Source organism: Streptomyces sp. PH10-H1 (assembly GCF_030063355.1).
GTDB lineage: Bacteria > Actinomycetota > Actinomycetes > Streptomycetales > Streptomycetaceae > Actinacidiphila.
This window is the reverse complement of record NZ_JASISZ010000006.1, coordinates 158,295-207,703: the sequence shown is the minus strand read 5'-3', so window position 1 is coordinate 207,703 and position 49,409 is coordinate 158,295. Positions and strand designations below refer to the sequence as shown.

At 70.1% G+C, this 49,409-nt stretch carries 36 protein-coding genes and 8 pseudogenes; 18 read left to right on the top strand and 26 right to left on the bottom strand.

Annotation, left to right across the window (positions count from 1 at the left end; translation table 11 throughout):
• Positions 1-127 precede the first annotated feature (127 nt).
• The 4 genes and pseudogenes from QMK24_RS06820 to QMK24_RS06805 form a co-directional block, all read right to left on the bottom strand.
• Positions 128-763: pseudogene (locus QMK24_RS06820) on the bottom strand (carbohydrate ABC transporter permease); the annotation flags it as partial.
• A gap of 15 nt (positions 764-778) precedes the next feature.
• Positions 779-1,756: a carbohydrate ABC transporter permease gene (locus tag QMK24_RS06815; protein WP_283464272.1), complete on the bottom strand. Its 978-nt coding sequence runs from the start codon at positions 1,754-1,756 to the stop codon at positions 779-781.
• 121 nt (positions 1,757-1,877) lie between these two features.
• Complete coding sequence (locus QMK24_RS06810) at positions 1,878-3,275, bottom strand: ABC transporter substrate-binding protein (protein WP_283464270.1); 1,398 nt, start codon at positions 3,273-3,275, stop codon at positions 1,878-1,880.
• 251 nt (positions 3,276-3,526) lie between these two features.
• Entirely contained in the window at positions 3,527-4,576 is a 1,050-nt protein-coding gene (locus tag QMK24_RS06805; RefSeq protein ID WP_283464269.1) for a LacI family DNA-binding transcriptional regulator, read from the bottom strand.
• Positions 4,577-4,892: 316 nt separating this feature from the next.
• On the opposite strand from QMK24_RS06805, the gene glnA2 reads away from it, so the two are divergent.
• Entirely contained in the window at positions 4,893-6,254 is a 1,362-nt protein-coding gene (glnA2, locus tag QMK24_RS06800; protein WP_283464267.1) for a gamma-glutamylpolyamine synthetase GlnA2, read from the top strand.
• Positions 6,255-6,298: 44 nt separating this feature from the next.
• Here the strand turns inward: glnA2 and QMK24_RS06795 are convergent.
• Positions 6,299-6,622: pseudogene (locus QMK24_RS06795) on the bottom strand (TolB family protein); the annotation flags it as partial.
• 103 nt (positions 6,623-6,725) lie between these two features.
• Entirely contained in the window at positions 6,726-7,607 is an 882-nt protein-coding gene (locus QMK24_RS06790) for an alkaline phosphatase family protein (protein WP_283464266.1), read from the bottom strand.
• Positions 7,608-8,047: 440 nt separating this feature from the next.
• Here QMK24_RS06790 and QMK24_RS06785 point away from each other — a divergent pair, with 440 nt between their 5' ends.
• Positions 8,048-11,011, top strand: a complete 2,964-nt coding sequence (locus QMK24_RS06785) for a bifunctional [glutamine synthetase] adenylyltransferase/[glutamine synthetase]-adenylyl-L-tyrosine phosphorylase (protein ID WP_283464265.1) — start codon at positions 8,048-8,050, stop codon at positions 11,009-11,011.
• A gap of 75 nt (positions 11,012-11,086) precedes the next feature.
• On the opposite strand, the gene QMK24_RS06780 is transcribed toward QMK24_RS06785, so the two are convergent.
• The 6 genes from QMK24_RS06780 to QMK24_RS06755 all read right to left on the bottom strand — a co-directional run bounded on the left by QMK24_RS06780 (position 11,087) and on the right by QMK24_RS06755 (position 18,370).
• Entirely contained in the window at positions 11,087-11,956 is an 870-nt protein-coding gene (locus QMK24_RS06780; RefSeq protein WP_283464264.1) for a phosphatase PAP2 family protein, read from the bottom strand.
• A 37-nt stretch (positions 11,957-11,993) separates the two neighbouring features.
• Entirely contained in the window at positions 11,994-13,085 is a 1,092-nt protein-coding gene (locus QMK24_RS06775; protein ID WP_283464263.1) for a LacI family DNA-binding transcriptional regulator, read from the bottom strand.
• Between the two features lie 34 nt (positions 13,086-13,119).
• Entirely contained in the window at positions 13,120-14,814 is a 1,695-nt protein-coding gene (locus QMK24_RS06770) for a glycoside hydrolase family 13 protein (RefSeq protein ID WP_283464262.1), read from the bottom strand.
• Between the two features lie 80 nt (positions 14,815-14,894).
• Positions 14,895-15,806, bottom strand: a complete 912-nt coding sequence (locus QMK24_RS06765) for a sugar ABC transporter permease (protein ID WP_283464261.1) — start codon at positions 15,804-15,806, stop codon at positions 14,895-14,897.
• A 12-nt stretch (positions 15,807-15,818) separates the two neighbouring features.
• Positions 15,819-16,802, bottom strand: a complete 984-nt coding sequence (locus tag QMK24_RS06760) for a carbohydrate ABC transporter permease (protein ID WP_283464260.1) — start codon at positions 16,800-16,802, stop codon at positions 15,819-15,821.
• Between the two features lie 272 nt (positions 16,803-17,074).
• Positions 17,075-18,370, bottom strand: a complete 1,296-nt coding sequence (locus QMK24_RS06755) for an extracellular solute-binding protein (RefSeq protein ID WP_283464259.1) — start codon at positions 18,368-18,370, stop codon at positions 17,075-17,077.
• Between the two features lie 340 nt (positions 18,371-18,710).
• Between QMK24_RS06755 and pulA the strand changes: the two genes are divergently transcribed.
• Positions 18,711-24,122, top strand: a complete 5,412-nt coding sequence (gene pulA / locus QMK24_RS06750; RefSeq protein ID WP_283464258.1) for a pullulanase-type alpha-1,6-glucosidase — start codon at positions 18,711-18,713, stop codon at positions 24,120-24,122.
• A gap of 135 nt (positions 24,123-24,257) precedes the next feature.
• Here pulA and QMK24_RS06745 read toward each other — a convergent pair whose 3' ends face one another.
• The gene (locus QMK24_RS06745; RefSeq protein WP_283464257.1) at positions 24,258-26,288 is read right to left on the bottom strand and encodes a hypothetical protein; all 2,031 of its coding nucleotides are present in this window, start codon (positions 26,286-26,288) and stop codon (positions 24,258-24,260) included.
• Between the two features lie 138 nt (positions 26,289-26,426).
• Between QMK24_RS06745 and QMK24_RS41730 the strand changes: the two are divergent.
• Positions 26,427-26,912 (top strand): annotated as a pseudogene (locus QMK24_RS41730) (DUF1203 domain-containing protein); the annotation flags it as partial.
• Between the two features lie 12 nt (positions 26,913-26,924).
• Here the strand turns inward: QMK24_RS41730 and QMK24_RS41440 are convergent.
• Positions 26,925-27,059: pseudogene (locus tag QMK24_RS41440) on the bottom strand (DNA-binding response regulator); the annotation flags it as partial.
• Between the two features lie 244 nt (positions 27,060-27,303).
• Between QMK24_RS41440 and QMK24_RS06735 the strand changes: the two are divergent.
• Entirely contained in the window at positions 27,304-27,495 is a 192-nt protein-coding gene (locus QMK24_RS06735) for a hypothetical protein (protein ID WP_283464256.1), read from the top strand.
• Positions 27,496-27,519: 24 nt separating this feature from the next.
• Here QMK24_RS06735 and QMK24_RS06730 read toward each other — a convergent pair.
• A pseudogene (locus tag QMK24_RS06730) lies at positions 27,520-28,239 on the bottom strand (sensor histidine kinase); the annotation flags it as partial.
• Between QMK24_RS06730 and QMK24_RS06725 the strand changes: the two are divergent.
• Positions 28,239-29,627 (top strand): annotated as a pseudogene (locus QMK24_RS06725) (MMPL family transporter); the annotation flags it as partial. The pseudogenes QMK24_RS06730 and QMK24_RS06725 sit on opposite strands and share 1 nt — an antisense overlap.
• A 97-nt stretch (positions 29,628-29,724) precedes the next feature.
• Here the strand turns inward: QMK24_RS06725 and glnII are convergent.
• Complete coding sequence (gene glnII / locus QMK24_RS06720) at positions 29,725-30,744, bottom strand: glutamine synthetase (protein WP_283464255.1); 1,020 nt, start codon at positions 30,742-30,744, stop codon at positions 29,725-29,727.
• Positions 30,745-30,876: 132 nt separating this feature from the next.
• Complete coding sequence (locus tag QMK24_RS06715; protein ID WP_283464254.1) at positions 30,877-31,533, bottom strand: rhomboid-like protein; 657 nt, start codon at positions 31,531-31,533, stop codon at positions 30,877-30,879.
• Positions 31,534-31,563: 30 nt separating this feature from the next.
• On the opposite strand from QMK24_RS06715, the gene QMK24_RS06710 reads away from it, so the two are divergent.
• The 3 genes from QMK24_RS06710 (at position 31,564) to QMK24_RS06700 (ending at position 33,512) form a co-directional block, all read left to right on the top strand.
• Positions 31,564-31,923: a 5-carboxymethyl-2-hydroxymuconate Delta-isomerase gene (locus QMK24_RS06710; protein WP_283464253.1), complete on the top strand. Its 360-nt coding sequence runs from the start codon at positions 31,564-31,566 to the stop codon at positions 31,921-31,923.
• A complete protein-coding gene (locus QMK24_RS06705; protein ID WP_283464251.1) occupies positions 31,920-32,807 on the top strand; it encodes a Gfo/Idh/MocA family protein in 888 nt (295 codons plus the stop codon). The genes QMK24_RS06710 and QMK24_RS06705 overlap by 4 nt, the downstream gene beginning before the upstream one ends.
• A 267-nt stretch (positions 32,808-33,074) precedes the next feature.
• A complete protein-coding gene (locus QMK24_RS06700; protein WP_283464250.1) occupies positions 33,075-33,512 on the top strand; it encodes a hypothetical protein in 438 nt (145 codons plus the stop codon).
• Positions 33,513-33,557: 45 nt separating this feature from the next.
• Here QMK24_RS06700 and QMK24_RS06695 read toward each other — a convergent pair whose 3' ends face one another.
• Both QMK24_RS06695 and QMK24_RS06690 read right to left on the bottom strand, forming a co-directional pair.
• Positions 33,558-33,929 carry a group II truncated hemoglobin gene (locus tag QMK24_RS06695; protein WP_283464248.1) on the bottom strand — a complete coding sequence of 124 codons (372 nt, stop codon included), beginning with the start codon at positions 33,927-33,929 and terminating at the stop codon, positions 33,558-33,560.
• Between the two features lie 103 nt (positions 33,930-34,032).
• Positions 34,033-34,347 (bottom strand): antibiotic biosynthesis monooxygenase family protein, encoded by a 315-nt coding sequence (locus QMK24_RS06690; protein ID WP_283464246.1) that lies wholly within the window; start codon positions 34,345-34,347, stop codon positions 34,033-34,035.
• A gap of 232 nt (positions 34,348-34,579) precedes the next feature.
• Here QMK24_RS06690 and QMK24_RS06685 point away from each other — a divergent pair, with 232 nt between their 5' ends.
• Positions 34,580-35,629: an NADPH:quinone reductase gene (locus tag QMK24_RS06685; protein WP_283464245.1), complete on the top strand. Its 1,050-nt coding sequence runs from the start codon at positions 34,580-34,582 to the stop codon at positions 35,627-35,629.
• A 3-nt stretch (positions 35,630-35,632) separates the two neighbouring features.
• Here the strand turns inward: QMK24_RS06685 and QMK24_RS06680 are convergent.
• Positions 35,633-36,177 (bottom strand): annotated as a pseudogene (locus tag QMK24_RS06680) (LD-carboxypeptidase).
• Positions 36,174-37,208, bottom strand: a complete 1,035-nt coding sequence (locus QMK24_RS06675; RefSeq protein WP_283464243.1) for a DMT family transporter — start codon at positions 37,206-37,208, stop codon at positions 36,174-36,176. The pseudogene QMK24_RS06680 and the gene QMK24_RS06675 overlap by 4 nt, the downstream one beginning before the upstream one ends.
• 65 nt (positions 37,209-37,273) lie before the next feature.
• Between QMK24_RS06675 and QMK24_RS06670 the strand changes: the two genes are divergently transcribed.
• The 3 genes from QMK24_RS06670 to QMK24_RS06660 all read left to right on the top strand — a co-directional run bounded on the left by QMK24_RS06670 (position 37,274) and on the right by QMK24_RS06660 (position 40,188).
• Positions 37,274-38,068, top strand: coding sequence for an ArsR/SmtB family transcription factor (locus tag QMK24_RS06670; RefSeq protein WP_283464241.1), 795 nt, complete (start codon positions 37,274-37,276; stop codon positions 38,066-38,068).
• Positions 38,069-38,179: 111 nt separating this feature from the next.
• Complete coding sequence (locus QMK24_RS06665) at positions 38,180-38,908, top strand: hypothetical protein (protein WP_283464239.1); 729 nt, start codon at positions 38,180-38,182, stop codon at positions 38,906-38,908.
• Positions 38,909-38,913: 5 nt separating this feature from the next.
• On the top strand, positions 38,914-40,188 hold the full coding sequence (locus QMK24_RS06660) for an ATP-binding protein (RefSeq protein WP_283464289.1): 1,275 nt from the start codon (positions 38,914-38,916) through the stop codon (positions 40,186-40,188).
• 61 nt (positions 40,189-40,249) lie between these two features.
• Here QMK24_RS06660 and QMK24_RS06655 read toward each other — a convergent pair whose 3' ends face one another.
• Positions 40,250-41,527, bottom strand: a complete 1,278-nt coding sequence (locus QMK24_RS06655) for an MFS transporter (RefSeq protein WP_283464237.1) — start codon at positions 41,525-41,527, stop codon at positions 40,250-40,252.
• Positions 41,528-41,616: 89 nt separating this feature from the next.
• Between QMK24_RS06655 and QMK24_RS06650 the strand changes: the two genes are divergently transcribed.
• From QMK24_RS06650 to QMK24_RS06640, 3 genes and pseudogenes are all read left to right on the top strand, one after another.
• On the top strand, positions 41,617-42,624 hold the full coding sequence (locus QMK24_RS06650; protein WP_283464236.1) for a DUF5937 family protein: 1,008 nt from the start codon (positions 41,617-41,619) through the stop codon (positions 42,622-42,624).
• Between the two features lie 124 nt (positions 42,625-42,748).
• Entirely contained in the window at positions 42,749-43,189 is a 441-nt protein-coding gene (locus QMK24_RS06645; RefSeq protein WP_283464234.1) for an SPW repeat protein, read from the top strand.
• A 310-nt stretch (positions 43,190-43,499) separates the two neighbouring features.
• Positions 43,500-43,727, top strand: a pseudogene (locus QMK24_RS06640) (transposase); the annotation flags it as partial.
• 10 nt (positions 43,728-43,737) lie between these two features.
• On the opposite strand, the gene QMK24_RS06635 reads toward QMK24_RS06640, so the two are convergent.
• The 3 genes from QMK24_RS06635 to QMK24_RS06625 form a co-directional block, all read right to left on the bottom strand.
• Entirely contained in the window at positions 43,738-44,541 is an 804-nt protein-coding gene (locus tag QMK24_RS06635; protein WP_283464232.1) for a hypothetical protein, read from the bottom strand.
• Between the two features lie 66 nt (positions 44,542-44,607).
• Positions 44,608-45,114 carry a SigE family RNA polymerase sigma factor gene (locus tag QMK24_RS06630; protein WP_283464230.1) on the bottom strand — a complete coding sequence of 169 codons (507 nt, stop codon included), beginning with the start codon at positions 45,112-45,114 and terminating at the stop codon, positions 44,608-44,610.
• A gap of 681 nt (positions 45,115-45,795) precedes the next feature.
• On the bottom strand, positions 45,796-46,431 hold the full coding sequence (locus QMK24_RS06625; protein ID WP_283464228.1) for an IS3 family transposase: 636 nt from the start codon (positions 46,429-46,431) through the stop codon (positions 45,796-45,798).
• 264 nt (positions 46,432-46,695) lie between these two features.
• Between QMK24_RS06625 and QMK24_RS06620 the strand changes: the two genes are divergently transcribed.
• Complete coding sequence (locus QMK24_RS06620) at positions 46,696-46,944, top strand: hypothetical protein (protein WP_283464227.1); 249 nt, start codon at positions 46,696-46,698, stop codon at positions 46,942-46,944.
• 252 nt (positions 46,945-47,196) lie between these two features.
• On the opposite strand, the gene glnA is transcribed toward QMK24_RS06620, so the two are convergent.
• Positions 47,197-48,606, bottom strand: a complete 1,410-nt coding sequence (gene glnA, locus QMK24_RS06615; protein WP_283464225.1) for a type I glutamate--ammonia ligase — start codon at positions 48,604-48,606, stop codon at positions 47,197-47,199.
• A gap of 212 nt (positions 48,607-48,818) precedes the next feature.
• Here glnA and QMK24_RS06610 point away from each other — a divergent pair, with 212 nt between their 5' ends.
• Positions 48,819-49,286, top strand: a complete 468-nt coding sequence (locus QMK24_RS06610; RefSeq protein WP_283464223.1) for an RDD family protein — start codon at positions 48,819-48,821, stop codon at positions 49,284-49,286.
• Positions 49,287-49,409 lie beyond the last annotated feature (123 nt).

Below are 49,409 nucleotides of genomic sequence, written 5' to 3'. Positions count from 1 at the left end.
AGAACAACCATGATCACGAACGCCTGCGGGCCCCTTGCGTCCAGGGCACCGGAACCACCACGCCGTCACGCAACGTCACAACCGTGCGTGCCGCCTACGCGATTGCCCGGTTAAATTCGAAGACCCACATTGGCAGCACGATCGACCACAGGGTCCGCAGCGGACTCGCCCCGTCGATCGCCGCCGCTGACATCAGGTCCTCGGGAATCGAGTCGAAGAACCGCTTCAGCAGGAAGATGTTGAATCCATTGGCGACGGTGGGCAGCCAGATCGCCCACGGAGTGCCGATCAGGTTCACATGCAGCAGCGGCAGATCGAGAACGGTCAGATACTGCGGCACGATCAGGACGGCGGCCGGGATCATCAGCGTGGCCAGCATCATGCCGAGGATCAGGTTTCCCAGCACCGGCCGCAGCTTGGATATCGCGTAGGCCGCGCCCACATCGAACACCAGCTGGAAGGCGAGCGCGCCGAACGCGTAGTACATCGTGTTGAACAGCAGCCGGGCGATCTTCAGCTGGCTCCACGCGGTCGCGTAGGTGCCAGGCTTCGGGTCCTTCGGGAAGAGCGTCGGCGGATTCTGGAGCACTTCCTGAGCGGATTTGAATCCGCCGGTCACCATCCAGTAGAGCGGGCCGAGAAAGACCAGGGTGAAGACCACGAGGACCGTCGAGAGGACGGTCCAGTAGATGAATTTCCCCCGCGGCCGGTTCAGCGCGGCCGCGGAGATCAGAGTGCGGTTCTGTGATGGGTTCGCTGCCATGTCCCCCTCCCCGTCCTAGTCGCTGTCGCGGCTGAGCCGCGCGTACAGGCCGGAGAATCCGCCGAGTACCAGCAGCATGATGAGTCCGAGCGCCGAGGCGCTTCCGAAGCTGTCGTAGCGGAACGCGTACTGGTACACCATGTAGACCACGGTGCCGGTGGAGTTCTCCGGTCCGCTGCCGCCGGTGAGCAGGTACACATTGGTGAATTCCTGCATGGTCGCCACGATCTGGAGCAGCAGCATCAGCGACAGCACCGACCGGGTCTGCGGGATGGTGATGTGCCAGATCTTGCGCAGCAGCCCGGCGCCGTCCAGGTCGGCGGCCTCGTACAGCTCGCCCGGGACGTTCTGGAGCGCCGCCAGATAGATCAGGGTGGCGCCGCCCATGCTCATCCAGGTGGCCGCGATCACCACGGAGATCATCGCGGTGCTCGACGAGTCGAGCCAGGCCTGTTCCGGAAGGTGCAGGAAATGCAGGATGTGGTTGAACAGGCCGTATTCCGGGTTGTAGAAGTACTTGAAGAGCAGCACCCCGGCGACGGGGGGCAGCATCACCGGCAGATAGACCAGAATGCGCAAGTACGCCTGTGCGTGCCGGAATTCATTGAGCACGATGGCGATGATGAACGGTGCCGCGAAGCCGATCACCAGCGCGTACAGCGTGAACTGCATGGTGTTGCGCCAGGCCGGCCAGAACCCGGGGTCGTTCCACACGGTTTCGATATTCGCCCAGCCGACCCACTTGGTCTCGCCGCGCTTGGTCTTCTGGAAGCTCATGATGACTTCGCGGATCATCGGATACCAGGAGAAGAATCCGAAGCAGAGCACCGCGCCGATCATGAATCCATGCGCCTGCAGATCGCGTCGCAGTCTCCGGCCGAACGCCGAGCGGGCGGACTCGCCGGGAAGTCCCGGACGGCGTTTGGAACCCCTCGGCGAGGAATGCCCGGCACGGCCTTTGGTCTTGTTGTGGGAGACGGTGGTCGCCGCCATGGGGAACTCCTCGACTGGGGCCGGGGGCTGGGGGCTGGGGCAGGGGCTGTCGCAGGGGCTGAGGCTCTGGCTGGGGTCCCGGCGCGGGGGCCGGCCGGTGGGCCGGCCCCCCCGCAACCAGCTAATGGCATGCGGCCAGCAGCGTGTTGACCTGGGTCTCAGCGGTGGAGAGCAGCTTGCCGACATCGGCGTTCTTGTTGGTCAGCGCGCCGGACATCACGGTGTCGATCGCCGTGTAGATCTTCTGGGCGTTCGGCGGCTCGGGCTTCACCGGAACCCCGGCGGCCACATAGGTGGCGAAGTTCTCGACCGGTACGGTCGCGTTCGCCGTCTTGGTGGCGGTGTCCTTGTCCTTCGACGCGCCGGTGAAGAAGAACGGCTGCGGCAGGCCGACCGGGATGCCGTCCCCCTTGTTGCGCGCGTAGTTGAACTGGCCCTTCTCCAAGGTCAGGAACTTGAAGTTGATCCAGGCGATGCCGGCCTTGATCTGGTCGGGGGTGTCCGACTTCTTGAACATGTAGTCGGCGCCGCCGAACAGCGAGGTCTTGCCACCGGGGATCGGCGCCATGCCGAGGTCCTCGAACTTGGCCTGGTACTGCTGGACGACGAGCTGGACGTCGTCAGGAGCACCGACGTACATACCGACCTTGCTGGTGCCCATGGCCTTCTGGACGTCGCCCCACACGAGTCCCGGACTGGCCGGCATGCTGTTGTCGGTGAAGCGCATGTCGTGGAGGGTCTGCAGGAGCTGCTTGCCCTCGGCGGTGTTGAACGCGGCCTTCTTGCCGTCCTCGGAGGTCATCTGGCCCCCCAGGCCGTAGAGCTCCGAGGTGAAGTGCCAGCCGCCCTGGTTGCCGCCGGCGTTCTCCATGAAGCCGTGGATGCCCTGGCTGCCCAGCTTGTCCTGGATCTGCTTGGCCGCGGCCCGCACGCCCTCCCAGGTGGTCGGGGGCTTGTTGGGGTCGAGACCGGCCTGGGTGAAGATCTTGCGGTTGTAGATCAGGCCCATCTGGTAGTTGGACGTGGGCAGCCCGTACAGCTTGCCGCCGTCCTTGAGCACGTTCAGGACGTTCGGGTCGATGTCGTTGAGGCTCGGGACGGTCTCCGGCGTGACGTACGCCGTGATGTCCGCGCCCTGCCCCGCGTCGAGCACCTGGTTCTTGTCGGTCATGTACGTGTAGAAGGCGTCGGTTTGCGTACCGCCCTTCATCATGGCCGTGAACTTCGCCGGATCCTCACACGGGAAGGCGTCCTTGCTGTTGACCGTGACGTTCGGGTAGAGCTTCTTGAACTCGGCGATGTCGTCGAGCCACTGCTTGCGCTCGGGCTTCTTGGTGGTCGGCGGCATGCAGTCCACGCTGATCGTGACCTTGGTGCTGGGATCCAGCTTGGCGCCGGCGCTCTTGTCGCCGGAGCCGGTGTCCTTGGTGCTCTTGCTGTCCGAACACGCCGCGGCGGTCATGCCGATGCCGGCGACCAGCATGACGGCCACCAGCGTCCGGTAGCGGTTTGTCTTCATTGATCAACCCTTCCCCTGAACCACTGCGCGACGATGCTCTGCGCTCTGAGATCTGCGAACCCTGCGCGGTTGCGTGGCGCGGGGTGTGCGCCGCCGTCTCGGGTGGGCTCAAGGTACTGAACCCGATAGATGTCCGCAAGATTTCACGCGAAGCTCGCAAAGACACGACTTGATTACGAAGCCGTTTCCCAGCCAGTGATGTCAGTGATGTCGGGGAGTGAGGCCGGGGAGGGATGTCAGTGAGGGGTCGCCTACCGGGTCGTCGCCTCGACCTCCGGCTGCTGGGGGCGCGTGGCACGGGGCGCGGGCCCCGTGGAGCCGCGCACCACCAGCTCGGGCTCGAAGAGCAGCTCGTCGTGGTCGACGGGGGTGCCGCTGATCTGGCCGCTGAGCAGATCGACGGCGGCCCGGCCCATCGCCTCGATGGGCTGGCGCACGGTCGTGAGCGGCGGATCGATGCAATTCATGAACATCGAATCGTCGTACCCGATGACCGAGAAGTCCCCGGGCACGTTCAGCCCGCGGCGGCGGGCGGCCCTGATGGCGCCCAGGGCGATCGGGTCGCTGGCGCAGATGACGGCGGTGATGCCGCGCTGGATCAGCCGGCCGGCCGCGGCCTGGCCGCCCTCGAGGGTGAACAGCGCGTGTTCGACCGCGGTGTCGGAGAGTTCGCCGCCGCGCCGCGCGATCCAGCGGCGGGCCGCGGCGAGTTTGCGCTGTGACGGCACATGGTCGGGCGGGCCGAGGATCAGGCCGATGCGCTCGTGGCCGAGCGAGGCGAGATGGGTCATCCCCTGCTCCACGGCGACGGCGTCGTCGCACGAGACGCGCGGGAAGTCGAGATGGCCGATGGCGGCGTTCATCAGGACGGTGGGCAGATTGCGCTCGGCGAGCCGGGCGTAGTGCTCGTGCGACGACTCGGCCTGGGCGTACAGGCCGCCGAAGAAGATCGCCCCGGACACATGCTGCTGCAGCAGCAGTTCGACGTAGTCGGCCTCCGACACTCCGCCGACGGTCTGGGTGCACAGGACGGGTGTGAATCCCTGCTGTGCCAGGGCTCCGCCCACCACCTCGGCGAAGGCCGGGAAGATCGGATTGGAAAGCTCCGGGAGCACGAGCCCGACAAGCCGGGCACGCTCCCCGCGCAGCTGGGTCGGTCGTTCGTAACCGAGCACATCGAGTGCGGTCAGCACTGCGGCTCTGGTCGCATCGGAGACTCCGGGCTTCCCGTTCAGCACTCGGCTGACGGTCGCCTCGCTCACCCCGACCTTCTTTGCCACCGTGGCAAGTCGTCGTGTCATGACGTCAACTCTAGTACAGGTTGCGCAAGTTTTTTGCGGGAAATTTGCGCCAATCCTGCAAGGTTCGGTATCCGGAAGATCGTCTCCGGACACCGGTGCCGCCCGGGCAGCACGATCCGGCAGCACGATAGCGGTGGCCCTGCGGGCGCCGCTGCCGAAACAGCGGGCAGTATGGGCGGCAGCAGTACGCCCACGTGCGGCGGGTTGCCGGACGAGGGTCCGCAACACGTCGGAAACCGTGTGGTGGGATGCTCATGTGCCCCGATGTGCCCCGCGGCGCGGGAGCAGGCAGCCTGATCAGCGAGGATGGGTGGAAATGGATAAGCAGCAGGAGTTCGTGCTTCGCACACTCGAAGAGCGCGACATCCGATTCGTGCGGCTGTGGTTCACCGATGTGCTCGGCTATCTCAAGTCGGTCGCCGTCGCCCCCGCCGAACTGGAGCAGGCCTTCGACGAAGGCATCGGCTTCGACGGCTCGGCGATCGAGGGCTTCGCCCGGGTCTACGAGTCGGACATGATCGCCAAGCCGGACCCCAGCACCTTCCAGATCCTGCCGTGGCGCGCCGAGGGCCCGGGGACCGCCCGGATGTTCTGCGACATCCTCATGCCGGACGGCTCGCCCTCGTACGCCGACCCGCGCTATGTCCTCAAGCGCGCCCTGGCCAAGACCTCCGACCTCGGGTTCACCTTCTACACCCACCCCGAGATCGAGTTCTTCCTGCTCAAGGACAAGCCGCTCGACGGCACCGTCCCGACCCCCGCCGACAACTCCGGCTACTTCGACCACACTCCGCAGAACGTCGGCATGGACTTCCGCCGCCAGGCGATCACCATGCTGGAGTCGATGGGCATCTCGGTGGAGTTCTCCCACCACGAGGGCGCCCCCGGCCAGCAGGAGATCGACCTCCGGTACGCCGACGCGCTGTCCACCGCCGACAACGTCATGACGTTCCGGCTGGTGATGAAGCAGGTCGCGCTGGAGCAGGGCGTGCACGCCACCTTCATGCCGAAGCCGTTCTCCGACTTCCCCGGCTCGGGCATGCACACCCACCTCTCCCTCTTCGAGGGCGACCGCAACGCGTTCTACGAGTCCGGCTCGGAGTTCCAGCTCTCCAAGGTCGGCCGGTCCTTCATCGCGGGCCTGCTCAAGCACGCCGGCGAGATCTCCGCCGTCACCAACCAGTGGGTGAACTCCTACAAGCGCATCTGGGGCGGCTCCCAGCGCACCGCCGGCGCCGGCGGCGAGGCCCCCTCGTACATCTGCTGGGGCCACAACAACCGCTCCGCCCTGATCCGGGTCCCGATGTACAAGCCCGGCAAGACCGGCTCCACCCGCGTCGAGGTCCGCTCCATCGACTCCGGCGCCAACCCCTACCTCGCATACGCGGTGCTGCTCGCCGCCGGCTTGAAGGGCATTCAGGAGGGCTACGAACTGCCCCCCGGCGCCGACGACGACGTCTGGGCCCTCTCCGAGGCCGAACGCCGCGCCCTGGGCATCGAGCCCCTTCCGCAGAACCTGGGCGAGGCCATCACCCTGATGGAGCGCAGCGAACTGGTCGCCGAAACGCTCGGCGAGCACGTCTTCGACTTCTTCCTGCGCAACAAGAAGCAGGAGTGGGAGGAGTACCGCAGCGAGGTCACCGCCTTCGAGCTCCGCAAGAACCTCCCGAACCTGTAAGCGCAGGCCAGCCCCGCCCGCCCTCGCTCCCGCCCCTTCCGGCCTCAGCCGGTGGAGGCGGGGGCGAGGGCGGCCTTGGTGAGGGGGTGGGGGGAGCCCGTGCCGTCGGCGGGGACGGTGTAGAGGTCGGCGCCGAAGTCGCCCGGGAGGGAGTAGGCGACGGTGCGGTCGTCGCTCCAGACGGCCTGGTCGTCGATGCTGCGGGGCTCGGCCAGGGCGGTCTCGCGCATCGTGGCGAGGTCGAGGGCGTAGAGCCGCCAGGGGGCGTCGGGGGACAGGCCCGGGACGCGCTTCTGGAAGACGAGGCGGGTGCCGTCGGGGGAGAGCGACGGGCATTCGAGGTTCGGGCGCAGCGTGGTCACGCCGCGGCCTCTTCGGCCGCGGCTCCTTCGGTCCCGGCTCCTTCGGTCCCGGTGCCGGCCGCCGGCGTCGCGGGCTCTGGAGTGCCGGGGCCGTCCGCCGGGTGCACGATCAGCCGGTCCAGATACCGGTGATGTCGGAGGCCGAGGCGGCGTTCCCCGCGTGGGTGGTGCCGTACATGTCCTCGAGGGTGCGCAGCACGTTGTAGTGGTTGTACGTGGTGGACGAGCTGCTGCCCGGGGCGACCTGCCGGCCGTACAGGACGGTGGGGATCCTGTTCCCGGCGAGCCGGTTGTCCTCGTCGAAGGTGACGACGAGCAGGCTGTTGTGGGTCTTGGCCCACGTGGCGTAAGCGCCGAGGTTGTTCTTCAGCCAGGTGTCACCGGTGCTGACGGAACAGTCGTGCATGTCGCTGCACAGGTTCGGTACGACGAAGGAGACCTGCGGCAGCGTCGTGTAGTCCGACGGGAACTGCGCGAAGGTCTTGGCGCTCGAGGTCGGCACATTGCTGAAGCCGAACCAGGGATTGTGCTTCTGGGCGTACTTGCCGCTGCTGCAGGTGGTCGAGCCCTGGCTGGGAAGCGACTCGTTGTAGCTGCCCCAGGTCTTCCCCGCGGCGGCCAGCTCGGAGCCGAGGTTGGGCGCGGAGCTGAAGCCGGGGGTGACGCAGCTGTCGCCGGTGATGCCCTGGTCGCTGCCCGAGAACAGCTGGTAGTAGTTCGGCTGGCTCGGGTGGGTGATGCCGAACGAGGCAGTGAGGTTCGCGCCGCCGGTCTTCAGCGAGTTGATGTACGGGGCGCTGGAGCTGCCGATGACCTGGGTGTAGGAGTGGTTCTCCATCACCACGACGATCACGTGGTCGGGGGTGGGGACGGCGGTGGCCGCGTGCGCGGTGGACGCGCCGCCGAGGCCGGCCAACAGGCCGGCGGAGGCCGCGGCGAGGCCGACGGCGGCCGCGACAGCGGTGAGCGGACGCGGTACGGATCGCGGCATGAAGCGCGGTATGGAAAGGGACAAGCCGGGCACGGCTTACCTCCGGTCAGGGGGGTATGGGGGCGCGGTGCGGTGCCAGGGTAGAAGCGGACGCCGAACGGTAGAAGCTCTGTGAACGTGCGTGAACGTGAAAGTCGGGAAAACGATCGGGGTGGGCCGCGTCGACGGCCCCGGTAGCGGTCCCGTCCGTGGCCCCGCGACCGTTCGCGGTCCGGTGCACACCGTTCCGGGTCGGCGGCCGGGCGGTTACGCTCAGCTGGGACCTTGATCGTAGGCAGGACCGCAGGCAGATCGCATCCGGACGCAGCCGGGACGCATCCGTGAACGCAGGCAGGCATCGCGGGAACGGATCGCCACGGACGCCACCGGCCTCCGCGGACCGCCACGGATCGCAGGGACCGCATCCACGGACGAGGGTACGTACACGGACCGGAGGCGAGATGTCGCTGCCGCAAGGGCGCCGAAGCAGCACGTTCTCCCGGCTGCTGAGGCACGGGTTCACCGACCCGGCGGCGGCCGAGCTGCTGGTGGAGACGGCGGGGCTGGCCGCGGTGCGGACCGACCCGGTGCTCCTGGACGCGCTCGGCGCGACGGCGGATCCCGACCAGGCGCTGCTGGGCCTGGTACGGCTCGTGGAGGCCATGGACGCGGGCGAGCGGCGGACGCTGCTGGACACCGTGACCACCGCCAAGCCGCTGCGCGACCGGCTGCTCGGCGTGCTCGGCGCCTCCGAGGCGCTCGGCGACCACCTCGCCCGGCACCCGCACGACTGGCACGCGCTGGTGACGTACGAGTCGGCCGACCTGCACCCCGGTGTGGCCGAGTTCGAACGCGGGCTGGCCCCGGCCAACGATCCCGACGCGCTGCGCGCGGCCTACCGCCGCTGCCTGCTGGCGATCGCCGCCCGCGATGTGTGCGGCACCAGCGACCTGGTGCACACGGCCGCCGAGCTGGCCGACCTCGCCACCGCGACCGTGCGCGCCGCGCTCGCCATCGCCGCCGCCGAGGCGCCGCGGGACGCCGCGCTGTGCCGGCTCGCCGTGATCAGCATGGGCAAGTGCGGCGGCCATGAGCTGAACTACGTCTCGGACGTGGACGTCATCTTCGTGGCCGAACCGGCCGAGGGCGCGGAGGAGGCCGCGGCGATGCAGGCCGCGACGCGGCTGGCCGCCCGCATGATGCGGGTCTGCTCCGACACCACCGCCGAGGGCACCATCTGGCCGGTCGACGCCAATCTGCGGCCGGAGGGCAAGAACGGCCCGCTGGTGCGGACGCTCTCCAGCCACCTCGCCTACTACAAGAGGTGGGCCAAGACCTGGGAGTTCCAGGCGCTGCTCAAGGCCCGGCCGATGGCGGGCGACCGCGAGCTGGGCCAGGACTATGTCGAGGCGCTCTCGCCGATGGTGTGGCAGGCCGCCGACCGCGAGCACTTCGTCTCCGACGTCCAGCAGATGCGCCGCCGGGTCGTGGAGAACATCCCGGCCGCGCACGTCGAGCGGGAGCTGAAGCTCGGTCCCGGCGGGCTGCGCGACGTCGAGTTCGCCGTCCAGCTGCTCCAGCTGGTGCACGGCAGAACCGATTCCTCGCTGCGCAGCGGCACCACCCTCACCGCGCTCGCACAGCTCGCGGCGGGCGGCTACGTGGGCCGCGCCGACGCCGCGTCGCTCGACGCGGCCTACCGCTTCCTGCGCCGGATGGAGCACCGCATCCAGCTGCACAAGCTGCGCCGCACCCACCTGGTGCCGGACGACGAGGCCGGGCTGCGCCGGCTGGGCAGGTCACTGGGTTTCCGCGCCGACCCCGTCGCCGAGCTGAACCGGGAGTGGAAGCGGCACGCCGTGGAGGTGCGCCGGCTGCACGAGAAGCTCTTCTACCGGCCGCTTCTCGACGCGGTCGCCCAGCTCGAACCGGTCGAGACCCGGCTCAGCACCGATGCCGCCAGGCAGCGCCTGCTGGCGCTCGGCTACGCCGATCCGGCCGCCGCCATGCGCCACTTGGAGGCGCTGGCCAGCGGCGTCAGCCGCAAGGCCGCCATCCAGCGCACCCTGCTGCCGGTCCTGCTCGGCTGGTTCGGCGACTCCGCCGACCCGGACGCCGGGCTGTTCGGCTTCCGCAAGGTCTCCGACGCGCTCGGCAAGACCCCCTGGTATCTGCGGCTGCTGCGTGACGAGGGCGCCGCGGCCGAACACCTCGCCCGGGTGCTGTCCTCCGGCCGGCTCGCCCCGGACCTGCTCATGCGGGCCCCCGAGGCGGTCGCCCTGCTCGGCGCCCCCGAGGGCCTGCGGCCGCGCACCGCGGCGGCGCTCGAACAGGAGGTGCTTGCCGCCGTGGGCCGCGCCGACGGACCCGAGAAGGCGGTCACGGCGGTACGTGGCGTACGGCGGCGTGAGCTGTTCCGTACGGCGGCGGCCGACGTCATCGGCGAGCTGGGCGTGGACGCGGTCGGCACCGCCGTCACCGACATCAACGCGACCGCCATCGTAGGCGCCCTGCAGGCGGCCATGGACGCCGTCCAGCACGCGGAGGGACCCCTGGCGACGCGCTTCGCCGTCATCGGCATGGGCCGCTTCGGCGGACGCGAACAGGGCTACGGCTCGGACGCCGACGTGATGTTCGTCCATGAACCGTTCGACGGGGTCGATGAGGGGAAGGCCGGCGCCCAGGCCGCCAAGGTCGCCAACGAGCTGCGCCGGCTGCTGCAGATCCCCACCGCGGACCCGCCGCTGATCATCGACGCCGACCTGCGCCCGGAGGGCAAGAGCGGCCCGCTGGTGCGCACCCTCGGCTCGTATGCCGCCTACTACCGGCGCTGGTCGCTGGGCTGGGAGAGCCAGGCGCTGCTGAGGGCCGACCCCGTCGCGGGGGATCCGGGGCTGGGGCGGCGCTTCATCGAACTGATCGACCCGCTGCGGTACCCGCCCGGGGGGCTCGACGACGACGCGGTACGCGAGATCCGCCGGCTCAAGGCCCGGATGGAGTCCGAGCGCATGCCGCGCGGCGCCGACCCCACCACCCACGCCAAGCTCGGCCGCGGCGGGCTGTCCGACGTCGAGTGGACCGTCCAGCTGCTGCAGATGCAGCACGGCGGAAGGCTGCCGGAGCTGCGCACCACCCGCACCCGCCGGGCCCTGGCCGCCGCCCGCGCCGCCCGGCTGGTCGGCGCCCATGACGCGGCGGTGCTGGACGAGGCGTGGGTGCTGGCGACGAAGGTCCGCAACGCGGTGATGCTGGTGCGCGGGCGCCCCGGGGACACCTTCCCCGGCGACGGCCGGGAGCTCGCCGCCGTCGGGCGCTACCTCGGCTACTCGCCGGGCCATGTCGGGGACATGGTCGAGGACTACCGCCGCACGACCCGCCGGGCCCGCGCGGTCGTCGAACGGCTCTTCTACGAATACGAGGCGTGACGGGCCGCCGGGTGCCAGGCCGGCGGTGTTCGGGCTCAGCGGGCTCAGCAGTGCCCGGCCCCGCGCCGGAACGGCTCAGCGGCGGGCGGTCGCCGGATAGCGCGGCAGGTGGTAGACGAAGCGGCCGTAGACCGCGTAGACCACCGCGAAGCCGGCACCCAGGCACACGGCGCCCCCTATGGCGTCGAGCCAGAAATGGTTGGCCGTCGAGATGATCACCAGCAGGGTGGCCAGCGGGTACAGGACGCCCAGCACCTTGGCCCACAGCGGGCGGGCGAGCATCGCGATGGTGATGCCGCACCACAGGGACCAGCCGATGTGCATGGACGGCATCGCGGCGTACTGGTTCGACACATGGGCGAGGTCGCCGGAGGCCATCGAGCCCCAGGTGTGGTGCACCTTGACCGTGTCGATGAAGTCGATGCCCCGCATCAGCCGGGGTGGCGCGAGCGGGTAGAAGTAGAAGCCGACCAGTGCGATGCCGGTGGTGACGAAGAGCACCGTACGGGCCGGGCCGTAGCGGCCCGGATGCTTGCGGTAGAGCCACACCAGGACGCTGATGGTGATGACGAAGTGCAGCGTCGCGTAGTAGTAGTTCATGCCCACGATCAGCCATGTCACCGAGTTCACCACGTGGTTGACGGTGTGCTCGACCGCGAGGCCGAGATGGTGCTCCAGCTTCCAGATCGCGTTGGCGTGCCGCATCGCCGCCGGCTCCTGCTCGGGCACGGCGTTACGGACGAGTGAATACACCCAGTAACTGACGGCGATCAGTGCGATCTCGAACCACAGACGCGGTCTGCGCGGGGTGCGGAGCCTCGACACGAGGGTGTGGCGGGGTGCCGTACGGCCCTCGCTCGGCGCTCCATCGGAATCAGTGGAACCGATGGAGCGCGGCGGGGCGGCCATACGGCCAGCCATGATCTTCGCGGTCGGTTCCCCCATGGAGGAACAGTCTGCCAGACCCACAGGACCTTGCCGATCAGACGCCGGACGGACCCTGTGCATTCGGTGTACGCATTCCGGCCGACTGCTGGACCAGGAGCGCCGGTGCGGGGCCGCTCGGCACCGCCGCCGTTGAACCGCGAACGACCAGCTCGGGGAGGAAGACGAACTCGCTGTGCGGGGCAGGAGTGCCGCCGATCTCCTCCAGCAGCGCCCGCACCGCCGCCTGCCCCATGGCGGCCACGGGCTGCCTGATGGTCGTCAGGGGCGGATCCGTGAAGGCGATCAGCGGGGAGTCGTCGAAACCGACGACGGAGACATCTCCGGGCACCGACAGGCCCTGCTGCCGGGCGGCCCGGATCGCGCCGAGCGCCATCATGTCGGACGCGCAGACGATCGCCGTGCAGCCGGACTCGATGAGCGCCGTCGCGGCCGCCTGGCCGCCTTCCAGCGTGTACAGAGAGTGCTGGATCAACTCCTCGGACTGCTCGGCGGTCAGGCCCAGCACGTCCTCCATGCTGCTGATGAAGCCCTGGATCTTGCGGAGTACCGGTACAAAGCGCTTCGGTCCGACCGCCAGTCCGATTTTCTCATGTCCGAGTGCCGCCAAATGGGTGACGGCCAGCCGCATCGCGCCCCGGTCGTCCGGGGACACGAAAGGCGCCTTGATCCGGTCCGAGAAGCCGTTGATCAGCACGAACGGAACGCCCTGGCCGTGCAGCCTGGCGTACCGCTCGGTGTCGGCGGTGGAGTCGGCGTGCAGGCCCGAGACGAAGATGATCCCGGCGACGCCGCGTTCCACGAGCATCTCGACCAGCTCGTCCTCGGTCGAGCCGCCCGGCGTCTGGGTGGCCAGCAGCGGGGTGTACCCGTCGCGGGTCAGCGCCTGGCCGATCACCTGCGCGAACGCGGGAAAGATCGGGTTCTCCAGTTCCGGGGTGATCAGGCCGATCAGCCCCGCGCTGCGCTGCCGCAGCCGGACCGGCCGTTCGTAGCCGAGCAGATCGAGGGCGGCCAGCACGGATTCACGGGTGGTGGCGGATACGCCGGGCTTGCCGTTGAGGACGCGGCTGACCGTTGCTTCGCTGACACCCGCCTGGGTTGCGATGTCAGCAAGCCTTGCGGTCACAGCACCGGATGCTAGGGGACGGATGGCCGCCACGTCAGATCGCCCACCAAATCGTCGTGTCAGCGGGGATGACGGCATCCGCTCCGCCCACCGTGAATTCGCCACTGGCGAGCAGCGCGCGGCCCGGCGCCGGGATCGTGACGGGGTTTCCGGTGATGTTGGCCGTGCAGACGAACGTGCCTTTGCCGCTGTCCCGGCGGAACGCCAGCACACCGTCCGGCGCTTCCAGCCAGGTCACATCGGTGCCCGCGCCCAGCGCCGGGTGCTCCCGGCGGACGGCCAGCGCGCCGCGGTAGAACTCCAGCGTGGAGGTGGGGTCGCCCTGCTGGGCCGCGACACTGAGCCCCGCCCAGCAGTCGGGCTGCGGCAGCCAGCTCGGGCCGCCCTCGGCCGGGCCGAAGCCGTACGGAGCCCGCTCGCCCGACCACGGCAGCGGTACGCGGCAGCCGTCGCGGGTGCCGTCCTGGCCGGCGTTGCGGAAGAACGCCGGGTCCTGGCGCACCTCGTCCGGCAGGTCGGTGACCTCGGGAAGGCCCAACTCCTCGCCCTGGTACAGATAGGCGGAGCCGGGCAGTGCCAGCATCAGCAGGGTCGCGGCGCGGGCCCGGCGCAGACCGCGCGCCTCGTCGCCGTCGGCGAAGCGAGTGGAATGCCGCACCACGTCGTGGTTGGACAGCACCCAGGTCGCGGGCGCGCCGACGGTGCTCATCGCGGTCAGCGAACCGTCGATGACCCGGCGCAGCGTGACGGCGTCCCAACCGGACGTCAGGTACTCGAAGTTGAACGCCTGGTGCAGCTCGTCCGGGCGCAGGTACAGCGCGCTGCGCTCGACCGTCGGCGTCCACGCCTCGGCGACGGCGATCCGGTCGCTGGGGGCACCTCCCGGCCGGAGGTCGGGGGAGTACTCGTCGAGGATCTTGCGCCAGCTGCGGTAGATCTCGTGCACGCCGTCCTGGTCGAAGTACGGCATCGACGCGGTGCCCAGCAGCTTGAGTTGCTCGTGGGAGCCGATGTCGGGCAGGCCCTCGGCCTTGACCAGGCCGTGGGCGACGTCGATCCGGAAGCCGTCGATGCCCAGGTCCAGCCAGAAGCGCAGCACGGAGCGGAACTCGTCGTGCACGGCCGGGTGGTCCCAGTTGAAGTCCGGCTGCTCGGCGGCGAACAGGTGGAGGTACCAGTCGCCGGGGGTGCCGTCAGCGTTTACGGTCCGCGTCCAGGCCGGTCCGCCGAAAATCGACTCCCAGTCGTTGGGCGGGAGTTCACCACTGTCGCCCTTGCCGGGGCGGAAGTGGAAGCGCTCGCGGATCGGGGATCCGGTGCCCTCGCGCAGCGCCTGCTTGAACCACTCGTGCTGGTCCGAGCAGTGGTTCGGGACCACGTCCACGATGACCCGCAGGTTCAGCGCGTGGGCCGCCCGCACCAGGTCGTCGGCGTCGGTCAGGGTGCCGAACACCGGGTCGACGGCGCGGTAGTCGGCCACGTCGTAGCCGCCGTCGGCCTGCGGGGAGGCGTAGAACGGCGACAGCCATACGGCGTCCACGCCGAGTCCCCGGAGGTAGGGCAGGCGGGCGGTGATGCCGGGCAGGTCGCCCACGCCGTCGCCGTCGCCGTCGGCGAAGCTGCGCGGGTAGACCTGGTAGATCACCGCGTCACGCCACCAGTCTCTGCGCCCGGCGTCGGCGGCGTTGTCGGCGGCGGAGCGGGGCGCGTCGGTGAGGTGCTGGCTCATTGATTCCCTTTATGGGTGCGGGGGAACGACAGGTGGCGGTGGTGCTGTTGGTACGTGTCGGTCAGGCCGTTACATGTCGGTCACGACTTGGCGGCACCGGCAGTCAGGCCGGACACCAGGTGGCGCTGGACCACGAAGAAGACCAGGGCGGCCGGGATCGCGATGATCACCGCGGCGGCGGTCATCGAACCCCACTGTGCACGCTGGTCGGTGACGTAGGTGCCGATGCCGACCGCCAGCGTGTAGTTCTCGTTGCTGCTCATGAACTGGCTGGCGTAGGCGACCTCGCCCCACGCGGTCAGGAAACTGTAGAACGCGGTGACGGCCAGGCCCGGCCGGGCCAGCGGCAGGATCAGCCGCCAGAAGGTGCCGAACGGGGTCAGGCCGTCGATCCGGCCCGCCTCGTCGATCTCGTGCGGGATGGTGTCGAAGTACCCCTTGAGCATCCAGGCGCAGAACGGCACCGAGATCGTGCAGTAGGTGATGACCAGGCCGAAGTAGCTGTCGAGGAGCCCGAGCTGGCCGAGCAGGTTGTACAGCGGCACGATCAGGACGGCCATCGGGAACATCTGCGTGGTCAGGAAGGTCCACATCAGCTGCCGGTGGCCGGGGAACTTCATCCGCGAGATGGCGTAACCGGCGCTCGCCGAGAGCGCGACCCCAAGGACGGTCGTCGCGGCCGCGACGATCACCGAGTTGAGGAACCACTTCGGGAAGTTGGTGTGCAGGATGGTCCGGTAGTTCTGCAGGCTCAGATGGCTGACGATCTGGCCCGGGTCCGTCCAGGCGTTCGCCGGGCCGAACGAGATGAACGCGATCCACAGCGCCGGGAAGACGGCGATCGCGGCGGCGGTCAGGAGCGTGCCGTGCAGCGCGACCGAGGCCAGCGGGCTGCGCTCGCCGCGCTTGCGGCCCGGGCGGGTGATGGCCACGGCGTCCGGGCGGGTGGTGCCGGCGGTCTCCGCCGGGCTGGTGGGGGCTGTCGCACTCATCGTCATGGCTCCTTACGCCTGCTCGGTCTTGGCCTGGTAACGCCGGTAGAAGGTCGAGAAGACCAGCAGGATGGCGAGGATGACCATGCCGTAGGACGCGGCGCCGGAGTAGTCGGACACCCCGGTGAACGCCTTGCGATAGGCGTAGGTCACGAGGATGTCGGTGTCCCCGGTGGTGTTCTGGCCCAGCAGCAGGAAGATGATCGGGAACATGTTGAAGGTCCAGATCACGCCGAGCAGGATCACCGTGTTGCTCACCGGGCGCAGGCCCGGCAGCGTGACGTTGTGGAACCGCTGCCAGGGGGAGGCCCCGTCCATCTCGGCGGCCTCGTAGAGCTCCTTGGGGACCGACTGCATGCCGCCGAGCAGGGCGACCATCATGAAGGGCACGCCCACCCAGACGTTGACCATGATGACGGCGACCTTCTGGGCGAAGGGAGTGCCCAGCCAGTTCTGGGCCGGGATGCCGACATGCGTGAGGATCGTGTTGAACACGCCGTACTGCGAGTTGAGCATCAGGCGCCAGGCGAAGATGCCGACGAAGGCCGGGATCGCCCAGGGCAGGATCAGCGCGAGGCGGTAGAAGAGCCGGAACTTCACCGGGCGGTTGAGCAGCGTCGCCATGCCCATACCGATGCCGTAGGTGAAGGCGACACAGGTGACCGTCCAGATCACGGTCCAGGTGAGGCGGGGGTAGAAGTCGCCGTCCTGGCCGGAGATGATCTTCCAGTAGTTGTCGAAGCCCACGACGCTGTAGGTGGCTGCTTTGTGGATCGGGCCGATGTCCTTGGCGGCGTTCAGCTCGGTCGCGTTGGTGAACGACAGGTAGGCGCCGTATCCCAGCGGGTAGAGGACCAGGACGCCGATCACGAGGACCACCGGGGCGACCATGGCCCAGGCGTACCAGTGCTTGTCCCATGACCGCTTGAATGACGTCGCGAGTCCGGCGCGCGGGGCCTTGCCGCGCGGTTGCCTGTCAAGGGTTGCGGTGGTCATCGCTCATCGGCTCTTTCCACGATTACGGATGATGGTGCGGTTCACGGTGGTGTGGTGACGGTGCTGCCGTTCACGGTGGTGCGGTGACGGTGGTGCGGTGTGGTGTCGCGGCCCCGGAGCGCCCCTCGGAGCGGGGCGGGCGGGGTGGCTCGATCCCCGGGGCCGCGCGTTCGGCCCGGTCCGGACGGCCGGGCGCGTGGGCCCCGGCCCTCCCGGAGGAGGACAGGGGCCCCGGCCGGCCGGACCGGAGTCTGGTGCCTGTGGAGCGGCGGTTACTTGGCGACCGAGAAGCCCGGCAGGAGCTTGCCGAATTCATCGGCGGCGGCGTTCAGACCGTCCTGGACCGAGACCTGGCCCTGCAGGATCTTCACGTACTGCTGCTGGAGCGGGGTGAAGAGGCTGCCGACCTGGGGCAGCGCCACGCGGGGGCGGGCGGTGTCCATGATCCCCTTGAAGCCGGCGATCTTCGGGTCGGCGGTGACCGCGGCGGTGTAGGCGGAGGTCCGGGTCGGCAGGGTGCCGGTCTTGGTGGCGATCGTGACCTGGCTCGCCGAGGAGGTCATGAACTGGGTGAACAGGTAGCCGGCGTCCAGGTTCTTGGAGCCCTGGTAGACCGCGAGATCGTGGCCGCCGGTCGGGGCCTGGGCCTTGCCGGTGGAGCCGGCCGGGACCGGGGCGTAGCCGAGGTTGGACTCCTTGCCCTTGAAGGCCGAGCCGCTGACGTCGTCACTGACGGACCAGGGGCCCTGGATCAGCATGGCGACCTTGCCGTTCTTGAACGAGGTCTGCATGTTGTCGTAGGCGCTGGCGAAGTCGACCTTCGACGACGAGGTGTCGTAGATCTTCTTGGCGGTGGTGACCGCCTTGACCGCCTCGGGCGAGTTGATCGTGATCTTCTTGGCGGCCGGGTCCGCGAGGTCGGTGCCCTCGCCGAAGAGCAGCGGCATCAGGAAGTACGTGTCCGGGTTGACGTAGGTGCCGGTGACCCCGGTCTTGTCCTTGATCGTCTTCGAGACCGAGATGAACTCGTCCCACGTGGCCGGCGGCTTCGTGATGCCGGCCTTGGCGAAGACCTCCTTGTTGTACAGGAGGCCGAGAGTGTCGGTGACCGACGGGACGCCGTAGGTCTTGCCCTCGTACTTGGTGGTGTTGAGCGGGCCCTGGGTGAAGTCGCCGGCGTCCTTCAGGGCGGCGGTGCCGTCCAGCGGGGCGATGTAGCTCAGGGAGGCGTACTCCGGGATCAGACCGACATCGGTCCTGACCACGTCCGGGGCACCCTTGCCGCTCTGCGCCGCCGTCTTGAACTTCTTCTCGACGTCGGCGAACGGGACGTTGACGTAGTTGACCTTGATCTTCGGGTACTTCGCCATGAAGTCCTTGATCAGGCTCTGGTAGACGGGAGCCTCGTTGGCGGCGTCCGAGGTGTCCCAGTACGTGATGTCACCGGAGACTCCGGCCGGGTCCTTCGCCGCGTCGTTGGCGCTCTTGCTGTCGCTGCTGCCGCCACAGGCGGTGGCCCCGAGAACGATGGCCGCGGCCATCGCCACGGCGGATATGCCGCGTCGCATACCTGTCTCCTTGATGAGGGTAAAACCCGGTTCACCCTGGAGTGGGTGATGCACGCCGCTTGTCCCATGCGACTGCTCGGGCTGGGCAGGAACGTAACAGCGTTGTAAGTCCTTGCGAAAGAGCCTGCAAGAAAGATTCCCGCAGGTCCTCCGAATGTGACATCCCCGTTACCTGCGGATGTCCGGTGCAGGCCCAGGGGGCGAAGAAGTGCGTTGCAAGGTCTTGCTGCAAGGTCTCGGCAGCGATAGCGTCCGCAGCGCCCGGCGGTGGAGCCGGGTGGCCGTGGGACTCGGCGCGTAGTGCCCCGGCACGAGCTTTCCGCCCCGAGGAGACCCGCCCGTGTCCGTACCCGCACGCATACGACGCGTGGCAGCGACGGTGGTGTCGGCGCTGCTGCTGGCCACCGTGCCGGCCGCCGTAACCGCCATGGCCGCCGCGCCACCCGCTCCGCCGTCCGACGCGGCACTCGCCGCGCAGCCGGCCCGCCACGACCTCACGCGTGAGCAGTTCTACTTCGTCCTGCCGGACCGGTTCGCCAACGGCGACACCCGCAACGACACCGGCGGGCTCACCGGATCCCGGCTGACCACCGGCTACGACCCCACCGACAAGGGCTTCTACCAGGGTGGCGACCTCAAGGGCCTGACCAGCCGGCTCGACTACATCAAGGGGCTCGGCACCACCGCCATCTGGATGGCGCCGATCTTCAAGAACCAGCCCGTGCAGGGCACCGGGAAGGGCGCCTCGGCCGGCTACCACGGCTACTGGATCACCGACTTCACCCAGGTCGACCCGCACTTCGGGACCAACGACGACCTGAAGAAGCTCATCGCCGCCGCCCACGCCAAGGGCATGAAGATCTTCTTCGATGTCATCACCAACCACACCGCAGACGTCGTGGACTACAAGGAGAAGGCGTACTCCTATCTGTCCAAGGGCGCGTTCCCGTATCTGAGCAAGGACGGGACGCCCTTCGACGACAGCGCCTACGCGACGGCCACGGCGGGCAAGGGCTTCCCCGCGGTCGGTGCGGGCTCCTTCCCTCGTACGCCCGTCGTGGCCCCCGGGAAGCAGAATCTGAAGGTGCCGTCCTGGCTCAACGACCCGACGATGTACCACAACCGGGGTGACTCCACCTACGCGGGGGAGAGTACCGACCAGGGTGACTTCTCGGGCCTCGACGACCTGTGGACCGAGCGCCCCGAGGTCGTCCAGGGCATGGAGAAGATCTACGAGAAGTGGGTCAAGGACTTCGCGATCGACGGCTTCAGGATCGACACCGTCAAACACGTCGACCTGCCGTTCTGGACCCAGTGGGCCACCGCGCTCGACAGGTACGCCGCCCAGCACGGCCGCGACAAGTTCTTCATGTTCGGCGAGGTCTACTCCGCCGACGCGGCGATCACCTCGCCCTACGTCACCCAGGGCCGGCTCGACGCCACCCTCGACTTCCCCTTCCAGGACGCCGCGCGCTCCTACGCCTCCCAGGGCGGCTCGGCGGCCCGGCTCTCCGGCCTCTTCGCGCAGGACTACCGCTACACCACCGACAAGGCCAACGCCTATGAGTCGGTGACCTTCCTCGGCAACCACGACATGGGCCGGATCGGCACCTTCCTCAAGCAGGACAACCCCAAGGCCGGTGACGCGGAGCTGGTACAGCGGGACCGGCTCGCCAATGAGCTGATGTTCCTCAGCCGCGGCAACCCCGTCGTGTACTACGGCGACGAACAGGGCTTCACCGGCGCGGGTGGCGACAAGGACGCCCGCCAGACGATGTTCGCCTCCAAGGTCGCCGACTACCTCGACGACGACGAGCTGGGCACCGACCGCACCCATGCCAGCGACTCCTACGACACCCAGGCACCGCTCTACCGGACGATCGCCGCGCTCTCGAAGCTCACCAAGGACAACCCGGCGCTGCGCGACGGCGTACAGACCGAGCGGTACGCCGCCGACGGCGCGGGCGTGTACGCGTACTCCCGTACCGACGCGAAGACGAAGACCGAGTATCTCGTCGCGGTGAACAACGCGACCGCGGCGAAGACCGTGACCGTACCGACCGGTTCGGACGCCGCGGACTTCGGGGCGCTCTACGGCGCCACCGGCACCGTACGCAGCGGCGCGGACGGAACGGTCACCATGACCGTCCCCGCGCTGTCCAGCGTCGTCCACAAGGCCGCGAAGCCGCTCGGCACCCCCGCCGCCGGCCCGGCGATCGCGCTGCACGCCCCGGCCGCGGGCGCCACCGGCACGGTCGAAGTATCCGCCGACGTGACCGGCGGACAGCTCGACCGGGTGGTGTTCGCCGCCCAGACCGGCAACGCGAAGTGGCAGGTGCTCGGCTCCGCCGACCACGCCCCGTACAAGGTCACCCAGGTGATCGGCGCGAACGTCCCGGCCGGCACCGCCCTGCGCTACAAAGCCGTGGTGACCGATTCCGCAGGACACACCAGCAGCGCGACCGCCGCCACCAGCAGCGGCACACCCGTCCAGGCGCCGCCTCCCAGCGCCGTCTCCCGCGACTACGCGGTCGTGCACTACAAGCGCACCGCCGGCGACTACACCGACTGGGGCCTGTACACCTGGGGCGACATCGCCGACGGCGAAGGCACCACGTGGCCGGCCGGCAAGCTCTTCACCGGACGTGACGCCTACGGCGCCTTCGCCTACGTCAAACTCAAGCCCGGCGCCTCCAGCGTCGGCTTCATCGCCGTGAACAAGGACGGCGTGAAGGACACCGACGCCGACCGCGCCGTCGATCTCACCAGGACCGGCGAGGTCTGGATCGAGCAGGGCAAGCCCGGGGTGCTGAACGCCGCGCCCGACGGTGCCTACCCGCCGCAGGACACCACCAAGGCCGTCCTGCACTACAAGCGCGGCGACGGCGACTACACCGGCTGGGGTCTGCACACCTGGACCGGCGCCGCCACGCCCACCGACTGGTCCAAGCCGCTCCAGCCGACACGTATCGACGCCTATGGCGCGGTGTACGAGGTGCCGCTCACGGCGGGTGCCACCGCGCTGAGCTACATCCTTCACAACGGCGACACCAAGGACCTGCCGACCGACCAGTCCCTGGACCTCGCCTCCAACGGGCATGAGGTGTGGCTGTTGGCCGGAACGGAGAAGTACCTGCTCCCGCAGCCCAAGGGCACGGGCGCGGACCTCGACCTGACCAAGGCGCAGGCGCAGTGGATCGACCGCGACACCGTCGCATGGAAGACCGACCCCTCGGCGTCCGCGAGCCAACAGCTCGTCTACGCCCCGGACGGCGGCATCACCGTCAAGAACGGCGCCCTGTCCGACGAGGGCCACTGGCTGCGTCTCGCGAAGGTCGCGGGCGGCCTCACCGACGCCCAGAAGGCGAAGTACCCGCAGCTGAAGGAGTACACGGCCTTCACCGTCGACCCGCGCGACCGGGACCGGATCGGGAAGGCGCTGCCCGGCCAGGTCATCGCCACCCAGCGGGCCGCCAACGGCGCGCTGCTGGCCGCCACCGGTGTGCAGACCCAGGGCATCCTGGACGATCTGTACGCGGCGAAGGCCGGCAGAGCGCAGCTCGGCCCGGTCTTCTCGCACGGCCGCCCGAGCCTGTCCGTCTGGGCACCCACCGCGCACAGCGTCGCGCTGCAGATCGACGGCAGGACCGTACCCATGAAGCGCGACGCCGGCAGCGGCGTCTGGTCCGTGACCGGCGGGAACGACTGGACCGGCAAGCCGTACCGCTACGCGGTCACCGTCTGGGCGCCGAGCGTCCAGAAGCTCGTCACGAACCTGGTGACCGACCCGTACTCGGTCGCGCTGACCGCCGACTCCGCCAGCAGCCTCCTCGTCGACCTCGACGACCCGAAGCTGGCCCCCAAGGGCTGGGAGCGGCAGGCCAAGCCGAAGGCGGTCCCGATCGGCCGGGCGCAGATCCAGGAGCTGCACATCCGTGACTTCTCGGCCGCGGACACCACCGTCCCGGCCGCGCAGCGCGGCAAGTACACCGCCTTCACCGCCCAGGGCTCGGCCGGCATGACACATCTGCGCGAGCTGGCGAAGTCCGGCACCAACTATGTTCACCTGTTGCCCGCGTTCGACTTCGCCACCGTCCCGGAGAAGGCCGCCGACCAGGCGGTCCCGGACTGCGACCTCGCCTCCTTCCCCGCCGACTCCGAGAAGCAGCAGGAGTGCGTGACCAAGGCCGCGGCCAAGGACGCCTACAACTGGGGCTACGACCCGTACCACTACACGGTCCCCGAGGGCTCCTACGCCACCGACCCGGACGGGACCAAGCGCACCACCGAGTTCCGGCAGATGGTGCAGGGCCTGAACAACTCCGGGCTGCGGGTGGTGATGGACGTGGTCTACAACCACACCTCCGCCTCCGGGCAGGCCGGCACCTCCGTCCTCGACAAGATCGTGCCCGGCTACTACCAGCGGTTGCTCGCCGACGGCTCGGTCGCCAACTCCACCTGCTGCTCCAACACCGCGCCCGAGAACGCGATGATGGGCAAGCTGGTGGTCGACTCCATCGTCACCTGGGCGAAGGAGTACAAGGTCGACGGCTTCCGCTTCGACCTCATGGGTCACCACCCGAAGGCGAACATCCTCGCGGTGCGGCACGCCCTCGACGCACTCACGCTCGCGCACGACGGCGTCGACGGCAAGAAGATCATCATGTACGGCGAGGGCTGGAACTTCGGCGAGGTCGCTGACAACGCCCGCTTCGAGCAGGCCACCCAGGCCAACATGGCCGGCACCGGCATCGCCACCTTCAGCGACCGGGCCCGCGACGCCGTACGCGGCGGCAGCCCGTTCGACTCCGACCCCGGCGTGCAGGGCTTCGCCACCGGCCTCTACACCGACCCCAACTCCTCTACCGCCAACGGCACCGCCGCCGAACAGAAGGCCCGGCTGCTCCACTACCAGGACCTCATCAAGATCGGGCTGACCGGCAACCTGCGCCAGTTCACCTTCACGGACTCCGCGGGCAAGGAGGTCCACGGCTCCGAGGTCGACTACAACGGTCAGCCCGCCGGATACGCGGCCGCGCCCGGTGACGCGCTCGCCTACGTCGACGCCCACGACAACGAATCGCTGTACGACGCACTGGCCTTCAAACTCCCGGCCGCCACGACGGCCGCCGACCGGGCCCGTATGCAGGTACTCGCCGAATCGACCGCCGCGCTCTCCCAGGGCCCGGCGCTCTATCAGGCGGGCAGCGACCTGCTGCGCTCCAAGTCCCTGGACCGCAACTCCTTCGACTCCGGTGACTGGTTCAACGCCATCCACTGGGACTGCGCCGCGGGCAACGGCTTCGGCCGCGGCCTTCCCCCGGCGGCCGGCAACCAGCCCAAGTGGCTCTTCGCCAAGCCGCTGCTCGGCTCCGCGGCCCTGCGCCCCGGCTGCGCCGAGATCACCGGTGCGTCCGCCGCGTACCAGGATCTGCTGAAGATCCGTTCCATAGAACCGGCCTTCGCCCTCACCTCTGCGGCGCAGGTCCAGGACCGGCTCTCCTTCCCGCTGTCGGGCAAGGACGAGACACCGGGCGTCATCACCATGCGGCTCGGCGACCTGGTCGTGGTCTTCAACGCCGCGACGAGCAGCAGCAGCCAGAAGGTGACCGCCCTGTCCGGCACCGCCTACGTCCTGCACCCGGTGCAGGCCGCCGGATCCGACCCGGTCGTGAAGCAGTCCGCCTACGACGCGGCCACGGGGACCTTCACCGTCCCGGCCCGCACGGTCGCGGTCTACGTCAAGCGGTAGCCGGCGCGCGGAACGATCGGCGCGCGGAACGAGAGGACGGCCCGCCCGGGGCACACCCGGGCGGGCCGTCCTCTTTTCGTGCAGGGCGCGTTCAAGATCGATCATGGGCGTCAGCGTTTACCGCGCCTACCGCGTCTACCGCAAGGCGTCCAGCGTTCCGCCGGTCGTCAGCCGGGCCGTCAGCCTGGCGTCGGCGCCGCGGTCCGCCCGGACGGCGAGCAGCGGGCCGTCCACGCTCGCGTGCACTCCGCCCGATGCCGCGACCCGGGTCACATCACGGCTGCCGGCCGCGAGCAGATACCAGTGACCGGCCGGGGACTTCCACATGACGCCGGCCAGCACATGCTGGCCGAAGCGGCTGCACGCGCTGGTGTTCTCGGCCTGCGCGGCCACCGCCCCAGGGTCGGTGGCCGGCGCGTCGGGGGACTGGAACTGCACGATCGCCCGGCCGGGGCCGCGCCAGGTGTCCGCACGCGTGCACACCCAGGACGCGGAGGCGCCGCCCTCGGGCAGCCGCTGCTCGGCGAACTCCCAGTTGTCGACGGCCCGTACGCCCTGGCCGCGCAGCGTTCCCAGCCGGCACGCGCTGTGCGCCCAGTTCAGCAGGGCCTGCGATCCGGTGGCCTCGCGCGGCTGTCGGTCGGGAGCGGACCCGCCCGGCGGAGGCGTGTACGTGAGATGGACCGGGGTCAGATCGCCCAGGTCGGTCAGCAGGAACGAGTGCTGTTCCACGATCTTCGCCGAGGAACGGAACTGCAGCACCGGCCATGCCGTCCCGCACGCGCCCGCCGCGGCGCCCGCGCCGGGGGTACGCACCGGGTCGGTCACCCCGTCGGCCGCGACACGCAGCGGCTGCCCGGGCCGGTTGGGCTGGAGCAGATCGCGGGTCTGTGCGTCGTCGACCCAGGGAGCCGTCAGATAGCGGGTGTCGCCGTCGGCGCGGCCGACGACGACGGCCGCGCCGGTGGTGACGTCCGCGTCGTCCACCCGCGCGAAGTCCAGTGCCGCGGAGCCCTCGCCGTCGTGCGGCTCGGCGTACCGGACGATCCGCATTCCGTCGTAGAGCACGACCACTGCGGCCTGGCCGACATCGCCCGCGTACAGCAGCTGCGGCGGCTGCGCGGGCAGGCCGCGCGAGGTGCCGGGGGTCGCCGAGACCTGGACCCGTTCCCCGGGCCGCGACCACACCGCGAGCGCACGGCGCAGCAGTTCGGTGTCGTCCAGCCGGCCGCCCCTGGCGGGCCAGGCGGTGAAGTCCATCCGTGACGTGTGCTGCCAGAGGGTGCCGCCGGCCCGCGCCAGCGCCGTCGGCTCCAACGGGTTCGCGGACCCTGCGGGGGTCCCGGCGGCCGCGTACGGCGCGGGGCCGCCGTCGGCGCCCGCCCAGGACAGCAGCACCGCCGCGACCACCACGGCCGCGGCCGTGACCGTGCCGGCCCGTACGTGCTGCCGCCTGCGCAGCAGGTCGGTCGGCCGGGCCTGCACCGTGCAGGGGTCGAACTCGCCCCCGCCGAGCAGCGCCTGGAGCCGCTCGCCGCCCTCGCCACCCTCGCCGGAGGCCGCGGCCGCATCAACGGCCGCCGCGCGGGGATCGGCGACACCCGCCGCGGCGAGCACCTCACGGACCTCCCGGTCGGCCAGCCCCTCCAGGGCGCTCAGCGCGAACGCCGCCCTGGCGGAACTGCCGAGCTCCGAGAGGCTCCGGTCGAGGGCGAGTTCGTCCGTCCCGCCCGCCTTGGGGTGCAGTCGCAGCCCCCACACATGCGGCAGCGGCAGCCAGGTGCCGGCGGCGCGGGCCCGTCGGCGCCACCCGGTCTCCTCCCCGTACGCCACCGCACGGCGCAGCACTTCCTGGCGCACCAGTGCGTACGCCGGATCCGGCGTGCCGCCGCGTGGCCCGGCCGCATCGGCGGCGACCGGGTCGGGCGCCCGCCGCCCGCGCGGCAGCGCCCGCTGCACGAGGGTGTGCGCGGCCAGCAACCTGCGGTGCCGGCCGAGGCCGGCCGGCAGCGTCAGATAGGCCAGCCGCACGAGGTGCGGGTAGTTCTCGACGATCGACGCCTCGGCCTCTTCGACCTCCACGGGCGCGGGCACCGCGCTTTCCAGCGGGTTGATCACCGGGCTCTTCACCGGGCTCTTCGCCGGGCTTTTCACCTGGCTCTTCATCGGACCTCACCTCGCGGTGTCGCTGCGGACCGGCCGGCCGGTCCGGTGTCCGTGCGGGTGCACGGGGGGTGCCCTCCGAAAGAGCGCAGAACTATCGCTTCCGATGTGTCCACACGCGTCAAACGAGTGAATGGTGCGATGGTCACTCAATGCGGTGCGGTCGCAGTCGGCGCGGTGGGGTCGCAGGCCGGAGTCGGCGTCCGATTCCCGCCGGACTCGCGCGGCTGTCGGGACGACGCTTGGCCCGTGACCATCACCGATGAAGCCACTGTCACAGCTACAGCTACAGCTACAGCTACAGCTACAGCTACAGCTACGGCCCATCGCGCCGTCGCCATCGAGCCGGCCGTACTGGCCCGTCTGCGAGAGGCCGACGACGCGGGCCGGGCGCCCGAGTTGAGCACCGACGAGGAGGGCGGCGCCCCGCTGCGCTGCTGCCTGCGGCCTGCCGAGCCCGGGGACCGGCTCGCGCTGCTCTCCTACGCCCCGCTGCGCCACTGGGCGGCGGAGACGGGCGCGCGGCCGGGCCCGTATCTGGAACTGGGGCCGGTCTTCGTCCACGCCGACGCCGCGCAGTGCCCCGGCCCGCCGTCCGGCCCCGGCTACCCGCGCACGATGCACGGCGCCTCACGGGTGCCGCAACTCCACGAGGGCGCGATGCAGTTCCGGTCCGTTGTCGACCGCGGCGGCGATCTCGAAGTCGTACGCCTCCAGCATCCGGACCAGCCCGTCGCGCAGCAGGAAGAGGTCTTCGGCGAGGACGACACGCACGGCAACTCCAGGGTGGCGGGGGGCGGGACGGTTACTGGGCCCCGCCCCGCTGTCGGCGGGGCCCTCCCGGCGCAGCCAGCGCTGATGGGATAGGGCCACCGTAGTGTCCGGCTCTGACATTGATACTTGTAGCTGGGTTCAGCCGGCCCGTGAGGCGGCACCGCACCGCACCTCGTGGTGAATCTTCATCCGGCTCTTAACCCGGCCTCACACGGTTGTCACACCCGCCCCCCACGATGGGTGGATGTCCGTCTCTCCGCCGCCCGCCGCCGATCGGACTCCGGTGTCCGCGGCGAACGAGGCGATCCGCCACTTCGTCCGGGAGCGGGCCGGCGGCGCCTGGACGCGGGCCGAGCTGGCCGAACTCGACCGGCTGCGGCGGGCCTGGCGCCGCGCCAGATCCGCCGACCAGAACGGCCCGGGACCCGGGGCCTGAGGCGTAAAACGGATAATCCGGCTCCTAGCCCGCCGCCTCGGTGGCGAGCGCGCAGGGGAGCTCCATGGTCAGCATCGTCGGACCGCCCACGGGGCTGTTGACGGCCAGGACGCCGTCGAAGGCGCCGAGGCGCCGTTCGATGCCCTGGAGGCCGGTGCCCCGCGAGACATCGGCGCCGCCGTGTCCGTCGTCGGTGACGGAGATACGGAGCATGCCGTCCTCGTGGCGCAGGTCGATCCAGACCCGCTCGGCGTCCGAGTGCTTGGCGGCGTTGGTGAGGATCTCGGAGACCGTGAAGTAGGCGGCGGACTCCACCGGTGCCCCGAAGCGGCCCGACAGATCGACGTTGACCTCAGTGGGGATCGGGCCGCGCAGCTCCAACGCCCCGACGGCGTCGCCGAGTCCGCGTTCGGCGAGGACCGGCGGGTGGATGCCGCGCACCAGGTCGCGGAGTTCGGTGAGGGCCTCGGCCGATGACTGCCGGGCCTCGGAGAGCAGCAGCCGGGCCTTGGCCGGGTCGTGCTCGATGAGGTGCTCGATGAGGCCGAGGCTCATGCCCATGGCGACGAGCCGGGCCTGGGCGCCGTCGTGGAGATCCCGTTCGATGCGGCGCAGTTCGGCGGCGGAGCTGTCGACCGCGTCGGAGCGGGTCTCCGCCAGCCGGGCCACCCGCAGCTTGAGCGCTTTCTCCGCCGCCGCCGGGGTGGGGGCGAGGGAGGCCCGGCAGAGCAGGGCGTGGCCGCGGCCGGGCGGTACTGGTTTCGGGGCTGACGGTCATGGTCGCGATGGCGGGCATGTTCCTGTCCGGGCTGCTGCTCTTCAAGGGCTTCGCGATGGCGACCATCCTCGTCGTGTGCACCGCGATGCTCGGCTCGGTCACCGTGCTCCCCGCCCTGCTGTCGCTGCTCGGCGACCGGGTGGAGCGCGGTCGGCTGCCGCGCTTCGGACGCAAGGCGCGGGCCCGCCGCGCGCTCAAGGCCCGCCGCCCGGCGGGCCGGATCTCCGGCGCCGTGCTGCGGCCCGTCATCGCCCGCCCCAAGATCTTCGCGGTCATCGGCGCCGGGGTGCTGCTGGCGCTCGCCGCCCCCGCGCTGGGGAGGCACACCGAGCAGCTGGGCATGGACAAGCAGCTCCCGGCGAACGCCCCGCCGCGCACCGCGTACGAAGAGATCACCACGGTCTTCCCAGGCGGCCCCGCGCCGGCCAGGATCGTCGTGCAGGCCAAGGGCATCGGGGCGCCCGGGGTCAAGGCGGCGATCGCCGGCTTCACGGAGAGGGCCGCGGCGACGGGCCGGTTCGGCAAGGGCATCACCACCACGGTCCACGCCGACCAGGAGATCGCCGTGATCGAGGTGCCGCTGACGGGCGACGGCATCGACGCGGTCTCGCAGCAGGCGCTGGCCACGCTGCGGGACGACCTGGAGCCGAACGTCCTGGGCCCGGTCGCGGAGCACGCCTACGTCACCGGTGAGCTGGCCGCATCGCTCGACTTCAATGCCCAGCTGAAGCGCGGCATCGTCCCGGTCTTCGCCTTCATCATGGGTGTGACGTTCCTGCTGATGCTCGTCAGCTTCCGCTCGGTGACGGTCGCGGTCACCTCCATCGCCCTCAACCTGCTCTCGGTGGGCGCCGCATTCGGCGTCATGACCGCGGTCTTCCAGCACGGCTGGGGCGCGTCCCTGGTCGGCACGGAACCGGTGGGCGCGGTCGAGTCCTGGATGCCGCTGTTCGTTCTGGTGGTCCTGTTCGGACTGTCGATGGACTACCACGTGTTCGTCGTGTCCCGGATCCGGGAGGCCCGCGACCGGGGGATGAGCACCACCGAGGCGGTACGCGACGGAGTGCGCTCCACGGCGGGCGCCGTCACCAGCGCCGCCGCGATCATGGTCGCGATCTTCTCGGTCTTCGCCACCCTGTCCATGCAGGACATGAAGCAGATGGGCGTCGGCCTGGCCGTGGCCGTGTTCCTCGACGCCACGGTGGTGCGGGTGCTGCTGCTCCCGTCGGTGATGGTGCTGCTCGGCGAGCGCAACTGGTACCTGCCGCGCGGGCTGGGCTGGCTGCCGAAGGTGTCCCACGGCGAGGAGCCGGCACCGGCCGCTCCGTCGCGGGAATGGGCGGGCGTCCACTGACCGGACCGGCCCGGGGCGGGCAACGGCTGAGGGGCCCGTCGGAAGACGGGCCCCTCAGCCGTTGCACAGTTCAGCCGTTGCGGTCAGAAGAAGCGGATCAGACCTGGTCGGCCTTCTCCAGCGCGGTGCAGCAGGTCTCCACGATGAGCCGGGTCACGACGTACGGGTCGACGTTCGCGTTCGGACGCCGGTCCTCGATGTAGCCCTTCTGGTCGACCTCGACCTGCCACGGGATACGGACCGAGGCGCCGCGGTCGGAGACGCCGTAGCTGTACTCGTTCCACGGGGCGGTCTCGTGCAGGCCGGTCAGCCGCTCGTCGATGCCGGCGCCGTAGTTCTTCACGTGGTCGAGCGGCTTGCTGCCCTCGCCGAGGGACTCGCAGGCGGTGATGATCGGGGCGTAGCCCTCACGCATGGCCTTGGTGGAGAAGTTGGTGTGCGCGCCCGCGCCGTTCCAGTCGCCCTTGACCGGCTTGGGGTCGAGGGTGGCGGAGACGTTGAAGTCCTCGGCGGTGCGGTACAGCAGCCAGCGCGCGATCCACAGCTGGTCGGAGACCTCCAGCGGAGAGACCGGGCCGACCTGGAACTCCCATTGGCCGGGCATGACCTCGGCGTTGATGCCGGAGATCGCCAGGCCCGCGGCGAGGCAGTTCTCCAGGTGCTTCTCGACGATGTCGCGGCCGAAGATCTCGTCGGCGCCGACACCGCAGTAGTAGCCGCCCTGCGCGGCGGGGAAGCCGTCGACGGGGAAGCCGAGCGGGCGGGCGCCGTTGAAGAAGGTGTACTCCTGCTCGATGCCGAAGATCGGCTCCTGAGCGGCGAACTGTTCGGCGAGCGGGCTGAGCAGCGCACGGGTGTTGGTCTCGTGCGGCGTCATGTCGGTGTTGAGCACCTCGCACATCACCAGCACATCGTCACCGCCACGGATCGGGTCCGGGCAGGAGAAGACCGGCTTGAGCACGCGGTCCGACGCGTGGCCCTTGGCCTGGTTGGTGCTCGATCCGTCAAAGCCCCAGGTCGGAAGCTCGGCGCCGTCGGCCAGGATCCTCGTCTTGGAGCGAAGCTTGGCGGTCGGCTCGGTGCCGTCGATCCAGATGTACTCGGCCTTGTAGGTCATCGCGGCGCCATCCTTAACACACAGTCTTCGCGGGTGCAGTGGTGCACTGAAATGAGGGGTGTCGGCCGAGCGCCATTGATCGAGCCGGTGGACAGCATGCCAAATCTGTTTTTCCCTGCTGTGTCCCGCGTGTTAACCGCGTGTGAACGCACCGCTGTGACCTGCGCCCAAGCCGAGCAGAAGGGCCGCCAGATGTCCGGCGTCGGTGAACGTGCGCCTCTCCCGCAACAGGGGCCGCACGACCATCGTCAGCAGCCCGGCGGCCGCCACCGCCCGCCCGGCGCGGTGCGGGAGCGATACGGCGGCGGCGCCGAGCACCGCGTTCAGGCCGTAGCTGGAACCGACGTCCACCGCCGACTGCGTCGTCTTCGAGGCGCCCGCCGCGCGCAGTCCGCCGTATACGAGCAGGCTCGCCCCGAGATGACCGAAGGCGAACACCGAGGCCGTCCGGCGCGGCCCCCACACGGTCTCGGCTCCGCCGAGTACACCGAGCAGCACCGCCCCATAGCCGGGATCAAGCGGCTCTTCCGCGAGAAAGGCGCTGGTCAGGAGGGTGTGCCAGTGTCTGGCTCGCAGATTGTCGACATTGGTGGAGTGGGCGCGCAGCAGCTCCTCACGTTCCGCCTCCGGCACCGGCAGCAGCGCGTACGCCCCGGCCTGGACCGCGGCCACATAGGCCGGGGCCGCCCAGGGCGCGGACAGCCCGGGGGAGCGCCCGGGTGAGAGCCGTGCGGGCAGCCCGGACTTCAGCCCGGGGGAGCGAGTGCCGGAGCGATGAAACGTGAGCATCGGCCCATCATCACTGACTACGCTGCCGACATGCCGCACATAGCCGTTGACTACTCCGCCACCCTCACCGACGCCTTCGACCGGCAGGGCTTCGCCCAGGCCCTGCACCCGCTGGTCTCCAAGATCGCCGACGCGCCGGTGTCCGGCTGCAAGACGCGCTTCCGCCGCCTCGACGAGACCTTCATCTCGGATGGTGAGAACAGCGAGGCGATGATCCATATCCAGGTGTCGCTGCTGTCCGGCCGCGCCCCCGAGACCAAGCTGCGGCTGAGCACCGAGGTGCTCGCCCTCGCCCGCGACCACACGGCCGCGACGCCCGGGCCGGCCGTCCACACCTCCGTTGAGATCCATGACCTCGACCGCGCCAGCTACCAGCGGCACTCCGCATGACCTTCCGCGTCGGACTGCTGGGCACCGGCCCCTGGGCGGCGATCGCCCACGCGCCCGCACTGAGCGGCCATCCGGATGTCGAGTTCACCGGCGTGTGGGGCCGCAGGCCCGAGGCGGCGGCCGAACTGGCGGCAGGCTTCGGCACCCGCGCCTACGACGATGTCGACGCCCTGATCGCGGACGTGGACGCGGTGGCCATCGCGCTGCCACCGGACGTGCAGGCCCCGCTGGCCGCCCGCGCCGCGGCGGCCGGCCGCCACCTGCTGCTCGACAAGCCGCTCGCGGCGACCGTCGGTGAGGCCCGCGCGGTCGTCGAGGCCGCCGACCGGGCCGGCGTCGCGTCCGTCGTCTTCTTCACCGTCCGCTTCGACCGGACGACGGGGGAGTGGGTCGACGAGCAGGCCGCCGCGGGCGGCTGGTTCACCGGCCGCGCGGACTGGCTCGGCTCGGTCTTTCCCGGCGGCGACAGCCCCTTCGCGGCCTCCCCGTGGCGCCGCGAGAAGGGCGCGCTGTGGGATGTGGGACCGCACGCCCTGTCCGTACTCCTGCCGGTGTTCGGCGAGGTCACCGAGGTCGCGGCCATCAGCGGCAGCGGCGACACCGTGAACCTGGCGCTGCGCCACGCGAACGGGGTGTCCAGTACGGCCACCCTCAGCCTGACCGCGCCGGAGCCTGCCGCCGGCGTCACCGTCGAGCTGCGCGGTGAGCGGGGCGTGACGAGGCTCCCGGAGCTCGGCGACGGCCCGGTCGAGGCACTGCGGCGCGCGATCGACGCCCTGATCACCGCCGCCCGCACCGGGCGGGCCCACCCCTGCGACGCGCACTTCGCGCTGCGCGTCACCGAGACCCTCGCCAGGGTCGAGGACGCGCTCGGGCGCAGCTGAGGCGGCCCCGGGGCCGCCCGGATATCGGGCGGCCCCTGCCCAGCCGTTCGCAGATCCCGCGCCTTCCTTCCACCGGCCCTGGCGCTGGTCCTAGCGAGGGCCGGTCCTGCGGATTACGAACGGCCCCTGCGCCTTCCGGCACGGCGCCTTGCGATCCACCGCACCGGACAGGGGCACCTCTCAGCGGTAGCCCGGGTAGCCCGGACCGCCCATGATCCGCCGGACAGGCCCTAGCCCTCCGGCCCCCGCGTGTCTATCGTCGAAGACATGGCTGAGGACTGGTGGTCGATCGAGATCTTCAACGCCAGGACCTCCGCCGCACAGTGGCGCGACGCCCACGCGGAGTCGCTCATTGAATCGGCGGTCACCAACGGGGCGTTGAGCTGGGAGTGGCACGCCCACTCCTGGGGCGTCGTGCTCGAGGTCCGCTTCCGGGCGGAACGGCAGTGGGAGGCCTGGCGCCGCCTGCCCGGCACACAGGCCGCCCTCGACTCCGTCCCCGACCCGGTCAACGGCCTCCTCGTGCACCGCGGCCACGGCGGCGCGTCCGGCGACTCGTGCCCGCGCCGGCCCCGCATCACGCCGAGCGCCGGAGCCGTCGAACTGCCCGAGCCCGATGATCTCGACCTCGGCCTCGCACCGCTGTACAACGCCGCCCAGTCCGCCGACGGCCTGCCCGCGATGGCGTCCGCCACCCCGCGCTAGCCCGCCGACTGCCGTCCCGTACCGATCGCGGACCTGTCCCGCTGCTCAGACCAGTCCGTCCCAGCCCCACTGCGGCACAGGACCCGGGTCGCCGGGCTCGACGCCCGGTTGGGAGACCGCGCGCGCGATCCGCGTCCCCCACTGGATGTACTCGGCGAAACGCCGGCGCAGCAGCTCGTCGTCCGGCAGTTCCTTCTCGGCCGTGGCGATCATCAACTCGGCCCAGCGGGCGCGCTGTTCCTCGGTGATGGACAGTCCCAAGTGGTTGCGCAGCAGCCCCTGGTGGCCGCCCAGCTCGGCGCTGTAACCCGCCGGGCCGCCGAAGACCTCCGACAGCCATACGGCGACATGCTCGACGTGCGTCGGTGTGAAGTTCGCGAACACCGGTGCGAGCAGCGGATCGACGCGGACCACCACGTAGAAGGACTCGGTCAGACGGCGCAGGCCGTCGATGCCGCCCAGCGCCTCGTAGAACTGCCGCGCGCCGCGCTCTCGCCGGTCTGCCGGCCGCTCTCGTCGGTCATGCCCGGCTCCCCGACACCACGGAGGTGCGCTCGTAGTGCTTCATCTCCTCGATGTCGCCGATGTACGGGCGGATCGCGGCAAGGAACGGCGGGAACTGCGGTCCGCTGCGGAAGCCGTGCTCGTGGTCCTCCACCGAGGTCCACTCGATGCGCAGGATGTAGCGTTCCGGCTCCTCGACGCTGTGCGAGAGCTCATAGCGCAGACACTGTGGCGCGAGGTCCAACTGCCCGGCGGCGGTCGCGTACGCCTTCTCGAATTCGGGGCGGCGCCCGGGGTCGGTGATGCGGTAACGGATGTATTCGACAGTCATCAGTAATCCTTCTTCGCTCGGGACAGCCGTGGGGATCTCCGGCCAGGATCACTCGCAGGGGCCGGAAAGCCGCGGCCTTTCGCGGTCGGCGGATCAAACGGAGTGCGGGAATCCGTCCAATGGCGTCCGACGGTGCCCGATGGCGGGACGAACCGGGAAGAACCCGAACCGGGAAGAACCCGAACCGGGAAGAACCCGAGCGCTCCACGACTTGTAACCGGGTATGACGACGATGAAGGCGATTGTTCACACCAGCAGCGGCGGCCCGGACGTCCTGTCCCTCACCGAGCGACCGATTCCGGAACCCGGACCGGGTGACGTACGGGTCAGGGTCCATGTGTCGGGCGTGAACCCCACGGACTGGAAGTCGCGCCAGGGCGCGATGGGCGGGCCGGGCGACGGCGCCGAGCAGGTACCGAACCAGGACGGCGCCGGTGTCATCGACGCCGTGGGCGAGGGCGTCGCACCCGAGCGCCTCGGACAGCGGGTGTGGATCTGGGAAGCGGCCTGGCGGCGCAGCGAGGGCACCGCGCAGGAGTACGTCGTGCTCCCGGACCGGCAGGCGGTGCTGCTGCCCGACGCCGCGTCCTTCGACCTCGGCGCGAGCCTCGGCATCCCGGCGCTGACCGCCCACCGCACCCTGACGGTGGCCGACGGTGGCCCCGACCGGCTCGCCCCCGGCTCCCTCGAAGGCCGCACGGTGCTGGTCGCGGGCGGCGCGGGCGCGGTCGGCAACGCGGCGATCCAGCTGGCCCGCTGGGCCGGGGCCACCGTGGTGACGACGGTCAGCAGCCCGCGGAAGGCCGACCTGGCCCGCGCGGCCGGTGCCCACCACGTCGTCGACTACCGCACCGAGGACGCCACCGAGGCGATCCGGCGCGTCGCGCCGAAGGGCGTCGACATCATCGTCGAGGTCGCCCCCGCCGTGAACGCCGTCATCGACCACGCGGTCGCCGCGCCGAACGCGGTCATCGCGTTCTACGCCAACACCGGCGGTGAGGAGATCACCGTCCCGGTCCGGGAGGCGATGATGCCCAACCTCCGCTGGCAGGGCGTCCTCGTCTACACCGTCCCTGACCGCGCGAAGACCAACGCCGTGGCCGATGTGTCGGCCGCAGTGGCCGCCGGCGCCCTGCGCGTCGGTGAGGACGCCGGGCTGCCGCTGCACCGCTTCCCGCTGGAGAAGACGGGCGACGCGCACACGGCCGTCGAGAACAGCGCGGTCGGCAAGGTCCTCATCGACGTGTTCGACGGCGCCGCAGTAAGGGGCAACACCGAGTAAGCGTCACCGCATACTGTGCGGCGCCACTCCGTAGGTCACCGTGATGCGCCGGGCGGGTCCGTCGACCCGGATCCGCCCGCCGTACGGGATGACGACCTGCGGGTCGGTGTGCCCGAGGTCAACGTCGAAGACCGCCATCGTCTCCGGCGCGTACTCCTCCAGCGCCCGCAACACCGCCGCGCGCTGCTCGGCGCGGTTCCGCTCCCGGCCCGCCGCGTCTAGCGGGTCCGGCGGGGGTTGGCACGGATCAACTCCGCTTCCAGGCAGGGCAGTACGGTGATCCGGTCGTCCCCGCCGATGCTCGCGATCACGGCTTTGATCTCCGGATCGGCGAACGCGGCATGGAGGTCGGCCGTCCGCTCCTGAGGAGTGGACCCCATCCTCCGGGTCGCCGGATAGTCCACGACCCGCAGCCCGAAGTCCATCTCCAGCCTGCACAGGCCGAGCTCGAACGGCATCGGCAGCACCCCCGGCAGACCTGACGACGGTGACAGCACGGCGATGCGGTCACCGGGGCGCGGTTTGGCGGGATACCGGGGGCTCGTCATCGGCCGAGCGTAGTCGTGGCGGACCGGGCCGGGCGAGGCAATTCGCGGCGGGTGGCGGTCATTCCGACCCCGTCGCCCTTCTCGGCGGTCCGCCGTCCGATAGCGACCCCCAGCAGCACGACGAGTGCTCCCACCGGCTGGTTCCATGTCATGCCCTCGCCCAGCAGCACCGCGCCGGCCACCACCGCCACCAGCGGCATCAGATACGTGACGGTGGACGCGGCCACCGCTCCCGCCCGGCGGATGATCCGGTAGTTGAGCAGATACGCCACCCCGGTGCCCAGACCGCCGAGCAGCAGCAGTGCGACGACGGCGGACGGCGTCCAGCCGTCCGGGCCGGTCGTGGGCAGGCCGCCGGAGACGAGCGGCGCCAGGACGGCGGCCTCCACCGTCGCGACGATGACCTGCGCGGCGGAGAGCGAGACGGTGGTTTCGGGGCGGCCAGCCAGGAAGCGCTGCGCGTACGGGAAGCCCATCGCGTAACAGGCGGCAGCCGCGAGACAGGCCAGCTGGCCCGCGAGGCCCGAGCCGTCGGAGCCGCGCCACACCCCGAGGACGACGAGGACGCCCGCGAAGCCGACCGGCATCCCGAGCAGCCGGCGTGCGCCCGGCCGCTCCCCGGGCAGTACGACGGACACGACCAGCATCGTCAGCAGCGGGGTCGCGGCGTTGAAGATCCCGGCGACGACCGAGGAGACCCGCTGCTCGCCCCACGCGAAGAGCGTGAATGGCGCCACGTTCACCAGCGCCCCCGTCACCGCCAGATGTCCCCACACCTTGGCGCCGCGCGGCAGCCTGCCGCCCGTGGCCCGCAGCCACACCAGGAGCGTCACCGCGCCGATGACCAGACGCACCAGTGTCACGTAGGCCGGGGGCAGTACGCCCACGCCCACCTTCATCAGCAGGAAGCTGCTGCCCCAGATCAGGGAGAGCAGGACGAGCGCGTCCCACCACCGACCCTCCTGGCCGTTCGGGCCTTGGCTCTGGCTCTTCTGTCCCCGGCTCTGTCCCCGGCTTTTCGTGATGTCCATGCCGGAAATCTAGGAGCGGGACGTTTCGGCGCCCGCCGAAACGTCGCGGCACGATGATGGGCAGCATGAGCATGCCGAGCCCGCACATACCAACGACGCTGGCCGCCCTTGCGGCGCTGCTCGCCGACGAGACCCGCGCCACCGTCTGCCTGGCGCTGCTCGACCGGCGCGCCTGGACGGCCGGTGAACTGGCCCGCCACTGCGCGGTCGCGCCGTCGACCATCAGCGAGCACCTCACCCGGCTCGTCGAGGGCGGTCTGCTGGTCCAGGAACGGCAGGGCCGACACCGTTACGTCCGCCTCGCCGACCCCGACACCGCCCGCATGATCGAGGACCTGGCGGCCCATGCCTCCCCGCGGAAGGCTCCGGGCACGGGCACGGGCACGGGCACGCGCACGGGCGTGGGCGCGGGCGTGGGCGCGGGTCCCGGCGCGGGCGGGCTGCGCGCCCACTCGGCCGAAAAGGCCATGGCCAGGGGCCGGACCTGCTACGACCATCTGGCCGGTCGGCTCGGGGTATCGATCACCGACGCGATGACCGAGCGCGGGATGCTGCGCCAGGACGCCGGCTTCGCCGTCACCGAGGCGGGCCTGGCATGGCTCACCGGTCTCGGAGCCGACCTGGCCGGATCCGGCGGACCCGCCTCCTCCCGCCGGCCCCTCGCCCGCCCCTGCCTGGACTGGACGGAACGCCGCCCGCACCTTGCCGGCACGGCCGGCGCCGAGCTGTGCCGGCTCGTTCTCGACCGGGGCTGGGCCACCCGTATCGGCACCGGCCGCGCCGTCCGCGTCACCCCGCTCGGTCTGGACGAGCTGCACCGGACGCTGGGCATCGAACCGGAACGCCTCGAAGCCGCGTGACGACCGGCACACCGCCGCGCCGAGCCCTCGACGCCGGGCTGGCGGACAATGGATCCTGGATCATCCTGATCCGCGACCTGATCCGCGACCCGATCCGCCACTGGGAGTATTTTGTCCGCCGCCCGCGCTCTGCTCGCCCTGCTGGGAATGGGCGCCGCCGTGCTGATGACCGGATGCTCCGCCGCCAACGAACCCGCGAGCGCCGGGCCGACGCACGCCGCGTCCGCCCCCGTCAAGCTGTGGCCCAACCGGCCGCCGGCCACGGAGCCGTCGGTGGAATCCGGCGCCGAGCGGCCCATTCCGGTGCCCGGCATGCCCAAGGTGGCCTCCGGCGACATCCGGACCGTGGACCCGGTCGCCGTCGTCAAGGCGGAGTTGGCCGCGGCCCCGAAGGTGGTCACCGGGCCTGACGCGCTCGACGAGAACACCGCCGTGAAGGCCGCCGCCTGCGCGGCGGGCGCCGCCGGGCACAAGGGATGCCCGATCCGCACCGTCGAGTACTACGACCTGACGGGCGACGGGAAGGCCGACGCGATCATCGGCATCGACATGGTGGACGGTTTTCTCTCGTTGCGCTGCTACACGCTCTCCGGCGGGGTGCTCACCCGCATCCTCGCCACCGTGGCGAAGCCGATGTCGGTGCAGGTGGCCGGCGGCGACCTCGTCGTGCAGGAGCCCACGCCCTCGGAGGGCTACGAGCAGCGCACGGTCTACGCCTGGGACCCGAAGGAGCGGGCCATGGCCATCCAGAGCGACAACTACCGCCGTTCGACGACCCCGCCGGGCTCCGGCGGCGGGACCGGCGGCGGCGCCAGTGCCTCCCCGCGGAAGCGGTCCTGATGACGATGCGCGCGCGGCTGCTGCCCTCCTGGACGGCGACCCTGTACTGGAAGGCCGCTGTCTTCATCACCATGATGTGCTGCGTCGTCGCGCTGGTCCTCGGCACGCTCGTGCATGTCATCGTCACCCGGCAGACCGTCCACCAGGCTCGTACCACCGCACTGAGCAAGCTGGCCGCCGCCACCCAGTCGTACGTCGCGGGCGACCCGCTGCGCCGCGGCACGGGACTGAACCCGCCCGAGCTCCCCGAACCGCTCCGGGACCTCGCGCTGCACGGCGAGCGCGGCACCATGTTCGGCGACGTCGACGGCCGCCGCACGATGTGGGCCGCGGGCCCGGCCGGCGGAACGGCGCTGGCCGTACAGGTCGACTACACCCGCAGTGCCGAGAGCATCAGGGGGCTGGACCGCGCCATCATCATCTCGTCGGCCCTGGCCATCGGCGGCACCCTGCTGATCGGGATCTTCGCCGTCTCCCGGGTCACCCGCCGGTTGCACCGGACGGCCGCCGTCGCCCGCCGGATCAGCGCGGGCGACCTCGACGCCAGGGTGGCCGATCCCAGGACCACAGGACCCACGAGTTCCCAGGACGAGGTAGCCGCGGTGTCCGCGGCGCTCGACGTCATGGCGGCCTCGCTCCAGCGCAGGCTGCAGAGCGAGCAGCGCTTCACCGCCGACGTGGCCCACGAGCTGCGCACCCCGCTCGCCGGCCTCCACGCCTCCGCCGAACTCCTGCCGCCCGGTCGCCCCACCGAACTGGTCCAGGACCGGGTGCAGGTGCTGCGCCGGCTGACCGAGGACCTGCTGGAGATCTCCCGGCTCGATTCCCGTACCGAGACGGTCGAGCTCGACGCCCACTATCTGGGCCGGCTGGCCGAACGCGCCGTCGCCGCCTCCGGGCTGGAGACCGAGGTCCGCATCGTCCGCGACGTCTGCCTCATCACCGACCGGCGCCGCCTCGAACGCGTCCTCGGCAACCTGGTCAGCAACGCCCACCGCCACGGGCGGCCCCCGGTGGTCCTCACCGTCGACGGCCCCGTCATCACCGTTCGGGACCACGGCGACGGCTACCCCGGCTACCTCCTCGACCACGGCCCGCAGCGCTTCCGTACCGAGCCCACCAGCAACGGCAACAAGGGTCACGGCCTCGGTCTGACGATCGCGGTCGGCCAGGCCCGCACCATCAGCGCCGAACTCCGCTTCACCAACGCCCCCGACGGCGGCGCCGTCTCGACGCTGACCCTCCCCACTCCGGAGGAGGGCGCGGGCCCGCTGCTCTGACAGCGGGCGGCCGAGCGAGCCGACGGAACCGCCGCACCCGGCCCATGTCATCCGGCCTGTCTCATCCGGTCCCGGCGGAGGTCAGCGGAGTCAGCCGGGAGCCGCGGGACTCGCGGGTCAGATATCCCGCCACGCACACGGTCGCCAGCCCGGCGAGCGCCATGGCCGCCCCGACGGAAGCCAGCTCGGCGACGACCCCGAAGACCGCGGGCCCGACCCCCTGCACGGTCATCATGCCGGACGTGAGCAGCCCGAAGGCCTGCCCCCGGCCGGCCTCGGGGACCGCGTCGAGAAACGCGCGCTGCAGTCCCAGGCCGTACGCGAACCCGGTCCCGGTGATCAGCAGAAGGACCGCGCAGACGGCCCAGGGCGGGTTGAGCACGAAGCCGACCAGCGGCAGGCCCAACACCGCGACAAGCGTGGCGACCAGGCGTTCGCGCGTCGCGGGCCGGACGAACCGGCCGACGACCAGGTTGCCGATGAGCATACCGACCGGTAGGCATGCGAGCAGGAACCCGGCGGTACCGGCGGGGAATCCGCGTCGGCCCGCGAACGGAACGATGAGGCTCTCGGCGCTCGCGGCGAAGGCCGACGGCAGCCACTGCGCGAGCAGCAGCTTCCGTACCCGCCGGTCGGCGAACAGCCCCTTGTTACCCGCCCAGCTGTGACGCACCAGGGACCCGGAACCCCGGTCGGAACCCCGCTCGGAACCCTGGCCGGGCGGCGGCAGGTCGGGCGCCGGCAGGTCGGGCAGCCGAAGGCGTACGGCGATCGCGGCGACGAGGTACACACCCGCGCTGAGCAGCAGCGCGTGCCGCGAACCCAACAGCGTCACGGCGACCCCGCCACCCGCCAGCCCGAGCAACTGGGCCCCGGACGACGACATGTTGGAGAGCGACCGGCCCAGTACGTAGGCGTCGCCGGTCAGCGTCTCGGCGACGAGCCGGTTGGACGCTCCCCCGAAGACCGGGGTCAGACAGGCCACCACGGCTACGAGGACCAGGATCGCCGCCACCGGGAGATGGGCCAGCCCCATCAGCGCGGCGGACGTGAACTCGAGCACATAACCCGCGACGATCAGCCGTCGCGGCCGGACCCGGTCGGCGAGCGAGCCGAGCAGCATGGACCCGGCGAGCTGCGGGAGGAATCCGATGCCGAACGTCAGGGCGCCCATGAGAGGGGAGCCGGTGGTCGCGAAGACCAGCACCGAGAGGGTCATGATCCGCAGGGAGTCGGCCGTGATCGTCGCCGCTCTGGTGACGAAGAGCAGCCGGAAGCGCGGGTTGGCCAGCACTTCGTGGTAGGTGGTGCGCGGTGGTGGGGCAGGGGTGGACGTCATGGGGGGAAGCCTGTTCTGCGCACCGCGGCCGGGGCGACTTTTACGTCCAGGGACGTAAGTCCGGCCTGGCGCCGACGTAGGCCCGGGGCATGCGGCGATTCGAATTCGGCACCGACGACCTGCTGCGCAGCCGGTTCGCGCTCTCACCGGCCTTCGAGCTGTGCAATCTCCTGCGGCTGCTGGAGGGCCGGACCCGGCAGCGGCTGCCGGCCGCCTGGTCGGCCCGGCTGAAGCCGGTGTTCCGGCAGTTGCGCCGCGATACGGACCTCGACGCGGCGCTCGCGCTCCACAACCGCACCTTCGGCGCCGACTTCGTCGCCCTGCCGCCCAGCGGCCTCGCCCAGACCTGGGAGGACGATCTCGCCGCGACCCGGGCGACGACGCTGCCCGAGGCCCGCAGGGAGATCGCGCTCTGCCTCGCGGCGCGGCCGGCCAGTGACCCGCGCGTCCTGGCGGTCCTGCGCGGCGCCGATGTCGTCGCCCGGATCGCCGACGCCATGGACCAGGCCTGGCACGGCCTGCTGGCCCGCGACTGGCCGCAGCTGCGGGCCATCTGCGAGCGCGACGTCATCCACCGCGTCGGACAGCTCGGCCGCTCGGGATGGGCGGCCGCCCTCGACGGCCTCCACTCCGATGTGCGCTGGCGCGACGGCGGAATCGACATCGTGAAGACCTCGTCGGCAGCTGCCTCCGTCACGACGCTGGCGGGGGAGGGGCTGCTCCTCATCCCCTCGGTCTTCGTCTGGCCGGGCCTCGCCACCCATACCGACGACCCCTGGCCGAAGGCGATCATCTACCCCGCCCGCGGCACCGCCGCCCTCTGGGAAACTCCCGAATCCGTCGCCCCCGACGCCCTCGCCGGCCTCCTCGGCCGTTCGCGGTCCCGCCTCCTGGCGGCCCTCGACCAGCCCGCCAGCACCACCCAGCTCGCCCAGAGCCTGCGCCTGGCCCCCGGCGCCGTCGGCGACCACCTCGCCGTCCTCCGCAACGCCGGCCTCCTGCACCGCGCCCGCTCCGGCCGGTCCGTCCTCTACTACCGGACCCCGCTCGGCGACGCCCTCGCCGCCGCCGGAGACCGATCCCCGCAGGTCCCGTAGGTCCTCAGGGCCCCGTAGATCCTCTCGCATAAGCTACACATAAAGGAAATATGGGAGCACAATGGAGTCGCGGCTTCAGCCGCGAGTGCGGTCAGACTTGCATGAGCCAAAGGAGGCGAGTCGCATGGCCGACGTCTCTCACCGCCCGGGTGATATCACGAGTCACCCTGATGTATCGGAGATGCGGGAACGGTATGACCGGGTGCTCGGGAGCAGCGGGATCGTAGCGGTCGACAGTCTGGTGCTGCTTGTCGGCCTGTATGCGGCCATCTCCCCCTGGACGGTGCACTTCGCCCCTGCGGCTCCGCAGCTGGCGTTGAGCAACCTGATCATGGGCATCGCGGTCGCAGTGCTGGGCCTGTGCATGACCGTGGTCCCGGACCGGATGCAGGGGCTGAGCGGTGCATGCGCGGGGATCGGGATCTGGCTGATCGTGTCCCCGTGGGTGGTCACCCGTAGCCCCGGAACCGGCACGGTCGTCAACAACATCATCATCGGTGGCGTCATCTGCCTGCTCGGTCTCACGGCCGCGGGCATGATGATGAAGAACAAGAGAGAAGCCTAGGCGCGGCAGACCGGCCCAGGCACACTCCGCAACCACCACCACGACCGAGCCCCGCCGCCGTCCATGAGGACGACGACGGGGCTCGGTCGTGGTTCGTATGAAGCCGCCGCGGCTTAGAGGTCGAAGTACACCTGAGAATCCTCTCTGACCTGCTCAAGTAAGGCGCCTGAGGGCTACCGGTGCACTGTGGGTGCACCGGCGGGGTGTTGGAGGGTGTTATGAGGCTTGATTTCCGTTCTGTGTTCGCCTGATCGTGTGAGCCTGGAGCGATTCTGCTGGTCGGTCGGCTTGGTCGTGTTGGGGTGGCGGGGTGAGTGAGCGCAAGCCGTACCCGAGCGACTTATCCGACGAGCGTTGGGCGTTGATCGAGCCCGTGCCGGCTGCGTGGAAGGCCGGGCGTCCCTCGGCCACGGGCCACGAGGGCGGGTACGAGATGCGTGAGATCGTCAACGCGATCCTGTATCAGTCCCGGACGGGCTGTCAGTGGGCCTACCTGCCAGCGCGGCAGGTCATGGAGGTTCTGCCCCCATTTTCGGCATGGCAATGGGTCAGCCGACGGCGCCGAGGATGGGCGCCCAGGCGGCACCGGTGAGTGCGGCCACCGCCTGCTGCTCGGAGAGCGGGGGAGCGGCACGGGTCGGCTTTGGCGCGTGGGCGCCGCTGCCGCCGCCGGTGCTGTTCCACTCCACCAGCTGAAGCTGCGCGCCGGTCGACTTCAGAGTCACCGTCACCGTCCAGCGGCGGGCGGTGTCGGCACGAGCCGGGTGCTCGGCCGCGTTCTGCTCCGACATCACCACGGCCCCGCCGGGAATCGCGGCACTGCTCGGCAGCTCGCTCAGCGCGCAGGTGTCACCTGCGGCACGCGCGGGCGTGCGCTCGCAGTTCAGCCCGTCGCCGTCCCTGAGCGGCAGCTTGAGCCGCACGGCCGAGACACCGACCATGGCGGCGCCGTGCCCGTCGTCGACGACCAGTTCACCGTTTGCGACGTACCCGCCGGACGGATCCGAGGGGTTGTTGCTCTGTCCGGTCACCTGGCTGAACCGGCCCCCGGGGAACGTCCTCTCCAGGGCCTGGACCATCTGGGTGCCGGTGATCGCAGAACGGGGCATCGCCAGCGCCACCGGCTCGATGTCGGAGCCTGCGGAGCGGGTCCCGGCGAGCGCGCCGGGGATCACCAGGCCGGCTGCCGCGATCACGGCGCAGGCGCCGACCCCGGCGATGACGCCGGCGCTGCGCCGACGCCGACGACTCCGCCCGCGCTCGACGGCTCCGCTCAGGAGCGCGGTGAGATCGGGTTCGAGGGAGTCGGTCGTACGGTCCAGGGCATGTGCGAGGTCTGCTTCGAACGGCATGCTGGCGTCACCTTTTCTGTCGCTGATGGGGGCTTTGCGGCGGTCTCGACCTGCGTGCACCGGTGCTCAGTGCGGAACCAGGTAGGACAAGCTGTCGCCGAGCAACGCGCGCAGCCTGCCGAGTGCCCGGGTGCCCTGGGAGCGGACCGCGCTGCTGCTCAGCTTGAGCATCTGGGCGGTCTCCTCGATGCTGCGGTCCTCCCAGTAGCGCAGAAGCAGCACTGCCCGGTCGCGGGGCGGCAGTTGGCCGAGCGCGTCCAGCAGGGTCAGCCGCAGTGCGGCGTCCGGGCCGGACGCCGCACTGTCGGGCATGTTCCCGATGGGGCGCTCGCCGGTGCTTCGCCGACGCCGCAGGCTGAGGAAGGTGCGGACCAGAACCGTCTGGGCGTAGGCCGCCGGGCTGTCCGCACCGGCCACCCGCTTCCAGTGCATGTACACCCGGCTGAGGGCTTCCTGGACCAGGTCCTCGGCAAGATGCGTGTCGCCGGCCGCGAGTACGTACGCCGAGCGGTACAGCGCCTTCGCCCTCGCGGCCACGAACTCCAGGTACTCATCCTCCTGTGCTGATTTCACTCGGTCCCCGCCTGTTCTCTTGTTCTGTGATCCCCGTGCATACCCCTCATGACTACGTGAGACGTCAGGATGTCGCGCGGGTGAGGCACCTTCTCTTCCACCGCTGCCGCGTCAACAGCGCTCCGCGGGGGCCGGAGGCACGACGCCAGGCCCGGTGGGGGCCGACTGGGGTGCGTTGTCGATACCTCTCAAGTCTTCGCCGACACCGGTCGGTCGATGCGTGTCCGGGGCCTGTGCGAGGCCCTCGACCTGCCCATCCTGCCGAAGAACACGAAGGCATCCGGTTCAAGCTCAAGCGTCTGGTCGGCCGGGGGATCCTCACCGAGCCCGAACCCGGCTTGTTCGCCCAGCCCCACCCGTAGCGCCGACTACGAACCCGCGACCAGCGAACCTCACCCAACCCCAAGAACGAGACCGACATAAAGCCTCATAACGCCCTCTCGGAGGTCAAGGAACAGTGGGCGGCACCTGCTGGTTGCCTCCGGCTCTGTGCTGCCAGTAGGGGAGCCGTGCCTGTAGCGGTCCTCGGCAACACTTCGTTGCGGAATTGGCTGAATAGGCACTGTTGTTGGCAATTGGTATGTGTCGTCACACTCCGGCCATGGCCTACAAATGCCGTGCGCAGACGGACGACGGGACGCTCTGCAAGAACCGAGTGACCGTTCCGGACACGCGTTGCCATCACCACCGTGGACAGCCGGCGGGGCGCGTCCCGGCTCCGGCAAAGCGCGCGGCGAAGAGAGCTCCCGCGCCGCGTCGTTCGTAACAGATTCCTGTGCGGCCGGCCGAGCGGCGGAGGTCGAGTTGATCGAGAGTCTTCCCATATTCGGCGGACATGTAGTTGCTGCCGCGGTCGGAGTGGAATATGGCCTTCTTTGCGAGCTTCCGATTGCGTGCCGCATTCCTGGTGCAGCAGTCGATAACGGTCGCCAAATAGAGCCATCCCTCGCCGGTCGGGATATAGGTGATGTCCCCGACCATCTTCTCGCCCGGTCTATCGGCGGTGAAGTTGCGGGCGACGAGGTCAGGGACGGGGAACGGCAGGCCGACCTTGGTCAGGCTGAACCGCTTGGGCTTGGGCTGGCAGGGGACCAGACCGAGCTCTCGCATGAGCTGGCGGACCAGCTCCGCTCCTGCCTGCACGTCCCAGCGGCGAAGCTGGGCGTGCACGCGTCGGTACCCGTCTCTGCTGTCGGAATCCTCGAATATCTTTGAAATGAGAACTCTAAGCTCTTCCCGGCGATTTGCAGTGGCGGATTCCGGCCTGTCACGCCACTCGTAGTAGCCGGAGCGGGAGACATGAAGTTTGGTGCCCATGAATTCGACGGGGAAGGCGTACCCGCAGCGTCGAGCCGCATCTGATCGATGAACTCGAACTTGTCACTTACCGGTGATCGGCGGTGCGTTGTCTCGCTTCCTTTGAACAGAGATCATATTGGGTCTCTGTCCGGAGACTTCGGGGCACCTCAATCGCGGAGGCCGTGAAACTACAGCACGGAGTGGACATCTGGGCCGCATTCCTGGCCTCATCCCTCGGCCTCCCCCCCCGACTGGGAGCGCACGGACACCCCGGGCATCGTTGTGAACTGTGACCTCCCCATCCGTCCGGGCAAGATCAGGCACATCGTCGACACGGACACCCTCCTGCAGATCCCCGGCGCCGTCAGCGCCTATATGAAGTACGCCGTGGGCGACGTGATCGGCTCCACGCTGGACTCCTCAGCCACGACGGGGCTCGTCTTCCTGCGAGCGGAGAACGAGGCGATGGTGGACCAACGAGTACGTGAGTTGGCTGCCCTCTACGTCCTGGACGTCACCCCCGCCCTCTGACGCGCCCTCCGCCGCCAGTTGCCAATGTTTGCCCCCTGATGAAGCAACTGAGCCCTGGCACCCTCCGTGAGAGGGTGCCAGGGCTCAGCCAATCCAGCTTCACTGACTCTTCGTCAGGCGTTCCGCCTTCCGGTGCACTGCAGGTGCACCTGAAGGTGGAAAGAGGTCGTGATCAGTGGAAACTGATGAAGGCTGTTTCCGCAGGCCAGGGGGCCTCTGGGGGGATCGCGCCAGGTCGGCGGACCGGGCCGTTTAGAGGTCGAAGTACATCTCGAACTCGTGCGGGTGCGGGCGCAGGGCGATCGGGGCGATCTCCTGGGTGCGCTTGTAGTCGATCCAGGTCTCGATCAGGTCGTTGGTGAAGACACCGCCGGCCTGGAGGTACTCGTGGTCGTTCTCGAGGGCTTCGAGGACGGCGGGGAGCGAGGTGGGGACCTGGGGGACGCCCGCGTGCTCTTCGGGGGCGAGCTCGTAGAGGTCCTTGTCGACGGGCTCGGCCGGCTCGATCTTGTTCTTGATGCCGTCGAGGCCGGCCATGAGCAGCGCGGAGAAGGCGAGGTACGGGTTGGACGACGGGTCGGGCGCGCGGAACTCGATGCGCTTCGCCTTGGGGTTGGCGCCCGTGATCGGGATGCGGATCGCGGCGGAGCGGTTGCGCTGGGAGTAGACCAGGTTGACCGGGGCCTCGAAGCCGGGCACCAGACGGTGGTACGAGTTCACCGTCGGGTTGGTGAAGGCGAGCAGCGACGGCGCGTGCTTGAGGATGCCGCCGATGTAGTAGCGGGCGGTGTCCGAGAGGCCCGCGTAGCCCTGCTCGTCGTAGAAGAGCGGCACGCCGTCGGTCCACAGCGACTGGTGGACGTGCATGCCAGAGCCGTTGTCGCCGAAGATTGGCTTCGGCATGAAGGTCGCGGTCTTGCCGTTGCGCCAGGCGACGTTCTTCACGATGTACTTGAAGAGCATGAGGTCGTCGGCCGCGGCGAGCAGCGTGTTGAACTTGTAGTTGATCTCGGCCTGGCCGGCCGTGCCCACCTCGTGGTGCTGGCGCTCGACCTGCAGGCCGGAGGCTTCCAGCTCCAGGGAGATCTCAGCACGGAGGTCGGCGAAGTGGTCGACCGGCGGGACGGGGAAGTAGCCGCCCTTGTACTTGACCTTGTAGCCGCGGTTGTTCTCTTCGGAACCGGTGTTCCAGGCGCCGGCCTCGGAGTCGATGTGGTAGTACGACTCGTTGGCGTTGGTCGCGAAGCGCACGCTGTCGAACACGTAGAACTCGGCCTCGGGGCCGAAGTACGCGGTGTCGGCGATGCCGGACGACGCGAGGTAGGCCTCGGCCTTCTTCGCCACGTTCCGCGGGTCACGGCTGTACTGCTCGCCGGTGATCGGGTCGTGGATGAAGAAGTTGATGTTGAGCGTCTTGTCCTTGCGGAACGCGTCCAGGCGTGACGTGGTGAGGTCCGGGACGAGCGCCATGTCGGACTCGTGGATGGCCTGGAAGCCGCGGATCGACGACCCGTCGAACATGAGCGTCTCGGTCGGGTCGAAGGTACCGACCGGGACCGTGAAGTGCTGCATGGCTCCGGGCAGGTCACAGAAGCGGACGTCTACGAACTTGACGTCCTCGTCTGCGATGAACTTCTTGACGTCGTCGGCGTTCTGGAACATCCAACTCCTCCTAGACCCGGCTCCGAGAGTCCGGGATGGCAATACGGGGCGCGGCCAGTGCGATGGCGCACGCTGGGCCCGACCATAGGGATCAGGGATTTCCCAAGCATGACCCATTTGTTTCTACGACGTTAACCGCTACGCCGTAGGCGGTGCGCGGGAGGCGAGAAGGCACCGTACGAGTGACCCGGGCGGCACAGTACGGTGGACGGGTGGACAACAGGGATGCACTCGGGTCGTGGCTCTCCGGACCGCGCGCGGCGGCCGAGCAGATGGGCACGGATTTCGGATACCGGGGCGAGCGGCTGGGGCTGCCGAAGGACGGGCCGGGCTCACTGGCCACGGCCGGCCGGCGCTTCGTGGCGGTGTTCATCGACTGGATGATGTGCCTGGTGATCGCATACGGCCTGATCGCACACCGTGACGTGCAGGCGGCCAATCCCTGGACGCTGGGGCTGTTCGGCGTGCTGAGCGTGCTGACCCTCGGCACCGTCGGAAGTACGCCCGGCAAGCGGCTGCTCGGGCTGCGGGTGGTCCGGGTGGACGGCGGGCGGCTGGGACTCGGCGCGGTGGTACTGCGCACGGTCCTGCTGCTGCTCGTGATCCCGGCGCTGGTGTGGGACCGCGACGGGCGTGGCCTGCACGACAAGGCCGTGAAGGCCGTCCAGGTCCGGATCTGACGGCTTGATCCGATTGATCCGAGGGCTTGATCCCACGGCTTGGTCCGACAGCCTACGTTCCGACGGCTTGCGTTCCGGCGGCTTACGTAAGGCGCCCCCGGTCGCCGGTGCAGACCTCTTCAG

Coding starts and splice junctions, on each gene's coding strand:
- QMK24_RS06700 (WP_283464250.1), top strand. CDS start 33,075: ATGGCTGAGGACTGGTGGTCGATCGAGATCTTCAACGCCAGGACCTCC.
- QMK24_RS06735 (WP_283464256.1), top strand. CDS start 27,304: ATGTCCGTCTCTCCGCCGCCCGCCGCCGATCGGACTCCGGTGTCCGCG.
- QMK24_RS06765 (WP_283464261.1), bottom strand. CDS start 15,806: ATGAGTGCGACAGCCCCCACCAGCCCGGCGGAGACCGCCGGCACCACC.
- QMK24_RS06650 (WP_283464236.1), top strand. CDS start 41,617: ATGCGGCGATTCGAATTCGGCACCGACGACCTGCTGCGCAGCCGGTTC.
- QMK24_RS06770 (WP_283464262.1), bottom strand. CDS start 14,814: ATGAGCCAGCACCTCACCGACGCGCCCCGCTCCGCCGCCGACAACGCC.
- QMK24_RS06805 (WP_283464269.1), bottom strand. CDS start 4,576: ATGACACGACGACTTGCCACGGTGGCAAAGAAGGTCGGGGTGAGCGAG.
- QMK24_RS06815 (WP_283464272.1), bottom strand. CDS start 1,756: ATGGCGGCGACCACCGTCTCCCACAACAAGACCAAAGGCCGTGCCGGG.
- glnA2 (WP_283464267.1), top strand. CDS start 4,893: ATGGATAAGCAGCAGGAGTTCGTGCTTCGCACACTCGAAGAGCGCGAC.
- QMK24_RS06645 (WP_283464234.1), top strand. CDS start 42,749: ATGGCCGACGTCTCTCACCGCCCGGGTGATATCACGAGTCACCCTGAT.
- QMK24_RS06755 (WP_283464259.1), bottom strand. CDS start 18,370: ATGCGACGCGGCATATCCGCCGTGGCGATGGCCGCGGCCATCGTTCTC.
- QMK24_RS06785 (WP_283464265.1), top strand. CDS start 8,048: ATGTCGCTGCCGCAAGGGCGCCGAAGCAGCACGTTCTCCCGGCTGCTG.
- QMK24_RS06675 (WP_283464243.1), bottom strand. CDS start 37,208: ATGGACATCACGAAAAGCCGGGGACAGAGCCGGGGACAGAAGAGCCAG.
- QMK24_RS06690 (WP_283464246.1), bottom strand. CDS start 34,347: ATGACTGTCGAATACATCCGTTACCGCATCACCGACCCCGGGCGCCGC.
- QMK24_RS06715 (WP_283464254.1), bottom strand. CDS start 31,533: ATGCTCACGTTTCATCGCTCCGGCACTCGCTCCCCCGGGCTGAAGTCC.
- QMK24_RS06660 (WP_283464289.1), top strand. CDS start 38,914: ATGCGCGCGCGGCTGCTGCCCTCCTGGACGGCGACCCTGTACTGGAAG.
- QMK24_RS06810 (WP_283464270.1), bottom strand. CDS start 3,275: ATGAAGACAAACCGCTACCGGACGCTGGTGGCCGTCATGCTGGTCGCC.
- QMK24_RS06685 (WP_283464245.1), top strand. CDS start 34,580: ATGAAGGCGATTGTTCACACCAGCAGCGGCGGCCCGGACGTCCTGTCC.
- QMK24_RS06760 (WP_283464260.1), bottom strand. CDS start 16,802: ATGACCACCGCAACCCTTGACAGGCAACCGCGCGGCAAGGCCCCGCGC.
- QMK24_RS06710 (WP_283464253.1), top strand. CDS start 31,564: ATGCCGCACATAGCCGTTGACTACTCCGCCACCCTCACCGACGCCTTC.
- QMK24_RS06745 (WP_283464257.1), bottom strand. CDS start 26,288: ATGAAGAGCCAGGTGAAAAGCCCGGCGAAGAGCCCGGTGAAGAGCCCG.
- QMK24_RS06705 (WP_283464251.1), top strand. CDS start 31,920: ATGACCTTCCGCGTCGGACTGCTGGGCACCGGCCCCTGGGCGGCGATC.
- QMK24_RS06790 (WP_283464266.1), bottom strand. CDS start 7,607: ATGCCGCGATCCGTACCGCGTCCGCTCACCGCTGTCGCGGCCGCCGTC.
- glnII (WP_283464255.1), bottom strand. CDS start 30,744: ATGACCTACAAGGCCGAGTACATCTGGATCGACGGCACCGAGCCGACC.
- QMK24_RS06625 (WP_283464228.1), bottom strand. CDS start 46,431: ATGGGCACCAAACTTCATGTCTCCCGCTCCGGCTACTACGAGTGGCGT.
- glnA (WP_283464225.1), bottom strand. CDS start 48,606: ATGTTCCAGAACGCCGACGACGTCAAGAAGTTCATCGCAGACGAGGAC.
- QMK24_RS06655 (WP_283464237.1), bottom strand. CDS start 41,527: ATGACGTCCACCCCTGCCCCACCACCGCGCACCACCTACCACGAAGTG.
- QMK24_RS06670 (WP_283464241.1), top strand. CDS start 37,274: ATGAGCATGCCGAGCCCGCACATACCAACGACGCTGGCCGCCCTTGCG.
- QMK24_RS06780 (WP_283464264.1), bottom strand. CDS start 11,956: ATGGGGGAACCGACCGCGAAGATCATGGCTGGCCGTATGGCCGCCCCG.
- QMK24_RS06635 (WP_283464232.1), bottom strand. CDS start 44,541: ATGCCGTTCGAAGCAGACCTCGCACATGCCCTGGACCGTACGACCGAC.